This window comes from Mesorhizobium sp. M1342 (genome assembly GCF_040317955.1).
In the GTDB taxonomy this organism is placed as follows: Bacteria; Pseudomonadota; Alphaproteobacteria; order Rhizobiales; family Rhizobiaceae; genus Mesorhizobium.
On sequence record NZ_JAMYLI010000039.1, the window covers coordinates 1 to 56,435 of the forward strand.

The 56,435-nt window shown below is 61.6% G+C and carries 53 protein-coding genes, 1 tRNA gene and 2 pseudogenes (1 of these 56 running past the window's edge); 31 read left to right on the top strand and 25 right to left on the bottom strand.

Annotated elements, in window-relative coordinates:
- Window positions 1–93: 93 nt before the first annotated feature.
- Window positions 94–2,739 carry an aminopeptidase N gene (gene pepN / locus NKH06_RS28810; protein ID WP_352894816.1) on the bottom strand — a complete coding sequence of 882 codons (2,646 nt, stop codon included), beginning with the start codon at window positions 2,737–2,739 and terminating at the stop codon, window positions 94–96.
- Between the two features lie 156 nt (window positions 2,740–2,895).
- Between pepN and NKH06_RS28815 the strand changes: the two genes are divergently transcribed.
- Window positions 2,896–5,202, top strand: a complete 2,307-nt coding sequence (locus NKH06_RS28815) for a xanthine dehydrogenase family protein molybdopterin-binding subunit (RefSeq protein ID WP_352730658.1) — start codon at window positions 2,896–2,898, stop codon at window positions 5,200–5,202.
- The gene (locus NKH06_RS28820) at window positions 5,199–6,176 is read left to right on the top strand and encodes a DMT family transporter (RefSeq protein WP_128303009.1); all 978 of its coding nucleotides are present in this window, start codon (window positions 5,199–5,201) and stop codon (window positions 6,174–6,176) included. The genes NKH06_RS28815 and NKH06_RS28820 overlap by 4 nt, the downstream gene beginning before the upstream one ends.
- Here NKH06_RS28820 and NKH06_RS28825 read toward each other — a convergent pair whose 3' ends face one another.
- Together NKH06_RS28825 and NKH06_RS28830 are read right to left on the bottom strand one after the other, a co-directional pair.
- Complete coding sequence (locus NKH06_RS28825) at window positions 6,177–6,989, bottom strand: helix-turn-helix domain-containing protein (RefSeq protein ID WP_023812827.1); 813 nt, start codon at window positions 6,987–6,989, stop codon at window positions 6,177–6,179.
- Between the two features lie 92 nt (window positions 6,990–7,081).
- A complete protein-coding gene (locus tag NKH06_RS28830) occupies window positions 7,082–7,951 on the bottom strand; it encodes a uracil-DNA glycosylase (protein ID WP_352630804.1) in 870 nt (289 codons plus the stop codon).
- A gap of 186 nt (window positions 7,952–8,137) precedes the next feature.
- Between NKH06_RS28830 and NKH06_RS28835 the strand changes: the two genes are divergently transcribed.
- Window positions 8,138–9,498, top strand: a protein-coding gene (locus NKH06_RS28835; RefSeq protein ID WP_502914513.1) for an IS3 family transposase whose coding sequence is annotated in 2 segments (ribosomal slippage) — window positions 8,138–8,623 and window positions 8,626–9,498 — 1,359 coding nt in all. Because the reading frame shifts where the segments join, the coding sequence is not laid out codon by codon here.
- 114 nt (window positions 9,499–9,612) lie between these two features.
- On the opposite strand, the gene NKH06_RS28840 is transcribed toward NKH06_RS28835, so the two are convergent.
- The gene (locus NKH06_RS28840) at window positions 9,613–10,257 is read right to left on the bottom strand and encodes a hypothetical protein (protein ID WP_352894819.1); all 645 of its coding nucleotides are present in this window, start codon (window positions 10,255–10,257) and stop codon (window positions 9,613–9,615) included.
- A 10-nt stretch (window positions 10,258–10,267) separates the two neighbouring features.
- On the opposite strand from NKH06_RS28840, the gene NKH06_RS28845 reads away from it, so the two are divergent.
- The 3 genes from NKH06_RS28845 (at window position 10,268) to NKH06_RS28855 (ending at window position 12,886) form a co-directional block, all read left to right on the top strand.
- Window positions 10,268–10,414: a hypothetical protein gene (locus NKH06_RS28845; RefSeq protein WP_155930595.1), complete on the top strand. Its 147-nt coding sequence runs from the start codon at window positions 10,268–10,270 to the stop codon at window positions 10,412–10,414.
- A gap of 63 nt (window positions 10,415–10,477) precedes the next feature.
- Window positions 10,478–12,157 (top strand): electron transfer flavoprotein-ubiquinone oxidoreductase, encoded by a 1,680-nt coding sequence (locus tag NKH06_RS28850; RefSeq protein ID WP_023812833.1) that lies wholly within the window; start codon window positions 10,478–10,480, stop codon window positions 12,155–12,157.
- Between the two features lie 129 nt (window positions 12,158–12,286).
- The gene (locus NKH06_RS28855; RefSeq protein WP_023812834.1) at window positions 12,287–12,886 is read left to right on the top strand and encodes a DUF922 domain-containing protein; all 600 of its coding nucleotides are present in this window, start codon (window positions 12,287–12,289) and stop codon (window positions 12,884–12,886) included.
- Window positions 12,887–12,890: 4 nt separating this feature from the next.
- Here the strand turns inward: NKH06_RS28855 and NKH06_RS28860 are convergent, their stop codons facing one another.
- The 5 genes from NKH06_RS28860 to NKH06_RS28880 all read right to left on the bottom strand — a co-directional run bounded on the left by NKH06_RS28860 (window position 12,891) and on the right by NKH06_RS28880 (window position 16,546).
- On the bottom strand, window positions 12,891–13,937 hold the full coding sequence (locus tag NKH06_RS28860) for an endonuclease/exonuclease/phosphatase family protein (RefSeq protein WP_352894821.1): 1,047 nt from the start codon (window positions 13,935–13,937) through the stop codon (window positions 12,891–12,893).
- Window positions 13,938–14,007: 70 nt separating this feature from the next.
- Window positions 14,008–15,471, bottom strand: a complete 1,464-nt coding sequence (locus NKH06_RS28865; protein WP_245273264.1) for an AMP nucleosidase — start codon at window positions 15,469–15,471, stop codon at window positions 14,008–14,010.
- A gap of 114 nt (window positions 15,472–15,585) precedes the next feature.
- On the bottom strand, window positions 15,586–15,780 hold the full coding sequence (locus NKH06_RS28870; protein WP_127292634.1) for a hypothetical protein: 195 nt from the start codon (window positions 15,778–15,780) through the stop codon (window positions 15,586–15,588).
- Window positions 15,781–15,820: 40 nt separating this feature from the next.
- Window positions 15,821–15,979: a hypothetical protein gene (locus tag NKH06_RS28875; RefSeq protein WP_352441283.1), complete on the bottom strand. Its 159-nt coding sequence runs from the start codon at window positions 15,977–15,979 to the stop codon at window positions 15,821–15,823.
- 225 nt (window positions 15,980–16,204) lie between these two features.
- Window positions 16,205–16,546: a DUF2147 domain-containing protein gene (locus tag NKH06_RS28880; RefSeq protein WP_352441282.1), complete on the bottom strand. Its 342-nt coding sequence runs from the start codon at window positions 16,544–16,546 to the stop codon at window positions 16,205–16,207.
- 448 nt (window positions 16,547–16,994) lie between these two features.
- Here NKH06_RS28880 and NKH06_RS28885 point away from each other — a divergent pair, with 448 nt between their 5' ends.
- Window positions 16,995–17,261: an SEL1-like repeat protein gene (locus tag NKH06_RS28885; protein ID WP_013532614.1), complete on the top strand. Its 267-nt coding sequence runs from the start codon at window positions 16,995–16,997 to the stop codon at window positions 17,259–17,261.
- Window positions 17,262–17,654: 393 nt separating this feature from the next.
- A complete protein-coding gene (locus tag NKH06_RS28890) occupies window positions 17,655–18,776 on the top strand; it encodes an ABC transporter substrate-binding protein (RefSeq protein ID WP_023812840.1) in 1,122 nt (373 codons plus the stop codon).
- Window positions 18,777–18,851: 75 nt separating this feature from the next.
- On the opposite strand, the gene NKH06_RS28895 is transcribed toward NKH06_RS28890, so the two are convergent.
- From NKH06_RS28895 to NKH06_RS28920, 6 genes are all read right to left on the bottom strand, one after another.
- Window positions 18,852–20,834, bottom strand: coding sequence for an acetyl/propionyl/methylcrotonyl-CoA carboxylase subunit alpha (locus NKH06_RS28895; protein WP_352441281.1), 1,983 nt, complete (start codon window positions 20,832–20,834; stop codon window positions 18,852–18,854).
- Between the two features lie 286 nt (window positions 20,835–21,120).
- Window positions 21,121–21,489 (bottom strand): hypothetical protein, encoded by a 369-nt coding sequence (locus tag NKH06_RS28900; protein ID WP_352441363.1) that lies wholly within the window; start codon window positions 21,487–21,489, stop codon window positions 21,121–21,123.
- A gap of 195 nt (window positions 21,490–21,684) precedes the next feature.
- Complete coding sequence (locus NKH06_RS28905) at window positions 21,685–23,292, bottom strand: carboxyl transferase domain-containing protein (protein WP_352441280.1); 1,608 nt, start codon at window positions 23,290–23,292, stop codon at window positions 21,685–21,687.
- Window positions 23,293–23,294: 2 nt separating this feature from the next.
- Window positions 23,295–24,458 carry an isovaleryl-CoA dehydrogenase gene (locus NKH06_RS28910; RefSeq protein WP_128303019.1) on the bottom strand — a complete coding sequence of 388 codons (1,164 nt, stop codon included), beginning with the start codon at window positions 24,456–24,458 and terminating at the stop codon, window positions 23,295–23,297.
- Between the two features lie 67 nt (window positions 24,459–24,525).
- Window positions 24,526–25,176 (bottom strand): TetR/AcrR family transcriptional regulator, encoded by a 651-nt coding sequence (locus tag NKH06_RS28915; RefSeq protein WP_128303020.1) that lies wholly within the window; start codon window positions 25,174–25,176, stop codon window positions 24,526–24,528.
- Window positions 25,177–25,246: 70 nt separating this feature from the next.
- A complete protein-coding gene (locus NKH06_RS28920) occupies window positions 25,247–25,531 on the bottom strand; it encodes an acylphosphatase (RefSeq protein ID WP_128303021.1) in 285 nt (94 codons plus the stop codon).
- A gap of 163 nt (window positions 25,532–25,694) precedes the next feature.
- On the opposite strand from NKH06_RS28920, the gene NKH06_RS28925 reads away from it, so the two are divergent.
- Window positions 25,695–26,687, top strand: a complete 993-nt coding sequence (locus NKH06_RS28925) for a bifunctional helix-turn-helix transcriptional regulator/GNAT family N-acetyltransferase (RefSeq protein ID WP_352441279.1) — start codon at window positions 25,695–25,697, stop codon at window positions 26,685–26,687.
- A gap of 36 nt (window positions 26,688–26,723) precedes the next feature.
- On the opposite strand, the gene NKH06_RS28930 is transcribed toward NKH06_RS28925, so the two are convergent.
- The gene (locus NKH06_RS28930) at window positions 26,724–27,836 is read right to left on the bottom strand and encodes a pyridoxal phosphate-dependent aminotransferase (protein ID WP_352630816.1); all 1,113 of its coding nucleotides are present in this window, start codon (window positions 27,834–27,836) and stop codon (window positions 26,724–26,726) included.
- A 118-nt stretch (window positions 27,837–27,954) separates the two neighbouring features.
- Here NKH06_RS28930 and NKH06_RS28935 point away from each other — a divergent pair, with 118 nt between their 5' ends.
- A complete protein-coding gene (locus tag NKH06_RS28935; RefSeq protein ID WP_352441277.1) occupies window positions 27,955–29,628 on the top strand; it encodes a tetratricopeptide repeat-containing sulfotransferase family protein in 1,674 nt (557 codons plus the stop codon).
- A 200-nt stretch (window positions 29,629–29,828) separates the two neighbouring features.
- Window positions 29,829–30,882: pseudogene (locus tag NKH06_RS28940) on the top strand (IS1182 family transposase); the annotation flags it as partial.
- A 132-nt stretch (window positions 30,883–31,014) separates the two neighbouring features.
- Here NKH06_RS28940 and NKH06_RS28945 read toward each other — a convergent pair.
- The 3 genes from NKH06_RS28945 to NKH06_RS28955 form a co-directional block, all read right to left on the bottom strand.
- Window positions 31,015–32,202 (bottom strand): porin, encoded by a 1,188-nt coding sequence (locus tag NKH06_RS28945; protein ID WP_127257438.1) that lies wholly within the window; start codon window positions 32,200–32,202, stop codon window positions 31,015–31,017.
- A gap of 14 nt (window positions 32,203–32,216) precedes the next feature.
- A complete protein-coding gene (locus NKH06_RS32080; protein ID WP_502895159.1) occupies window positions 32,217–32,510 on the bottom strand; it encodes a GIY-YIG nuclease family protein in 294 nt (97 codons plus the stop codon).
- Window positions 32,511–32,747: 237 nt separating this feature from the next.
- Window positions 32,748–32,838 (bottom strand) — tRNA-Ser (locus NKH06_RS28955).
- Window positions 32,839–33,286: 448 nt separating this feature from the next.
- Between NKH06_RS28955 and NKH06_RS28960 the strand changes: the two genes are divergently transcribed.
- On the top strand, window positions 33,287–34,390 hold the full coding sequence (locus NKH06_RS28960) for a porin (protein WP_128363099.1): 1,104 nt from the start codon (window positions 33,287–33,289) through the stop codon (window positions 34,388–34,390).
- A 238-nt stretch (window positions 34,391–34,628) separates the two neighbouring features.
- Window positions 34,629–35,723, top strand: a complete 1,095-nt coding sequence (locus NKH06_RS28965; RefSeq protein ID WP_352441276.1) for a tyrosine-type recombinase/integrase — start codon at window positions 34,629–34,631, stop codon at window positions 35,721–35,723.
- 59 nt (window positions 35,724–35,782) lie between these two features.
- On the opposite strand, the gene NKH06_RS28970 is transcribed toward NKH06_RS28965, so the two are convergent.
- Together NKH06_RS28970 and NKH06_RS28975 are read right to left on the bottom strand one after the other, a co-directional pair.
- Window positions 35,783–36,682: an alpha/beta fold hydrolase gene (locus NKH06_RS28970; RefSeq protein WP_352441275.1), complete on the bottom strand. Its 900-nt coding sequence runs from the start codon at window positions 36,680–36,682 to the stop codon at window positions 35,783–35,785.
- 276 nt (window positions 36,683–36,958) lie between these two features.
- Window positions 36,959–39,010, bottom strand: a complete 2,052-nt coding sequence (locus NKH06_RS28975; RefSeq protein ID WP_352795204.1) for a lytic transglycosylase domain-containing protein — start codon at window positions 39,008–39,010, stop codon at window positions 36,959–36,961.
- A gap of 245 nt (window positions 39,011–39,255) precedes the next feature.
- Between NKH06_RS28975 and dapA the strand changes: the two genes are divergently transcribed.
- The 3 genes from dapA to NKH06_RS28990 are packed head-to-tail and all read left to right on the top strand — an operon-like array spanning window position 39,256 to window position 41,365.
- Entirely contained in the window at window positions 39,256–40,137 is an 882-nt protein-coding gene (gene dapA, locus NKH06_RS28980) for a 4-hydroxy-tetrahydrodipicolinate synthase (RefSeq protein WP_352775982.1), read from the top strand.
- Window positions 40,138–40,162: 25 nt separating this feature from the next.
- Window positions 40,163–40,642, top strand: coding sequence for an SsrA-binding protein SmpB (smpB, locus tag NKH06_RS28985; RefSeq protein WP_013532594.1), 480 nt, complete (start codon window positions 40,163–40,165; stop codon window positions 40,640–40,642).
- A 15-nt stretch (window positions 40,643–40,657) separates the two neighbouring features.
- Entirely contained in the window at window positions 40,658–41,365 is a 708-nt protein-coding gene (locus NKH06_RS28990) for a glycoside hydrolase family 25 protein (RefSeq protein WP_023812858.1), read from the top strand.
- 55 nt (window positions 41,366–41,420) lie between these two features.
- Here the strand turns inward: NKH06_RS28990 and NKH06_RS28995 are convergent, their stop codons facing one another.
- The 4 genes from NKH06_RS28995 to NKH06_RS29010 are packed head-to-tail and all read right to left on the bottom strand — an operon-like array spanning window position 41,421 to window position 43,336.
- Window positions 41,421–41,726, bottom strand: coding sequence for an addiction module antidote protein (locus NKH06_RS28995; protein ID WP_023812859.1), 306 nt, complete (start codon window positions 41,724–41,726; stop codon window positions 41,421–41,423).
- Window positions 41,717–42,028, bottom strand: a complete 312-nt coding sequence (locus tag NKH06_RS29000) for a type II toxin-antitoxin system RelE/ParE family toxin (RefSeq protein ID WP_023812860.1) — start codon at window positions 42,026–42,028, stop codon at window positions 41,717–41,719. The genes NKH06_RS28995 and NKH06_RS29000 overlap by 10 nt, the downstream gene beginning before the upstream one ends.
- 58 nt (window positions 42,029–42,086) lie before the next feature.
- Window positions 42,087–42,743: a uracil-DNA glycosylase gene (locus NKH06_RS29005; RefSeq protein ID WP_128303033.1), complete on the bottom strand. Its 657-nt coding sequence runs from the start codon at window positions 42,741–42,743 to the stop codon at window positions 42,087–42,089.
- Between the two features lie 11 nt (window positions 42,744–42,754).
- The gene (locus NKH06_RS29010; protein ID WP_023812862.1) at window positions 42,755–43,336 is read right to left on the bottom strand and encodes a LabA-like NYN domain-containing protein; all 582 of its coding nucleotides are present in this window, start codon (window positions 43,334–43,336) and stop codon (window positions 42,755–42,757) included.
- Window positions 43,337–43,660: 324 nt separating this feature from the next.
- Here NKH06_RS29010 and rpoZ point away from each other — a divergent pair, with 324 nt between their 5' ends.
- From rpoZ to NKH06_RS29085, 15 genes and pseudogenes are all read left to right on the top strand, one after another.
- Complete coding sequence (gene rpoZ, locus NKH06_RS29015; RefSeq protein ID WP_352894827.1) at window positions 43,661–44,062, top strand: DNA-directed RNA polymerase subunit omega; 402 nt, start codon at window positions 43,661–43,663, stop codon at window positions 44,060–44,062.
- A gap of 128 nt (window positions 44,063–44,190) precedes the next feature.
- Window positions 44,191–46,419: a RelA/SpoT family protein gene (locus NKH06_RS29020; protein ID WP_023812864.1), complete on the top strand. Its 2,229-nt coding sequence runs from the start codon at window positions 44,191–44,193 to the stop codon at window positions 46,417–46,419.
- 50 nt (window positions 46,420–46,469) lie between these two features.
- On the top strand, window positions 46,470–47,048 hold the full coding sequence (gene pyrE, locus NKH06_RS29025; RefSeq protein ID WP_127289373.1) for an orotate phosphoribosyltransferase: 579 nt from the start codon (window positions 46,470–46,472) through the stop codon (window positions 47,046–47,048).
- Window positions 47,049–47,118: 70 nt separating this feature from the next.
- Window positions 47,119–47,499: a VOC family protein gene (locus tag NKH06_RS29030; RefSeq protein WP_352630857.1), complete on the top strand. Its 381-nt coding sequence runs from the start codon at window positions 47,119–47,121 to the stop codon at window positions 47,497–47,499.
- Between the two features lie 255 nt (window positions 47,500–47,754).
- Window positions 47,755–48,354: a DUF2062 domain-containing protein gene (locus NKH06_RS29035; protein WP_128303036.1), complete on the top strand. Its 600-nt coding sequence runs from the start codon at window positions 47,755–47,757 to the stop codon at window positions 48,352–48,354.
- Complete coding sequence (gene acpS, locus NKH06_RS29040; RefSeq protein WP_027038035.1) at window positions 48,351–48,764, top strand: holo-ACP synthase; 414 nt, start codon at window positions 48,351–48,353, stop codon at window positions 48,762–48,764. Before NKH06_RS29035 ends, acpS begins: the two co-directional genes overlap by 4 nt.
- A 78-nt stretch (window positions 48,765–48,842) precedes the next feature.
- On the top strand, window positions 48,843–49,592 hold the full coding sequence (gene lepB / locus NKH06_RS29045) for a signal peptidase I (protein WP_013532585.1): 750 nt from the start codon (window positions 48,843–48,845) through the stop codon (window positions 49,590–49,592).
- Window positions 49,592–50,344: a ribonuclease III gene (gene rnc / locus NKH06_RS29050; RefSeq protein ID WP_352441267.1), complete on the top strand. Its 753-nt coding sequence runs from the start codon at window positions 49,592–49,594 to the stop codon at window positions 50,342–50,344. The genes lepB and rnc overlap by 1 nt, the downstream gene beginning before the upstream one ends.
- Window positions 50,341–51,267, top strand: a complete 927-nt coding sequence (gene era / locus NKH06_RS29055; RefSeq protein WP_128303038.1) for a GTPase Era — start codon at window positions 50,341–50,343, stop codon at window positions 51,265–51,267. The genes rnc and era overlap by 4 nt, the downstream gene beginning before the upstream one ends.
- Window positions 51,268–51,272: 5 nt before the next feature.
- Window positions 51,273–51,994 (top strand): annotated as a pseudogene (locus NKH06_RS29060) (phosphotransferase).
- Between the two features lie 45 nt (window positions 51,995–52,039).
- Window positions 52,040–52,171 carry a hypothetical protein gene (locus tag NKH06_RS29065; protein ID WP_352609815.1) on the top strand — a complete coding sequence of 44 codons (132 nt, stop codon included), beginning with the start codon at window positions 52,040–52,042 and terminating at the stop codon, window positions 52,169–52,171.
- A gap of 550 nt (window positions 52,172–52,721) precedes the next feature.
- Complete coding sequence (locus tag NKH06_RS29070) at window positions 52,722–53,879, top strand: porin (protein WP_352894830.1); 1,158 nt, start codon at window positions 52,722–52,724, stop codon at window positions 53,877–53,879.
- Window positions 53,880–54,011: 132 nt separating this feature from the next.
- Window positions 54,012–54,788 (top strand): DNA repair protein RecO, encoded by a 777-nt coding sequence (recO, locus tag NKH06_RS29075; RefSeq protein WP_023812875.1) that lies wholly within the window; start codon window positions 54,012–54,014, stop codon window positions 54,786–54,788.
- Window positions 54,785–55,303, top strand: coding sequence for a PaaI family thioesterase (locus NKH06_RS29080; RefSeq protein WP_023812876.1), 519 nt, complete (start codon window positions 54,785–54,787; stop codon window positions 55,301–55,303). Before recO ends, NKH06_RS29080 begins: the two co-directional genes overlap by 4 nt.
- A 112-nt stretch (window positions 55,304–55,415) precedes the next feature.
- Window positions 55,416–56,435, top strand: partial view of a DUF2339 domain-containing protein gene (locus tag NKH06_RS29085; RefSeq protein WP_352441265.1) — the beginning only. The gene runs 1,725 nt beyond the window's last position; 1,020 of the gene's 2,745 nt are visible here — the first part of the coding sequence; its start codon is at window positions 55,416–55,418; the stop codon falls past the right edge of the window.

A 56,435-nucleotide genomic window follows, 5' to 3' on the forward strand; every position in this document is an offset into this window, starting at 1 on the left:
GCTTCGTCGTCATCGCAAGATCCCTGGTTCAAAAACAGGGAATCACATCCACACAATTTTGCAACAGGCCCACGAGGGGGGAGATCGCTCTCCCTAAGCCAGCGTGCGCTCGACGATATCGCGCAGATCCGCCGACAGGTTTTCGGCGCCGGCGATCGACAGCAGCGCTTCCCTGGCCTTGGCTTGCCGCAAAGGTTCGAGCGAACGCCACGATCTGAGCGCCGTCGCCAGCCTTGCCGCCACTTGCGGGTTGCGTTTTTCGACCTCGAGCACAGTCTGAGCAAAGAACCAGTAGCCTTCGCCGTCAGCACGATGGAAGCCGGTCTGGTTGGCGCTGGAGAAGGTGCCGATCAGCGAGCGAACTCGATTTGGATTGCCCATCGAGAAGGCCGGGTGGTTGGTCAGGGCCTTCACGGTGTCGACGGTTTGCGGCCCCGGAACGCTGGCCTGGATCTGGAACCATTTGTCCATGACCAGCGGGTCGGACCCATAGGTCGTCTCGAAAGCCGCCAGCGCCTCGACCGTCTCGGGCGAACCGTGGTGACGATGCGCGAGCACGGCAAGTGCTGCCGCGCGGTCGGTCATGTTGGTCGCCGACTGGAAATGCCCGGCGGCGAGTGCTGCTCCACCCGGCTGCAGCGACAGATAATCCAGCAAGGTGTTGCGCAAGGCGCGTCGTCCGGCGCTCGCCGCGTCGGGGCTGAACGCTTCTCTGTCGGCAAGGCTGCGGTAGAGGCCCGAAAAAACGTCCCGGTTCGCAGTGCCGATCGCCAACGCCACTGCCTCGCGAGCGGCATAGATGGCATCGGGGTCGATGTTCCTGCCGATGTCGCGGGCGATGTCGGCTTCGCCGGGCAATGCCAGCGCCAGTGCTCGATAGGCCGGCTCCAGCGTCTCGTCACCGACGATGCTGCCGGCGAGTTCGATCAGCCGCGGTGCAAAGGCCGGCTGCTTGCCGCCGAGGACCTCGCGGAAGGCTGATATCAGTGCATCAGTCAGCAATGTGTTGAAGGCCTGCCAGCGCGAGAAGGCGTCGCTGTCATGGCGGGCGAGAAAGAACTGGTCGTCGGCTTTCTGCTCGACGGACAATGTCACCGGCGCCGAAAAGCCGCGGTTGAGCGACACGGCCGGGCGCTCGGTGACGCCTGAGAACCGCACCATGTGGCGACGCTTGCGGATATGGATGACGCCGTCCTCGACGCTGGCGCCTTCGACGCCGCTATACGGCACAGGCTTGCCGCCGGCGCCGATCAGGCCGAAAGCCAGCGGGATGTGCATCAGCCGCTTGCGGCTTTCGGACGGTGTCGGCGGCACCGACTGCTCGATTTCGAGCGTGAATTCTTGCGCGGCCGGATTGTGCGTCGAACTGATCGTCAGGTTCGGCGTTCCCGCCTGATGATACCAGAGCGCGAACTGCGACAGGTCGCGGCCGGACGCATCCTCGAACACCTTGATGAAATCCTCGATCGTCGCCGCGTCACCGTCGTGCCGCTCGAAATAGAGGTCCATGCCGGCGCGAAAGACGTCGGCACCGAGAATTGTGCGGATCATGCGCACCACTTCGGAGCCCTTCTCGTAGACCGTCGCGGTGTAAAAATTGTTGATTTCGCGGTAGCGGCGCGGCCGCACCGGATGCGCCAGCGGACCTTGGTCCTCGGGAAACTGGTGGGCGCGCAAGGTGCGCACTTCGGCGATGCGCTTGACCGCGCGCGAACGCTGGTCGGCAGAGAATTCGTGATCGCGGAAAACCGTCAGGCCTTCCTTCAGGCAGAGCTGGAACCAGTCGCGGCAAGTGATTCTGTTGCCTGTCCAATTGTGGAAATACTCATGCGCGATGATCGCCTCGATATTGGCGAAATCGGCGTCCGTCGCGGTCTCCCGGTCGGCCAGCACATATTTGTCGTTGAAGATGTTAAGGCCCTTGTTCTCCATCGCGCCCATGTTGAAGTCGGACACGGCGACGATGTTGAAGACGTCGAGATCGTATTCGCGGCCGAACGCCTCCTCGTCCCATTTCATCGACCGCTTCAGAGCATCCATCGCGTAGCCGGCCAGGTTCTCCTTGCCGGGCTTGACATAGATGCCGAGTTCGATCGTGCGGCCCGATAGCGTGACGAAACTGTCCGCAAGCTGGCCGAGATTGCCGGCCACCAGCGCGAACAAATAGGACGGCTTGGGGAAAGGGTCGTGCCACACTGCATAGTGCCAGCCGTCGCCGAGGTCGCCCCTGTCGACCGGGTTGCCGTTGGACAGGAGCAGCGGCGCTTCGTCACGTATTGCCTCTATGCGCACCGTGTAGACGGACAGGATGTCGGGACGATCGAGGAAATAGGTGATGCGGCGAAAGCCCTCGGCTTCGCATTGCGTGCAGTAGACATGGCTCGAGCGGTAGAGGCCCATCAGGGCTTCGTTGCCGGCCGGCGCCACCTCGGTCTCTATGAGCAACTGGAAGCGACGCGCCGCCGGCGGCTTGAGGATGGTCAGTTGATCGGGCGTCGCCAGCAGATCCGCCGGCTTTACCTTGTTGCCGTCGATCTCTATGCGCTTGAGGGTCAGCCCGTCGCCGTCGAGCACCAGCGGTGCCGACACGGAGACGTCGTCACGACGCTCTATCGTGAGCACGGCGGTGACACGCGTTGCGTCTGGCGAAAGGCGGAAGGTAAGGTCGGTTTTCGGAATGAGGTAGTCGTTGGGGCGATAGTCTTCGAGTTTGAAGACCTGGCCGGTGTCCGTGCGCATTCCGTGGGTTTTCCTGTCGATTGCGTTGGCGGCGGATTGTGTCCGCTGGTCCAAGAAATTTGAAGTCCGCGCTCTTTACACGAAACCGCCCCTCGACAAAACTGAGGCAATGCCTATTTCAGGCGTTCCTTCTCCTGTCATCATCACGAGGCATCCATGACCGTCGTCACACCGAAATTCGGCATGGGCGCATCCGTGCTGCGGCGCGAGGATGCCGCCTTCATCCAGGGCCAGGGCCGCTATACCGACGACATCCAGCCGGCTGGCGTCCTGCATGGCTATGTCCTGCGCTCGCCGGTCGCCAAGGCCAGCTTCACCATCGGTTCGACCGAGGCGGCGAAGGCGGCACCTGGCGTCCATCTGGTGCTGACCGGCAAGGATCTTGCCCATCTCGGCGATCTGAAATCCGGCGTCATGCAGGAACAGCCGGACGGCACCAAGGCTCCGACGCGCGACATCCCGATCCTGTGCCGCGACCGCGTCAACTATGTCGGCGATGCCGTTGCCTTCGTCGTCGCCGACAGCCGAGCCTTGGCGCAGGATGCCGCCGAACTGATCGATGTCGACTATGACGGCGAAGATGCGGCCTCCGGGACGGCAAATGCACTTGCCGAAGGCACGCCGCTGGTCTGGCCGGAGCTTGGTTCCAACCGCGCCTTCAGCTACCACATGGGCGACAGGAAAAAGACCGAAGCGGCCTTCGCCAAGGCCGCCCATGTCACCCGCATCGAGTTCGTCAACAACCGGCTGGTGTGCAACTACATGGAGCCGCGCTCCGCGATCGGCGAATGGAACGTCGAGGAGAAGCGCTTCGTGCTGACCACCGGGTCGCAAGGCGTGCACTCCATGCAGTATATCCTGGCCAGCGTGTTCAAGATCAAGAAGGACCAGCTGCGCGTCATCACGCCTGATGTCGGCGGTGGTTTCGGGCCGAAGAGCTTCGTCTACCGCGAATATCCGCTGGTGCTGGAAGCGGCAAAGCGGCTTGGCCGCCCGGTGAAATGGGCCGGCGACCGCACGGAACACTTCCTGACCGACGCGCAAGGGCGCGACAATTTCGTCACGGCCGAGATGGCGCTGGACAAGGACGGCCGCTTTCTCGGCATGAAGGTGGACCTGCTCGCCAACATCGGCGCCTATATCTCGCAATACGGTCCGTTCATCCCCTATATCGGCGTCACCATGTCGACCGGTGTCTATGATATCCAGGCGCTCGACGTCTCGGTGACCGGCCTCTACACCAACACTTGCCCGGTCGATGCCTATCGCGGTGCCGGCCGACCGGAAGCAGCCTTCCTGCTGGAAAAGCTGGTCGATGCCTGCGCCCATGATCTCGGCCTGCCTGTCGAAGAGATCCGCCGCCGCAACTTCATCCGGCCGGAGCAATTTCCCTATCGGACGCAAACCGGCCGCCTCTACGACACCGGTGAATTCGAAGGCCATATGGAGCGCGCCATTGAGCAATCCGAATGGAAAGCGTTTCCGGAGCGGCTGGCGCAATCGAAGGCCGGCGGAAAAATCCGCGGTCTCGGCATGGCGACCTATATCGAGGCCTGTGCCTTTCCGGGCTCCGAACCGGCCTTCGTCGAACTCAATGGCGATGGCACGGTGACGCTGAAGATCGGCACCCAGACCAACGGGCAGGGGCACGCCACCGCCTATGCGCAGTTCCTGTCGGAAAAGCTCAATCTCGACATCGACAAGATCCATGTCCGCCAGGGCGACACCGACGAATTGAAGGCCGGCGGTGGCACTGGCGGCTCGCGCTCCATTCCGCTGGGGGGTGTATCGGCTTCCCGCGCGGGCGAGGATCTGGCCAACAAGATCAAGCGCATCGCAGCCGACGAACTGGAGGCTTCTGCCGGCGACATTGAGCTGTCTGATGGTGTTGCCCGCATCGTCGGCACCGATCGCTCGATCGATTTTTCCGCCATCGCCAAGGCCGCCAAGACATCAGACGATCTCAAGGGCTTTGGCGAGTTCGTGCAGGACGAATGCACCTATCCCAACGGCACCCATATCTGCGAGGTCGAGATCGATCCCGACACCGGCGCGACCGAGATCGTCCGCTACACCATCGTCGACGATTTCGGCGTCACCGTGAACCCGATCCTGCTCGCCGGCCAGGTGCATGGCGGCGTCGTGCAAGGCATCGGCCAGGCACTGACCGAAGACACTATCTATGGCGAGGATGGACAGCTTTTGACGGCGAGCTTCATGGATTACGCCATGCCGCGCGCCGACAATTTCCCGTTCTTCCATTTCGAGACCCGCAACGTGCCTTCGACCACCAATGCACTCGGCATCAAAGGCGCGGGCGAGGCCGGCACCATCGGCTCGACCCCGGCGGCACTCAATGCGGTGACCGACGCGCTCTGGCGCGCTTATGGCGTCAAGCACATCGACATGCCGGCAACGCCCGCGCGTATCTGGGCGACGATCCGAGAAGCGTCGGGAGCGTGACAGCAGGCCCCGGCAGCCCCCCGGCCACAGCCAGCGATGATGCCGGCGGGCACGACACGCTTACCGGCATCATGCTCAAGATCGTGTCGGTGGCGGTCTTCGTCGGCATGCAGACCTGCATCAAAGCCGCAGGCACGGTTCCGGCCGGCCAGATTGTCTTCTTCCGCTCTTTCTTCGCCATCTTCCCGATCATCGCCTTCCTGGCTTTCAGGAAAGAACTCGGCACTGCCTTCACCACCAGGCGTCCGTTCAACCACATCGCCCGCGGCCTGGTCGGCGTCTGCGCCATGGGGCTCGGCTTTTTTGCGTTGACCCGACTGCCGCTGCCGGAAGCGATCACGCTGAACTACGCGCAGCCGCTGCTGGTGGTGGTGTTCAGCTCCATCTTCCTCGGCGAGGCCATCCGTGTCTATCGCTGGAGTGCGGTCGCGGTCGGCCTGGTCGGCGTGCTGATCATCTCCTGGCCGGAACTGACGCTGCTGAGTTCAGACGAGGCGCTCGACGACCAGGAAGTGCTCGGCGTCATGGCCGCTCTTGTCGCGGCGGCGATCTCGGCCGTCGCCATGCTCTTGGTGCGCAATCTCGTGCAAAGCGAGCGCACAGCGACCATCGTGCTGTGGTTTTCTGTGACGGCGAGCGTCATGTCGCTGCTGTCGCTGCCATTCGGCTGGCAGGCGCTGACGCCGCTCCAGGCAGCTCTCCTTGTTGCCGCCGGCTTCTGCGGCGGCCTCGGCCAGATCCTGATGACGGCGGCCTATCGCCATGCCGAGGCCTCGGTGGTGGCGCCGTTCGAATACACCTCGATGATCCTCGGCGTCGTCGTCGGCTATCTCGTCTTCGGCGACGTCGCCACGCTCCATATGCTTGTCGGCGGCCTGATCGTCGTCGCCGCCGGCATCTTCATCATCTGGCGCGAACGCCAGCTTGGCCTGGAGCGCACCCGCACGCGCAAGGCGTCTTTGCCTGAAGGGTGATTACGACAGCTCGGCTCGCTCCTTCGCCAACCGAACCAGCACTGTCCTCGTCTGTTCATCGGCGGGGAAAAACGATTCGATCGCCAGTTCCGAAAGCGTCACGTCGAGCGGCGTGCCGAAGACAGTGATGGTGCTGATGAACGACAGCACCTGATCGCCATGCGCCAGCCTGAGCGGATGCACGATGGCATTCGGCTCGACGGACACCGGCCGGCTGCCTTTCAAGCCGGACGGGTAACTGCGCAATTCGCGCTCCAATTCGACCAGCACAGGGTCACCGCTCGCGTCGTTCTGGTGTTTCAGGCGCTCGAGCAGATGCGTTCGCCATTCCTGAAGGTTGACGATGCGCGGTGCGATGCCGCCGGGATGCAGGCTGAGGCGAAGCACGTTGACCGGCGGCGTCAGCAGCGAAGCCTCGCTGACATCGTCAAGGAAGGGTGCAATGGCGGCATTGGCCGAAACCAGGTTCCAGTGGCGGTCGACGGCGAGTGCCGGGAAAGGCTCGTGGCCTTTGAGGACGATCTCGACGGCCGCCATCGCCGGCGCCAGCGTCGTGTCGGTCAGGGAGCGTTCGCCGAAGCTGGGCGCAAAACCGGCGGCGAGCAGCAATTGATTGCGTTGCCTCAGCGGTATCGACAATTGCTCGGCCAGATGCAGCACCATGTCGCGCGAGGGCGCGGCGCGGCCGCTTTCGACGAAGCTCAGATGCCGCTGCGAGATCTCGGCCTCCATGGCGAGGTCGAGCTGCGACATGCGGCGGCGGGTGCGCCATTCGCGAATGAGGCTGCCGGCGGACGTTTGGGGTGTTGTCATGAGGCATGATTAGGTCGAGAGCAGACGTATTTCAATTACCTCGGAGGTTATCGGTACGGCATCCATGTCGGAGATTGGCTACTCGCCAAGCCTCAGCCAACTTCCCGCAGCTTTGCCTTCACCTCGAGAAAATCCCGCCACGCCAGCTTCTTGTGCGCGGGCGTTCGCAAGAGATAGGCCGGGTGCAGCGTGGGCATTGCCGGAATGGCGATGCCGGATGCCGTCGTGTGAACGCGCCAATTGCCGCGCAGCCGCAATATGCCCTCCGAGGTGTTGAGCAAGGTCTTGGCTGACGGGCCGCCAAGGTTGATCAGCACCTTGGGATTGACCAGTTCGATCTGCCGCTCGATGAAGGGCCGGCAGATCTCGGTTTCGTGCGGCGTCGGCGTGCGATTGCCCGGCGGCCGCCAGGGAATGACATTGGCGATATAGACTGAAGTGCGGTCGAGTCCGATCGCCGCCAGCATGCGGTCGAGCAGCCGGCCCGATCGGCCGACGAAGGGCAGGCCCTCGATGTCCTCATCGCGGCCGGGTGCCTCGCCGACCAGCATGACGGCGGCTTCCGGGTTGCCGTCGGCGAACACCAAGCTCTTGGCGGTGGCCTTGAGATTGCAGCCGTCGAACGCCGCCATGTGCTGGCGAAGCTCGTCAAGCGTTGTTGCCGTCGTTGCCAATTGGCGGGCAAGTGCTGCCTGAATTTCGTCGGGAACCGTGGCCGACGGTGCGCGCAAAACAGGTGGCGCATTTGGCCTGTCGCCCCCTTCGGGGCGATTTGTCGAACGCTGCTGTGCGGCGGTGTCACCCGAAGGCGCTGCGGTCGGCGCGCGCTCCATCGGCTTTGGCGAGACCTCGGTGAACCGGTTCACCGGCTGCTCTTCGAGCGCCTCGTCGACACCAACGCTGGCATAAAAGGCCAGCAGGTCGGCAATATCAGGTCTGTTGGTTGGGGAAGCGGCAGTCATCGATTCACATTCGTCCGCGTGGCGGCAATTTGCAAGGCTGGCAGTTTCTCTACCAGGGCAACGAACCCGGGTTAACGGGTTCCTTCGGAGCCTTTCGCCGGCGCGTTGGCTGACGGAGCATCAAACGAAAAACCCGCCTGTGTGAACTGACCCCCGAAAGTTGGACATCCACCTTCGGGGGTTTTCATGTCCAAACACAGCGAGAGTTTGAAGCGCACTGTTGTTGATCGTTATTTGAGTGGTGAAGAGAGCTATGCGAGCGCCGGTGCAGCCGACGGCGTAGATGCTGCAACGGTGCGCAAATGGGTTGCGAGCTATCAAGCGCACGGGGTTGCCGGCCTCGCTCGCAAGCTCAGCCACTATGACGGCGAGTTCAAGCTGTCGGTTCTGCACCGGATGTGGGAGGATGGACTGTCCTGCCGACAGACGGCCGCGCTGTTCAATATCCGCAACGCCGGCTGCCTTCCGGACTGGGAGAGGCGCTACGAAGCCGGTGGGATAGAGGCGCTCGCGCCGCGCCGCAGAGGAAGGCCGCGATCGATGTCAGACCAGCCGTCGCCTGGCGAGCCGCCCGTGGCGCAGAGTGATGAGACCAAGAGCCGCGAAGAGCTGCTTGCGGAACTGAACCATCTGCGCATGGAGAACGCCTACCTAAAAAAACTGGAGGCCTTAACGCAGGGACACGCGCCCAAAAAGCGCAAGCTGTCCAAGCGTTAAGGCTGCTCTATCCGCTCGATGGTCTGCTCAAACTGGCAGGGCTTTCCCGCAGCACGTTCTACTATCGACAGAAGGCGTCCCGCGTCGACCGCCATGCTGGTCTCAAGGAGAAGATCAGAGCCGTCTTCGACAGCCACAAGGGCCGCTACGGTTATCGCCGGGTGGCTGCTGCACTGCGCCGGCTCGGTCATGTCGTCAATCACAAGGCGGTGCAGTGTCGGATGGTGGAGATGGGATTGAAGTCGCTGGTCAGGCCGAAGAAGTATCGCTCCTACAAAGGCGGCATCGGAAGGACGGCTCCCGATCTCATTCAACGCCAGTTCAACGCTGACAGCGCCAACCATAAATGGGTGACCGATGTGACGGAGTTCAACCTGGCGGGCGACAAGCTCTATCTCTCACCGGTCATGGACCTTTATAATGGCGAGATCATCGCCTTCGAGACCGCAAGGCGACCGCTCTTCAAGCTGGTGGAAAATATGCTCGCCAGAGCGCTGGACCGGCTCGACCAAACCCAACGGCCCATCCTACACTCCGATCAGGGATGGCAGTATCAGACGCCTGCCTACCAGCGCAGGCTCCAGGCACGAGGCATTGCCCAGAGCATGTCACGCAAAGGCAATTGCCTCGACAACGCACCTATCGAGAGCTTCTTCGCAACACTCAAATCCGAGCTCTTCTACCCCAATACCTTCGAGAACGTTCAGAGCCTCAAGGCCAGCATCGAGGATTACATCCACTACTACAATCATGATCGCATCAAACTGAAACTGAAAGGGCTGAGCCCTGTGCAATACAGAACCCAGCCCTTAAATCTGCCGCCACCTTAAACTGTCCAACTTTAAGGGGTTAGTTCAGTGCGGCGGGTCACTGGCGCAAATCAGCACCATAGGCAAAAATGTACCATAGCTGAGGTCACCGAGTCAAGAAAAAATTCCTATCGTCTATCCCGTCGGTATGCGCGGATCCTGCACCAGATAGAAGGTCCAGCGCGGCGTGTAGTCGGTCATCAGGAATTCGAACCTGGCGGTTTTCAACGGGTCGACCTTGCCATTCCGGAACAGCAGCCGGTCATAGGGTTCGAAATCGCGATCGAAATCGGCGAAATTGCTCGACAAAATATTGTCCGGCGTCTTGTTGCGCTGGTCGAAGGAAAGCCCGTCGCCGAACACGCTCGGCTGGTTCAGGATCTCCTGCAATTCGAACTGGAATTCGACCCAGGCCTGGCCGCTATTGTTGAGCACCTCGATGCGCATATACATCATGCCGTTGGCGAATTCGCCGGCCTTGCCGAAGGCCTGGATCGGCTTTGTCGTGCGGATCGTCAGCGTCACCGGCGTTGACGAATTCAGCTCTTCGGTGATGACGAACGGATCGTCCTTCGTCCCGATGCCCGAGGCGCCGGTGATGCGAAAGCCGCCAAGCTCGTCGGAGAAGGAGTAGGCGCCTGCCGCCCAGACCTTCACTTCGTCGGCGGCAGCGTGATGCGGCGCCAGCATCAGAAGGGCCAAAAGGAGCGCCCGGCGGATCCGGCCGGGCGGGAAAAGAAAGCGCGTCGATGAAAAGCCGGCTGGCCCAGGAATGCGCATGGCGTGAAGTATGGCCGATAAGCAAGCCGTCGAACAATTAAAAACGCGCGCTTCGCAGGCAATGCCGGGCGAAAAGCAGTCTTCCAGCCTCGCAATGCGCGACTTTTTGGCCAAAACGGCATTGTCACGTATGCGCCGGTTTCCTGTCGTCAATTGATGCGCTATGCAGCGCGGGAGCCAGCAAGATACCCGAATGGGATAAGCCAGTGCGGAGGGGTTGATGAGCGACATCGAACGCGAAAGCATGGAATTCGACGTGGTTATCGTCGGCGCCGGACCGGCGGGCCTCGCCGCTGCCATCCGCCTCAAGCAGGTCAATCCCGAGCTTTCGGTCGTCGTCCTGGAGAAGGGCGGTGAGGTCGGCGCCCATATCCTCTCCGGCGCCGTTGTCGATCCGATCGGCATCGACCGGCTCTTGCCGGGCTGGCGCGATGAGGACGGCCATCCCTTCAAGACGCCGGTCACATCAGACCATTTCCTGGTCCTTGGTCCTGCCGGCTCGTTTCGCCTGCCCAACATGCTGATGCCGCCGCTGATGAACAATCACGGCAACTACATCGTCTCGCTCGGCAATGTCTGCCGCTGGCTGGCGACCAAGGCCGAGGCGCTCGGCGTCGAGATCTATCCGGGCTTTGCCGCTGTCGGCCTGCTCTACAATGAGCAAGGCGCCGTCACCGGCGTCGTCACCGGCGACATGGGCATCGAGAAGGACGGAACGCACGGTCCGGGTTTCGCACCCGGCATGGCGCTGATGGGCAAATATGTGCTGATCGGGGAGGGCGCTCGCGGCTCGCTCGCCAAGCAGCTGATCGCCAGATACAAGCTTTCCGATGGCCGCGAACCGGGCAAATATGGCATCGGCCTGAAGGAACTCTGGCAGGTCAAGCCGGAGAACCACCGGCCGGGCTTGGTCCAGCATTCCTTCGGCTGGCCGCTTGACTTGAAGACCGGCGGCGGCTCGTTCCTCTACCACCTCGAGGACAATCAGGTGGCGGTCGGCTTCGTCCTCCACCTCAATTACAAGAACCCCTATCTGTCGCCGTTCGAGGAATTCCAGCGCTTCAAGACCCATCCGGCGATCAGCGGGACTTTCGACGGCGCCAAGCGCCTCGGCTATGGCGCGCGCGCCATCACCGAGGGCGGCTGGCAGTCGGTGCCGAAACTGTCCTTCCCCGGTGGTGCGCTGATGGGATGTGCGGCGGGCTTCGTCAACGTGCCGCGCATCAAGGGCTCGCACAATGCCGTGCTGTCCGGCATGCTGGCGGCCGAGCATGTCGCAGAGGCGATCGGTGCCGGGCGCGCCAACGACGAACTCGCTTCCTACGAGGAAGCCTGGCGCGCGACCGACATCGGCAAGGATTTGAAGAAGGTGCGCAACGTCAAGCCGCTGTGGTCGCGCTTCGGCACCATCGTCGGTGTCGGCCTCGGCGGCCTCGACATGTGGCTGAACACGCTGTTCGGTGTCTCGCCCTTCGGCACGCTGAAGCATGGCAAGGCCGACTATGCGACGCTCGAGCCTGCCGCCCAGCACAAGAAGATCGCCTATCCGAAGCCCGATGGCGTGCTGACCTTCGACAGGCTGTCCTCGGTGTTCCTGTCCAACACCAATCACGAGGAAAACGAGCCGGTCCACCTGCTTGTCGGCGACATGGAACTGCAGAAGCGGTCCGAGCACGATGTCTTTGCGGGCCCCTCGACGCGCTACTGTCCGGCCGGGGTTTACGAGTGGGTCGACAAGGATGGCAATGCCGCCGCCGATCCCACGGCCAAGGATGTGCGCTTCGTCATCAACGCGCAGAACTGCGTCCACTGCAAGACATGCGACATCAAGGACCCGAACCAGAACATCAACTGGGTGCCGCCGCAAGGCGGAGAAGGCCCGGTCTACCAGGGCATGTAGGCCCGCGCCGGCCACAGCGTGCAAAGACCCCGACGACGGCTCGGGGTCTCCCGTGGCATGTGAAACATTAGGACTGTTGAAACTGCCGCGCGCTTATGGTTCCATTCCTTGACGATAAGGAGATGGCCAATGCGCCTGGCGGTTCTGGCATGCCTTGTGGCGATCGGTGCGCTGTTCGGTTTGGCTTCGGCGGCCTCGGCCGGCACCAGGGTGGTGGTCAAGACGCGGACCTACGACATCACCGGGAACACGGGGCTGGCGCTGATGCAGGCTATGGACCGCAAGGGGCCGAAGCACGGCTTCATGACGCATGCCATCGCGCTGACCGGCTACGCGGTGGACTGGGACCTTGACACCAGCCAGGACAATGGCGTTTGCCGCTTGCGGCGTGCCAACGGCACGCTCAATCTCTTCTATACGTTTCCGCGTGTCGCCTCGGCCACCACTCCGACGCTCCGGAAGCGCTGGACGCGGTTCTTCGCCGGCGTCCGCGCCCATGAGGAAACCCATGGCCGCATCGCCAGGGAGATGATGCGGGCCACGGAAAGATCGATCTCCGGCCTCAGGATTGCCGACGACCGGTTCTGCTACAAGACACGTCGCGAGGCACAGCGACGTATCAAGGCCACCAATGCCGCATATGAGGCCAAGCAGCTCGCTTTCGATGCGCGCGAGCATCGCGACGGCGGCCATGTCCAGCATCTCGTCATCGCTTTGGTCAGGCCCTGATCCATCAGCCTGGCGTCTTGCCGGTCTGAACAATGGCCGCGGTCGCGGTTTCATGTTCATCGAGCGGCTTTTGCTGGTTCAGCCTGAGTGAGAACTCCACCATGACCGGGAGGTGATCCGAGCCCGTGTCCTCCAGCCGTATCGCGGAATGGATGGTCACGCCGCCCTTGCTGAAAACCTGGTCGATCGGCAGGCCGGCGAAGCGCCGCAGCAAGTCCGGCAGCTTGATGTGGATCCAGGTCGGGCCGGCGGACGGCATCACGGTCAGCCCGCCAAGCGCCGCGACCCGCCGCACGGCGGCACTCCACGGCGCGGCATTGCAGTCGCCCGCCATGATGGCCGTCTCGCCGAGCGCGGAAAGCGGCTCCGTCAACTCGCCGATCTGCCAGTACTGCTCGCGTGGCCACGGCCAACTGAGATGGATCGCGGCGACATCGACGTCGATGCCGCCGAAGTCGACGGTCGCTGTCGCCATGGCGCCGCGCCTTTCGCAACGCGCCTCGGTGTCGGCGGCAAAGGGCCGCCGCGAGAGCAGCGCGACGCCGAATATGCCGTTGGGATAAGGACAGAGGATCCGGTATGGATAGGCGCTGCTGATATAGCCAAGCTCGGTCGCCCACATCGCCGATACCTCGTCCAGGGTGATCACGTCGGGATTGGTCCGGCCGATCAGCGACAGCACCTTCTTCGGCGTCGGATTGTCGTAGCGCAGGTTCATCTGCAGCAGCTTGTAGATCGCGCGGTCTTCGTTCTTGGCTTCATAGGCGGCCTGAACCGGCCACAGGCGGGAGAAGGACAGCGACCCGGAAGTGGTGGCGAAGGCCGCCACGGCAAAAAGCAGTGCCACGGCCGCCTGCAGGCGAAATGTCGTGGCCAGCAGCGGCAGTGCGCAAAGCGCCATCAGCACGGCAAGGTGGACGCGGAAATGCGAGAAGGAATCGAAGGCGGGATGCAGCGTTCCGAAAAACCCGGCCACCAGCGCGATCGAACAGGCCAGCATTGCCAGGAATGCAACCGAAATCAGCAATGTCCCGAAGCTCGCTCTCTCCATGCCGTCTGCTTATCGGCAGAAATGCGGCCAATCAAGATGACGAAATGCCCATGCGATGCGTGGAACCGGCCTACTGGAACGCCGTTTCCGAAAAACTTCTGAGCTTGCGCGAATGCAACCGCTCCATCGGCATTTCCGCGAGCTTCTCCATCGCCCTGATGCCGATGGTCAGGTGCTGCGCCACCTGGCGCTTGTAGAATTCGGTCGCCATGCCGGGCAGCTTCAACTCGCCATGCAGCGGTTTGTCCGAAACGCACAGCAGCGTGCCGTAGGGAACGCGGAAGCGGAAGCCATTGGCGGCGATGGTCGCCGATTCCATGTCGAGTGCGATGGCGCGAGATTGCGACAGACGCTGGACCGGGCCACGCTGGTCGCGCAGTTCCCAGTTGCGATTGTCGATGGTGGCGACGGTGCCCGTGCGCATGATGCGCTTCAGGTCGTAGCCGGTAAGGCCGGTGACTTCGGCGACGGCTTCCTGCAACGCTACCTGGATCTCGGCCAGCGGCGGGATCGGCACCCAGACCGGAAGATCGTCGTCCAGCACATGGTCCTCGCGCACATAGGCATGCGCCAGCACATAGTCGCCCAGCGCTTGGGTGTTGCGCAGGCCGGCACAGTGGCCGAGCATCACCCAGGCATGCGGCCTCAGCACCGCAATATGGTCGGTGATGGTCTTGGCGTTGGAAGGCCCGACGCCGATATTCACCATGGTGATGCCGCCATGTCCCGATTTCTTCAGGTGATAGGCCGGCATCTGTGGCAGGCGGGGAACTGCGACGCCTTCACTGGGCGCGCTTTGCCCGCCCTTGGTGATGACATTGCCCGGCTCGACGAACTCCGTGTATCCGCCGCCGCCATTGGCCATCAGGTCGCGGGCGCGGGCGACGAATTCGTCGATGTAGAACTGATAGTTGGTGAACAGCACGAAGTTCTGGAAATGCTGCGGCGTGGTCGCCGTATAGTGCGACAGCCGGTGCAGCGAATAATCGATGCGCTGCGCCGTGAACGGCGCCAGAGGCCTCGGCTCGCCAAAGGCGACTTCGAAGGTGCCGTTGGCGATCTGGTCGTCGGTGCCATCGAGATCCGGCACGTCGAACAGGTCGCGGATCGGCCGCTTGATGCGCTCTGCCGTCGCGCCGTCGACATGGGTGCCTTCAAGGAAGGCGAAATGCAGCGGGATGGGTGTGGTCGATTCCGACACCGTGACCGCAACCCCATGATTGCGCATGATCAGGCGCAACTGCTCGACGAGGTAGCTTTCGAACAGGCCCGGCTGGGTGATGGTGGTGGAAAAATGCCCAGGCGTCGGCATATGGCCATAGGCCTGGCGCGAGTCGATCTGGGTGAATGAGTTGGTGGTGACGCCGATCTCCGGATAGAAGGCCCGGTAGCGCTTGCCATTGTCGCCGCCTGCTGCCGCCAGCTCTGCGAAGGAATCACGCAGGAACTTGGTGTTGCGGTCGTAAAGCGCCTGCAGTGCCTTGACGGCCTTTTCGGCGCTATCAAAGCTTTGCCGGCCAAAAGGCTCCGGCATGACGACAGATTCGATGGCTTGTGGGTAGATTCGCTTTTCCATGGCTCAATATAGAGACTTGGATCGGCACTTGGGAGGGGTCGCGACCGAAGGCGGCCAAAGCGCCGTTTTTCTTCAACCGCGCTGCAGGCTGACCAGGAGCACAAAGCCGACGCCGGACTTCTTCAGGGCAGGTGCGTCGATCGTCGAGCCGGCATCGGAGCGCATCATCGGCACGGCCAGAACCGGAGCGGCCAGAACCGCCAGGATAAGCGCCGCCCGCGGCAGAAGCCGAAGGGTCTTGAGAGCGTTGGCGGCGATGCGGTTCATGGTGTTTCAGCTTTTCTTTTCGAGGTCTTGGTTTCTTTGTTCAGTTGCGAAGATGGGTGGGGCAGGCGAGGCGGCAGGTTCCGGAACTGGCTTCGTCCCAGGCGCGGGCCGGACGGCCCGCTTCGGCGACGAGGATGGCGAAGAACATCCCAAACAGGCTCACCAGCAGGCAGACGATGGTGAAGCGGCGAGAAAGCATTGGGTCGGTCTCCTTCAACACGCCGGAGAATGCCCTGATGCAACTGAACCGGCTCTGATGCCGGCGTTCATCTGCGGTTCAAGATGATTGACGGGGTTTCGACGGCGCCGGCGTCGGTTTGGATAGCCGCCGGCGGGTATCGAGCATCACCGGCGCAGGATGTGTCGACAAAACGAAAACGGGGCCCGTCGAGGCCCCGTCATCATGTCGTAAGGGTGCGGTCGATCAGAGCTTGTGCCAGGTCTGGCTCTTGCAGATCAGTCCGCCCAGCACGCAGCCGCTCATCTTGAGAGAGCTGCCCGACAATGTCGCCTTGCCCGAATAGGTCTTGTCGTTTGCCGGATCGGTGATGTTGCCGGCATATTTGTTGTCGCCCGTCGCCTTGAGCGAGCCGATGGTCTTGCCGGCATATTTCCCGGACTTGAGGGTGATGGAAAACGAGCCGCCGCCGGCGATGGCCGCGGTTTCGCCGGCCTGCGTCTTCCAATTGCCTTCGATCGGATCGGCCCATGCCGCACCCGGCACGATCAATGTGGCCGCAAGGGCCAGGCTCAGTTTTCGAAACATGTCTTCCTCCCTGTGGATGTCCGGCCGGATGCTCCGCCTCGCCGGTCTGCCGCTTACGCAAACGTAAGCTAATCCAGCTCCCGGCAAAACAAAAGCGGTGCCGTAGCGGAAGACTTTCGGATTTTGAAGCCACCTGAAAGCGCCTCCTCGACGACGAAATGAAACGATCGGCGCATCGCCTTTGTCTGCCGTGGTTAGCGAAGTCTTGCCCCCGCGTGAGAAAACTTTCGTCAAATTTGACGCAAGCAGGCTGAATTGCTGGGTTTGTATCCTTAACGAATTTCGGCGTTTACCTCTTGTTTTAGCTTTGTTTTCCTCAAATTAAGCACGCCATTTAACGACGGATTCAAGCCTGCACGGCATTCTCGAAAGCATCGGAAGAGCAGCCGGCAAGACGAAAGAAGGCAGCTCTCGGGAGCCTGACAGGGCCGGAAAACAGGGGATTGAAATGGCACGTTTTGAAATGCTTGAAGCAGGTTTCGGCGCCATGGGAGCAACTGCCCAGGCCGACATCCTTTTCGAATTGGGCATGATGTATGCGACCGGCCGCGATTGCGAGACCGATGTCGTTGCCGCCCACAAATGGTTCAACATCGCCGCAATCAAGGGCTCGGCCCGCGCCGCCGAGCTGCGCTCGGAACTGTCGGCCGCCATGTCGAAGGTCGAGATCGCCACGGCGCTTCGCGAAGCCCGCGAATGGATGACCATGCACTGAAATCTGCCAATCGCAGAGAGGTCCATCGAAGACAGGGAAGCTCCGGGATCAAGGCCGCACAGACGGCCAGACCCGGCGAAATCGAAGGCCGCGCAAGACGGTCACGAAGGCAAGAGAAAGAACGCGGCAGGCAGCAAGGCTCAGCTGTGCGCGACACGGGGAAGGCGAGCGGGATTCTTAGGCGCGAGAGCGCCCGGAGATTGCTCGACGGACAAAAAAGCCACGACCAGCCGGAACAAGGCTGGCGTGGCTTTTTGCGTTGATGACGTCTTGCAGGCCCAATCGAGCGGCGCCAATGCGCCTAGACAGGCCGAATGAAGGATGAAATTGTCCGGCCTCTCTGGAAGAAGCGGGGCCGGGGCGGCCGCGCGTGAGTGGAGGAGTTCTACAACAATGAAAAAATTGAGTATTCTAAACGCGGCCATATTCGGCCTGATGATGAGCACGCCGGTCGCATTCGCCGACGACATCACCTTTGCGGTGATCGGCCCGATGACCGGACAGCTCGCCACCATCGGCGATCAGTTCAAGCAGGGCGCACAGGCCGCTGCCGACGCGATCAACGCCGCTGGCGGCATCAACGGGTCGATGATCAAGCTTGATATCGAAGACGACCAGTGCGATCCCAAGCAGGCCGTGTCGGTTGCCAACCGCGTCGTCGCCGATGGCGTCAAGTTCATCGACGGCCATGCCTGCTCGGGTTCGAGCATTCCGGCCTCGGCCGTCTATGCCGAAGCCGGCGCCTTGATGATGAGCCCGGCCTCGTCAAACCCGGTGCTGACCGATGCGGCAGCCAAGGCCGGCTGGCCGACGATCATGCGCCTATACACGCGTGACGATGCGCAGGGCGCCTTCATCGGCCCATGGATCGCCAAGAAGTTTGCCGGCAAGAATGTCGTCGTCCTGCACGACAAGAGCGCCTACGGACAGGGCGTGGCTGACGCCGTCAGGGCAACGATGAATGCCGGCGGCCTCAAGGAGGTCTACTATGACGGCATCAACGCTGGCGAGAAGGACTATTCGGCTCTCGTCACCAAGCTCAAGGACTTGAAAGCCGACGTCGTCTATTTCGGCGGCTACCATCCTGAAGCTGGCCTGATCCTGCGTCAATCGGCGGAACAGAACCTGAAGTTCCAGCTGATCATGCCGGACTCCATCGCCTCGCCGGAATTCTGGCAGGTCGCTGGCCCGGCCGGCGAGGGCACCATGTTCGTCTTCCCGTCGGATCCGCAGGCAAAGCCGGAAGCCAAGGCTGCCGTCGAGAAGATCAAGGCCGGCGGTTTCGTGCCGGAGGGCTTCACGCTGTTCTCATACGCCACCATCCAGGCATTCGCCGAAGGCATCAAGCGTGCCGGCAGCGACGACCCGGCCAAGGTTGCCGAAGCGTTGAAGAACGGCACGCCGATCAGCACCGTTGTCGGTGATGTCACCTTCGACGAGAAGGGCGATCTCAAGAATGCCAGCTACGACATCAACCAGTGGCATGACGGCAAATACGCGCCGATCGCGCAGTAATCGCCGACTTGGCGACCAAGTAGCGTAGAGAAATGGCCGGGTCCGTCCCGGCCATTTCTTTTTACCTTCGAACCGTCAGCTGGCTACAGCGGTCGAGGCGGCTTGTTCCCCGACGAACCGCACCAGCACCGTCCCGTCGGTCACCTGCGCGCCCTCGGTGGCGATCTCAGCGATCACGCCGTCATGCGGCGCGGCGATGGTGTGCTCCATCTTCATCGCCTCCAGGATCAGCAGCGGCTGGCCCTTGATCACCGTATCGCCTTTTCCCACGCGCACCAGCTTGACCAATCCCGGCATCGGCGCACGCAGGCTGCCGGCGCTTGCCGCCGCCTCATCGGCCCGTGCCAACGGGTCCGACACGGCGAAGGTGTAGCCAACGGCGCCTTCGAACACGGTGATGTGGCCGGGCCAGCGGGCAAGGCGCGGCGCGGCGCGAAAATCATGCGAATTGGTGTCGTCATAGGGCTTCTCCAGCGCGACCTGGAAGCGCCCATCCGGCCGCACCGAAACCTTCGCCGCGATATCGTCTTCACCGAACTTCAGCCATGTGCGTCGCGCCACGCTGTGGAAATGGGCATAACCGGCAAGCGACGACCACGGATCGTCTGACAACGGCGATGCTCCGGCCCCCGAGGCTGCGACTGCGGCCGCGGCTATGGTTTCTCCGCTCGGCGGCGGGACGATCGTCAAAGCCGCCTGGTGTCTGCCAATCAGGCTGGTGTCGACGTCGCCTGCGGCGAAATCCGGATCGGCGGCGAGAGCGGCAAGAAAGGCGGTGTTGACGGTCGAGCCGGCGATCTCGGTCCGGGATAGCGCCGCGCCAAGCGCTTCCAGAGCCGCCTGGCGGTCCGTGGCGTGGACGACCAGCTTGGCGATCATCGGATCGTAGTACGGCGAGATGGCGTCACCCGCCCGCACGCCGGTCTCGATGCGCATCGTGGCGCCTTGCGGGGCCGCGTCTGGAAATCTCAGATGATGCAGCGTGCCCGTTGCCGGCAGAAAACCTTTTGCCGCGTCCTCGGCATAGATGCGCGCCTCGAAGGCATGGCCGGTAAGCGCGATCTCGCTTTGCGTCTTCGGCAGCTTTTCGCCGCTGGCGACCCGCAACTGCCACTCGACCAGATCGGTGCCGGTCACCATTTCGGTGACGGGGTGCTCGACCTGCAGACGGGTGTTCATCTCCATGAACCAGAAGCGGTCGGCTTTCAGGCCTTGCGAGGCATCGACGATGAACTCGATGGTGCCGGCGCCTGAATAATTGATCGCCTTGGCGGCCTTCACCGCCGCATCCGTCATCGCCTTGCGCAAAGCCTCGGTCATGCCGGGCGCGGGCGATTCCTCGATCACCTTCTGGTGGCGGCGCTGCGCCGAGCAGTCGCGCTCGTAGAGGTGCACGGCGTTGCCGAAATTGTCGCCGAACACCTGCACTTCGATATGGCGCGGCTTGTCGACATATTTTTCGACCAGCACACGGTCGTCGCCGAACGCAGCTTTCGCCTCGCGCCGCGCGCTGGACAACGCTTCGGAAAACTCATCGGGATGCTCGACCCGGCGCATACCCTTGCCGCCGCCGCCAGCGCGTGCCTTGATCAGCACGGGATAGCCGATCTCGCGTGCCTTGGAGGCAAGTAGCACGATCTCCTGCGCCTCGCCATGGTAGCCCGGAACGACCGGAACGCCGGCTTTTTCCATCAGACGCTTGGCCGCGTCCTTCAGCCCCATGGCACGGATCGAGGCCGCCGACGGGCCGATGAAAATGAGCCCCGCCGCCGTCACCTGGTCGACGAAATCGGGATTTTCCGACAGGAAGCCGTAGCCGGGATGAATGGCTTGTGCGCCGGTAGTCAAGGCCGCGGCGATGATCTTATCACCGCGCAGATAGCTTTCGCCGACGCGCGAGGGGCCGATATGCACCGCCTCGTCGGCCATCTCGACATGCAGGGATCTCGCGTCGGCATCCGAATAGACGGCGACAGTGCGCACACCCAGTTTCCGAGCCGTGCGGATGACACGACAGGCGATCTCGCCGCGATTGGCAATCAGGATCTTGGCAAACATGGAGCCTCCGCATGTAAGGCTCGCAGTCCATGGGAAGCAGGGCGCTTCAACACCCCCCTCTGTCCTGCCGGACATCTCCCCCGCAAGGAGGGAGATTGGCAGCTTTGCCCTCGCTGCGAACTTTCAATGTTGGAATTTGGCGAAAGCGATAGCGACAGTCGATCTCCCCCAATGCGGGGGAGACGTCCGGCAGGACAGAGGGGGGTACTGTCCAGCGAGCCATTCCAGCCCTCGGCGTAGACCTCTCCCTTACCAAGGGAGTGCTCTACCTTGCGGTCGGTAGTATCTATTTCGATGACGAAATTGCGCAGCCGCCACTCGCGGTCTTGAGCTTCCACCGTGTCAAGCCGGCCTGGCAATTGCGCAGCGCCGTCTCTTCCGCCGCCTTCTGGGACGGCGCGTCGAGCTTCGTCCCGCAGACAATGTAGAGGTCGACGACACGCGAATAAAAGGTTGTGGCGTAAGCCGAATGGCCGCTCGCCGCGACGTAGCCCTTGTAGGCAACGTTGCATTCGCCCGAACCCAAGGTCGGCGGAAAACGCACGTCTCCCTTGCGTCCCGCGAGCGATTCCGCCGAGCCGATGCCGGTCGCGGTTAATATTAGAAATACTGAAAGTATCGAAGCAGCCGTTCCCTGGCAATATTTCAGTTTCATTTCCAGCCCGTCCCCATCGCCCCATGCTGGATAAGCAGTATCGAATATTTTGCCTCGCCGCCAGTTCACTGTTTGAGATTCGAAGCCGCCTATGCTGATGAATCGGTTGGTCCATACAGTTCAGCCTTTTCGCACGGCAGCAACGGCCTGCCGGTATAGTTCCGCCGTTTGTCCGTCGAAGTTGACCGTCCATTCTCACATCCGAAACACGCCGAAGCGCGTGTCCTCGATTTCGGCGTTGAGCGCGGCGGACAGGCTGAGCGCCAGCACGTCGCGGGTCTTCGCAGGGTCGATGATGCCGTCGTCCCAGAGGCGTGCGGACGAATAGAGCGGATGGCCCTCATGCTCGTATTTCATCAGGATCGGCTTCTTGAATTTCGCCTCTTCCTCGGCGCTCCATTCCCCGCCCTTGCGCTCGATGCCTTCGCGCTTGACCATGGCAAGCACCGTTGCTGCTTGCTCGCCGCCCATCACCGAGATGCGGGCGTTCGGCCACATCCACAGGAAGCGCGGCGAATAGGCGCGGCCGCACATGCCATAATTGCCGGCGCCGAACGAACCGCCGATGATGACGGTCACTTTCGGCACGCGGGCGGTGGCGACCGCCATCACCAGCTTGGCGCCGTCCTTGGCGATGCCGCCTGCTTCATATTTTCGACCGACCATGAAGCCGGTGATGTTTTGCAGGAAGACCAATGGGATCTTGCGCTGGCAGCACAGTTCGATGAAGTGCGCGCCCTTCACAGCACTTTCGGAAAACAGCACGCCGTTGTTGGCGATGATGCCGACCGGCATGCCATGGAGATGGGCAAAGCCGGTGATCAGCGTGGTGCCGTAATTCTGCTTGAACTCGTCGAATTCGGAACCGTCGACGATGCGCGCAATCACCTCGCGTGCGTCATAGGGCTGGCGCAGGTCGGTCGGCACGATGCCGTAGAGTTCATCCGCCGGATGAAGCGGCGGAATCGATCTCTGTAAGTTTAGGCTTACAGTCTTGTTCCGATTCAGGTTTTTGACGATGCGGCGACAGATGGCGAGCGCATGGTCGTCGTCCAGCGCATAGTGGTCGGCAACACCGGAGAGCCTGGTGTGCACATCGGCGCCGCCAAGATCCTCGGCACTGACATCCTCTCCGGTTGCCGCTTTCACCAGCGGCGGACCGCCGAGGAAGATGGTTGCCTGGTTGCGCACCATGATCGTTTCGTCCGACATCGCCGGCACATAGGCGCCGCCCGCCGTGCAGGAACCCATGACGCAGGCGATCTGCGGAATGCCTGATGCCGACATATTGGCCTGGTTGTAGAAGATGCGGCCGAAATGCTCCCGGTCGGGAAACACCTCGTCCTGATTGGGCAGGTTGGCGCCGCCGCTGTCGACGAGGTAGATGCAAGGCAAATTGTTCTGCAGCGCGATCTCCTGCGCGCGCAGATGCTTCTTCACCGTCAGCGGATAGTAGGTGCCGCCCTTCACCGTGGCGTCGTTGACGACGACCATGACCTCGGTGCCTTCGACGCGGCCGATGCCGGCGATCATTCCGGCCGAAGAGATCTCCTCGCCATACATCGACCATGCCGCGAACTGGCCGATCTCGAGGAAGGGCGAGCCGGTGTCGAGCAACTGGGCCAGGCGCTCCCGCGGCAACAGCTTGCCGCGCGAAACATGCCGCTCGCGCGCCTCATCCGAGCCCCCGCGCTCGACGGTGCCCGCCTTCTCCGCAATGTCGGCGACCAGCGCCCGCATGCGCTCGGCATTGGCGCGGAATGCTTCGGAGGAAGGGGAGATCTGGGTTTGCAATGTGGCCATACCTACACCCCCTCCGCCATGATCTCGCGGCCGATCAGCCAGCGGCGGATTTCGCTGGTGCCGGCGCCGATCTCATAGAGCTTGGCGTCGCGAAGCAGGCGGCCGGTCGGATAGTCGTTGATGTAGCCATTGCCGCCAAGCAGCTGGATGGCGTCGAGCGCCATCAGCGTCGCCTTCTCGGCGGCAAACAGCACGCAGCCGGCGGCGTCCTTGCGTGTCGTCTGGCCGCGGTCGCAGGCTGCGGCGACGGCATAGACATAGGCGCGCGCGGCGTTCATCGTCGTGTACATGTCGGCCAACTTGCCTTGCACCAGCTGGAACTCGCCGATCGCCTGGCCGAACTGCTTGCGCTCGTGCACATAGGGGACCGCCACGTCGAGGCACGCCGCCATAAGGCCGATCGGGCCGCCGGCGAGCACCGTGCGCTCATAGTCGAGGCCAGACATCAGCACCTCGACGCCGCGCCCTTCCTCATGCAGCACATTGTCGAAGGGCACCTCGACATCCCTGAACACCAGTTCGCCGGTGTTGGAGCCGCGCATGCCGAGCTTGTCGAGCTTTTGCGCCACGGAAAACCCGGCAAAAGCCTTCTCGACGATGAAAGCGGTGATGCCGCGCGATTTCAGGTCCGGGTCGGTCTTGGCGTAGACGACCAGGGTCTCGGCGTCAGGCCCGTTGGTGATCCACATCTTGGTGCCGTTGAGCACGTAGCGGTCGTTGCGCTTTTCGGCGCGCAGCTTGAGCGAGACGACGTCCGAGCCGGCGCCGGATTCCGACATCGCCAGCGCGCCGACACGCTCGCCCGAGCACAGTGGCGGCAGGAATTTTTCCTTCTGCGCCGTCGTCGCCCAGCGGTTGATCTGGTTGACGCAGAGATTGGAGTGGGCGCCGTAGGAGAGGCCGACCGAGGCCGAAGCGCGCGAGATTTCCTCGACGGCGATCACATGCGCGAGATAACCCATGCCGCTGCCGCCGAAATCGGGGTTGGCGGTGATCCCAAGCAGGCCGAGCGCGCCGAGTTCGCCCCACAGATGCGCCGGGAATTCGTTCGAGCGATCGATGTCGGCGGCGATCGGCGCAATGCGATCCTGGGCGAAGCGCCGCACCATGTCGCGCAGCGCCTCGATCTCCTCGTCATGCCCGAAGCTGAGCGTGTTGGTGTACATTTTTCTCCTCCCTGCGCATGACCCCGAAAAATCGACTTTGATTTTCGGAAAGGGATCATGCGCGAAATCAAAATGCTGCAGCGTCCTTTGCGCGTCCGAAGGGACGCGCGGCGCTGTAGGCGTCGATCTTCGCGCCGACGAGCCGCATTGTCATTGAAAGATATGTCGTGGTCACTTCCGCGATGGACAGCCGTTCGCCCGGCCGAAACCAGACGATGACGCCGGTCATCATCTGGATCAGCGCCATGGCCGTCAGCCCGGTGTCGTCGATGCTGAAAGCGCCCGTCTCGTCGCCGTCGCGCAGGATGGCGCGCAACTCCTTCTCGTAAGCCGTGCGCATACGCAGTATCTGTGTCAGCCGTTCGGGCGACAGACTGCGCAATTCCATGTTCGACACATGCGTGGCGTGCCGTCGCTCGATATGAAAGGCGATGTGATTGCGCACATAGGCGGAGAGCAGTTGCGCCGGATCTCCATCCGCCGGCCGGGCTGCTTCCCATGCTGTGGCCAGACCTTCCATGTGCTCGCGCATCAGCGTGAACAGAAGCTCTTCCTTGGTTGGAAAGTAGCGGTAGAGCGCGGCTGCCTGGACGCCGACCTCGGCGGCCAACTGGCGCATCGACATCGCTTCGTAGCCAAGGCGCGCGATGAGGTTGACCGCCGCCTCACGGATGGTCGCTTCTGTCTTTTCGCCATCGGACCCAGCGGTGCGTGCCATGTCAGCTCCTCTGCGAAGCAATAATAAAACGAACGTTCAATTAATTCAAGACGCCAATCCAAACTCACCTTCATGCAACGATCCTGAACCCAACAGAGGCGTTTTCTGCCACCAACTCCTCGATGTCGACCTTGGAAACAGAAGCTCCGGCCGGCCCTTCCCAGAGGCGCTTGATCATTGTCGAGACCGCTTCATCAAGGCCTGCAATTTGCGTCGTTACGGCCCCATCCGCTTCATTGCAAACCCAGCCCGCAAGACCAAGGCCTGTGGCCTCATCCCGGGCCCATGCTCTGAAGCCGACGCCTTGCACATTGCCGTAGATGCGCGCCTGCACTTTCCTGCGATGACCAGTCATGAATCTCTCCAAGCCTGTCTCGTTAAAATCTGGTGCATGGCTCAGGGAATGCAACATGAGAGTTGCGCGCACGACGCAATAGCTGGGCCCTCTGGCTTTGAAATTTCATTGACTCAGTCCATTAATTTTGAAAAATGGAGCTGCCCTATTGGGAGTTGGCTGGATGTTGGACGAACGCAACGCATTGGTGGCCGATGTCAGGCGCTTCAATCGCTTCTACACGCGCACCGTCGGCCTTCTCGACGAGACGCTGACACAAAGTGCATTCACTTTGACCGAGGCGCGCGTGCTGTTCGAATTGGGTCACCGCAGCAACCCGGCTTCCGCCGAAATCGCGGGCGAGCGAGGTTTCCTGGCTGGGGCTTTTCGGCTGGAGAATGGCCCGGCGGCCTCTGAAATATCAAGACAGTTGCGTGTCGATGCCGCCTATCTGACGCGGATCCTGCGCAAGTTCGCGGGCCAGGGGCTGACCGAGGCCAGAACGGACCCGGCTGACCGGCGCCGAAGGGTCCTCTCGCTGACCTCACGAGGCGAGGCAGCGCTTGCCAGACTGCAAGCGGCGGCCGATCGGGACACGGCGCGGCTGATCGAAAGCGTCCCCGACGACAGGTTGCATGAACTGCGCAGCGCCTTGCGCAAGGCGGGGGAATTGCTGGGCGATCCCACCCGTGACAGCAGCGAGGTGACGTTGCGGCCGCATCGCGTCGGCGATGTCGGCTGGGTCGTGCAGCGCCAGGCCCAACTCTATGCCGAGGAATATGGCTGGACGATCGAGTTCGAGGCCATGCTCGCCGAGATCGGCGCCGATTTCATTCGCAATTTCGTGCCCGGCCGCGATTTCTGCTGGATCGCCGAGCGCGGTGGTGAGCCGGTCGGCGCGGTGTTCCTGGTTCATCAGGACGACGAAGTGGCCAAGCTGAGAATGCTGCATGTCGAGTCGCCGGCGCGCGGCCTCGGCATCGGCAAACGACTGGTCGCGGAATGCGTGAACCAGGCCCGGGCTTGCGGCTACGCCAAGCTGGTGCTGTGGACCAACGATATCCTCGTTGCGGCGCGCGCGATCTACGAACGTGCCGGCTTCAGGCTGGTCTCGCAGGAGCACCACCACAGCTTCGGCAAGGATCTGACCGGCCAGACCTGGGAAATGGATTTGTAGGCAGCTTTTGCTGCCGGTTTGCTTGCAGACGCGATTCTAGTTCCCCCGCGCCGTTGCCAGCGCGCCAGGCAACTCCTCGGCAAGAATATCGAGTTCGTGATCGAGACCGACGCTGACGCGGATACAGCGGTCGAGCCGTGGCACCATCGGTTTGCGGATGAACACGTCGCGCGACAGCAGGCCTTGCAGAACTTTCAGCGCGAAGGCGCCATCGCCGCAGCAATCGATGGTGACGAAATTGGTCGCCGACGCCAGTGGCTTCAACCCGTTCGCTTCGGCAATGCCGGCGATGCGTCGGCGGCCGGCCGCGACCCGCGCCACCACGCTTCTGAGATAGTCCTGGTCGGCGAGCGCCTCGACGCCGGCGATCTGCGCCATGCGGCTGACGCCATAATGGTTGCGGATCTTCTCGAAGTCGCGGATCACCTGGGCCTCGGCGATCGCATAGCCGCAGCGTATGCCCGCCAGCCCGTAAGCCTTCGAGAAGGTGCGCATGCGGATGACGTTTGGCCTGGAGATATCGATCGGCGGCAGCGCCGAGGCCGGCCCGAGTTCGCCATAGGCCTCGTCGAGCACAAGCATGGTGGTTTGCGGCAGCGCCTCGATGAAGCGGATGATCTCGCTCCCCTCCCACCAACTGCCCATTGGATTGTCCGGGTTGGAGAGATAGACCAGCGGGGCCTTGTCCTTGCGCACCGCCGCCAGCAGGCCATCCAGGCTTTCCCGGTCGTTCTCGTAAGGAACTGTCACCAGCCGCCCGCCGACACCGGCAATGTGGAAGTTGAAGGTCGGGTAAGCGCCGAGCGAGGTGACCACAGCATCGCCGGGCGCGACGTACATGCGTGCCACAAGGCTGAGCAGGCCATCTATGCCCTCGCCGACAACGACGTTCTCGGCTTCTAGGCCGTGATGGGCGGCAACCGCCAGCTTCAGATCGTGATTGTCGGGATCGCAATACATCCACATGTCGCCGGCGATCTCGGCCATCCGGGCGGTGACGCGCGGCGAGGGACCAAAGCTGCTCTCATTGGCGCCGATGCGGGCGCGGAAAGCGCGGCCACGCTCGCGCTCCTGCGCTTCGGGGCCGACAAACGGCACCGTCGAGGGAAGCGCTGCGATGAGCGGCATGAGGGGAGGGCGCTGGGGCATGGTGGAAGCTCGTTTGAAAAGGGCCTTCTTGCTAGCGCGCCGGATGGGTCGGTGCAAGTTGCCGCTGGGCAGATCCGTAACGCTGGATTCATCCGGCTCTTTTTGCTAGCGAGATATCATGAACAACCGTCTCCCGCCTGCTTGGTCAAAGCACATCAAGCCCGGGCCCACGCCGAAAGCGAAGGGGCCGATACTCAAGCCGACAGTGAGCCAAGGAAACGCTCAATCGCGAGCGCAGGCCGACGAAGCGCTGCTGAACCAGGCCTATGCCCTTCAGCAGGCCCAGCGGCTCGACGAGGCTCAGGACCTGTGCCTTCGGGTGCTGGCGCGCACGCCAAACCATCCGCTCGCTCTGTACATCCTGGGGACCCTGTACCAGCGTTACGATGACGAGATGGCCTTGCGATATTTCGCGCGGGCGGTCGGCGAGGAACCTAAAAACCCTTACTACCACCTCAGCCTCGGCGAGGCCTATGTGAAGGTCAGCGAATATTCGCCAGCCATCAAGCATATGCTGTATGCTTTGGAACTGCAGCCCAGACTTATCGAAGTGCTTTGTGCACTGGGGCGCGCCTACACCAAGTTTGACAAACCCGACATGGCTTTGCCGCTTTACGAGAAAGCGCTCAAGATCAACCGCGATCATCCCAAAGTGCGGGCGGGGCTGGCCAGCGCGCTCAGCGGCCTGGGGCGCATGGATGAGGCCGCCGCCTTTCTGAAAGAAGCAATCGGACGTCGCATCGACGTGCCGGCTGCCTACCACGACCTCGTACAGACGAAAAAATTCACCGAAGAGCCGGAGGAACTCCAATCCATCCTGCGTGAACTCGGCAATCCCAAGCTTGATCCGGACGGTGCTTACAAGCTCCATCACGCTGCCGGCAAGGTACTGAACGACCTCAAGCGCTACAGTGAGGCATTCGACCATTTCAATAGGGGGAAACGGGCCTCCGGCTACACCTTCGACATCAATCTGTATCGCCGCTGGATCGACTCCCTGATTGAAACCTTCACGCCGGACTTTCTGGCGGCCAGGGCCGGCTATGGAAATCCTTCCGAAGTGCCTGTGTTCGTGGTCGGTATGCCGCGGTCGGGCACAACGCTCACGGAACAGATCTGCGCCAGCCATCCCGATGTTCAAGGGGCAGGCGAGCTTAACAAATTAAGGCGGGTCGCCAATGCAATCGGCCTTAAAACCTCATCGGCCGGCGATTTGAGCCGGCCGGTCATGTCGGTCACGCAAGATCTGTCCAGAAAGTTGGCGGAAGAGCATCTGTCCTACCTTAGGGAGTGGGCGCCTGCCGCGCTTCGCGTGGTGGACAAGATGCCGCACAATTTTGAAATGATCGGCCTTATCGGCCTTCTCTTTCCCAACGCGCGCATCATTCATTGTCGCCGTGATGCCATCGACAATTGCGTCTCTTGCTTTGTCCAGAGCTTCAACAAAGGACACAGCTACAATACTGATTTGCGGATACTAGGTCTGTACTACCGCGAGTATGACCGACTGATGCGCCATTGGAACGAGGTTTTTCCAGGCCTTATCTTCGAAAATCGCTACGAAACGCTGGTCGAGGATCAGGAGGCGCAGTCACGCCGCCTCATAGATTACCTTGGGCTGCCCTGGGATGACGCCTGCCTGCGTTTTTTCGACAGGGATGGTTCGGTCAATACGCCCAGCCGCTGGCAGGTTCGCCAACCGATCTACAAATCGTCGGTCAAGCGCTGGAAGAATTATGAAAATGAGATTCAGACGCTGATTGATGCGTTGGGCGATCTAGCGGACAAATAATCCAATCCGAGCTGTGCGGGTGCATGCAATGCGCCCGCGACTTTCGCTGTTAATACCGAATCAATCAATTAAGACAGCGGGTTGCAGCACCGCATCCAATAGTCGCACAATGTCCTGAAAAAAACCCGGCGGTTGCCCGCCGGGTTGCAGACTGCTGACAAACCCCTAGCATTTGCTAGGGGTTTTTGATTCACTGGGTTATGTTGAAGCGACCCGCCCCTGAACAGACCGCACTCGAGATGGTGACGCTGGATCAGTTGGTTCCGGCTGATCACCGTTGCGCAAGATCGACCGTGTGATTGATTTCTCCTTCATCCACGAACTGACCGCGCCACTGTATTGCCCCTACAATGGCCGCCCGCCACTCGATCCGACGTTGATGTTCGAGGCGCTGTTCATCGGCTATCTGTTTGGAGTTCGCTCGGAACGGCAGCTGGTGCGCGAGATCGAGGTGATGTCGCCTATCGCTGGTTCCTGCGGCTGAAGCTGACGGACAAGGTGTTCGACGCCTCGACGTTGTCACAGAACCGGCGGCGGCGTTACGACGACACCAGCGTGTCGCAGGCGATCTTCGACCGCATCGTCGAGCAGGCGATCCGGGCGGGCCTTGTCGATGGCACGGTGCTTTACACCGCCTCCACCCATCTGAAGGCCAACGCCAACAAGACCCGCTTCGATCTGGCGTTCGTGGCCAAGTCGCGGGCCCATTACTGGGAGGCGCTGGACGCGGCGATCGATGAAGAGCGCGCCGTCCATAGCCAGAAACGGCTGAAGGAGAAGCAACGCCAGCCGGTGGAGAAAGAGACCAAGGTCTCGCGCATCGATCCCGACAGCGGCTACATGGTGCGCGAGGGCAAGCCGAAAGGCTTTTTCTATCTCGATCACCGCACGGTGGATGCGGCGCATGCCATCATCACCGACACACACGCGACAGCGATCGTCCATGATTCGACCGTCTACCTGTCGAGGCTCGATCGGCAGGTGGAGGGCTTCGGCTTTGATGTCGGCGCCGTCGGGTTGGACGCCGGCTATGCCACGGCCGGCATCGCCAAAGGACTGGAGGATCGAGCCATGTGCGGTGTCACCGGCTATCGCCGACCGAGACCGCCCAAGCCCGGCATGATGGCACCGTCGGCCTTCACCCATGAGCCGGCGGCTGATGGCCCACAGGGCCAGGTGCTGGCCTACGCCACCACCGACCGCAATGGCTACCGCCGCTACAAGAGCGACCCCGCCATCTGCCGCGGCTGCCCATCTCCTGACACAAACAGTCCAAGACACTTCAATCACATAACAAAAAACCCCGCCGAAAATCGACGGGGTTTGTCAGCAGTCTGAAACCCGGCGGTTGCCCGCCGGGTTTTCGATTCGACAAGTCGCAACTTATTAGAACGAGCGCTGGAAGCGAAGGAGGCCGCCGACGCTGTTCTTCTTGTCGGCCGGAGTCCAGGCGACGTTGTCCGTGCTGCCCTCATCGAACTTGCCGGCATGAAGATAGTCAACTTCGGCCGTGACGGTGAAGCCGGGAACGATGTCATAGGCGACGTTCGCTGCAACGCCGACGTTCTTCCAGTCATCAGCAGACGCCTGAAGGTTGAATGAGGTCTTCTCGTTGAACTTGTAGGTGCCACCGCCCCACACTGCCCAGTTGCCGCCCCACTGCTTGTAGAAGCCGCGACCGCCCGCGGGCTGATCATAGGTCGGGTCGTTGAGGTTGTCGTCGGTGCCATAGCCACCCATGATGAACAACGACAACTCGTTGGAAACGTTCACATCCAAGCGAACTTTGCCGGCGACTTCTTCGTAGTTGCTGTCATACGCAACAACACCAGTGATCGCGCCCCAGCCCTGGGTCCACTTCACGCCGCCGACAACATGCGGAACATAGCTGTCGATCGTGCCAACGCCATACTTGCCGTTGCCAAGATCGTCGACGGATCCAGCGCCCGAGCCTTCTTCGAGCGAGAGCACGGCCGAGAAACCATTGCCTGCGTCGAAATAGTACTGGACGACGTTGGTGTCGAAGTCGCCGTAGGGAACCAGCGTATCCTGGATGACATTGCCGGCGTAGCCGATGAACGTATCGAAGGCCGATTCGTCTTTACCGACGCGCAGACCGCCAAGTTGGATCCAGGCGAAGTTCAGCGATACGTCCTTGTTGTGCGCATCGTTCGGGCCGAAGTCGGGATCACCGTTGCTGTTGCCGAAATTGAAGCGGGTCTCGGTGTAGGTCTTCAAGGTGCCGAGCTCGGTCTCCTGGCCGGTCCAGGTTTTGAGCGTGAAGCGGGTGTTCTTGTACCAGGCTCCCTGGTTCTTGCCGTCCTGCACGTCGTTGCTGCGAGCACCATCGAACGAGCCGACGTCGCCAGCACCGATGTCATAACGGACATAGCCGCCGATGCGCAGGCAGGTTTCGGTGCCGGGGATGTAGAAGTAGCCAGCGCCGTAGACGTCGCAAATCTTGACGTATTCAGCGGGTTCCGGCTCGGCGACGACGACGGCGTCGGCGGCGCGCGCACCGGAAACTGCGATCAGGGCCGCAGCGGAGCCGAGGAGAAGGCTCTTGATGTTCATTTTCTGACCTCCAGTCAGAATCGAATGAAATTACGGGAGCCGCCGTCCGCTTCATCGGAGTAACGAGCTGTTATCGCTATCTCTTTTTGGAAAACCGTAGCATTTTTCGGTAGGCCTGCGGTCGTCACCAAAGCGTTTACTGGCGAAAGCGTGCCTGACCCGGATTTGAGATAACGTTCGAATGAAGCTGCCTTGGCCTGATTCGAGAAGGCCATATAGGTGACGATCCGCCATGGCAGGAACTTGGACGTATGGCTGGATTTTCCCGAATTGTGCTCGGCAAGCCGTCGTTTTAGGTCCGACGTCATGCCGACATAACGCCACCTTCCGCAACCTCGCTCTCCAGAAGATAAACGTACCACATGAGCCGGCCCCTCCTTTGCCAATGCGAGAAGGTATCCGGCTTGGCCGAAGGGCAGCTGCCAACCCTGTTTTTGCAAGAAATTCAGGCGCTTGAGCCCTCCTTCGCTACGGCTTCGGAGGGCATCCTGTTTCGCGCGGGGAGGTCGGGACTTGTCCTGCGAAGCGCGCAGCGCGAAGCAGGATGGCGGAGAGGATGGGATTCGAACCCACGAGAAGCTTTTGACCTCTACTCCCTTAGCAGGGGAGCGCCTTCGACCACTCGGCCACCTCTCCGTTGGGCCGCTGGATAAAGAAAAGCGCCGGCACAATCAACAAGCCCGCATCATTATATGCAAAATAAGAAGGCGCCGAACCGCGACCTTCCATAGATGTGGCGGTTCTGCGGTTGTTTCTGGCCAGCGACTCGGGAACTCGCCATGATTCCGTCGGTCCATCGCCGGATTCGGCGACGAGCAAGGGGTTGCGGTGGCCTGATGGTTAACGAGAGCTTTCTGAGTGAGGCCAAATCGTGTCATTTGTGCAACAACGCCGGGGGATAGCAGCCAGGCAGCCCTTTCACCGGTACGATCGTGGTTGAACGCCGCCGTCTCATGAGTAATGTCGATTTTGAAGGAGCGGCGCGGTGCGCATCTTTTTCGGTAGTGGGGATGGGGCAGGGAACGCTGTCCTTCAGCAAAGAATACCCAGACCCGTTTTTTAACTTTTGACTGGAGGTCAGAAAATGAACATCAAGAGCCTTCTCCTCGGCTCCGCTGCGGCCCTGATCGCAGTTTCCGGTGCGCGCGCCGCCGACGCCGTCGTCGTCGCCGAGCCGGAACCCGCTGAATACGTCAAGATTTGCGACGTCTACGGCGCTGGCTACTTCTACATCCCCGGCACCGAAACCTGCCTGCGCATCGGCGGCTATGTCCGTTATGACATCGGCGCTGGTGACATTGGTTCGTTTAATGGTGCTCGTGCTATCGACCGGATGGATGGTGACGTCCAGGATACCTGGAGAAAAAATGCACGCTTCGCGCTGAAGACCTGGACCGGCCAGGAGACCGAACTCGGCACCTTGAAGACCTACACCGAGACCCGTATCAATTTCGGCAACACGAATTTTAGCGACGAAGCCTTCAATAAGGGCATTTCGCTTAATTTCGCCTGGATCCAGCTCGGTGGCCTGCGCGTCGGTAAGGACGAATCGGCGTTCGATACGTTTACCGGTTATGCTGGCAACGTCATCCAGGATACGCTCGTTCCTTATGGTGGCTTCGACACGAACGTGATTCAGTACTACTTCGACGCTGGGAACGGCTTCTCGGCTGTGGTCTCGCTCGAAGAAGGCTATGGCGACTACACGATCGACAGCTACGTCCCTCATGTCGTTGGCGGCGTGAAGTGGACGCAGGGTTGGGGTGGCATCAGCGGCGTCATTGCTTATGACAGCAATTACGAAGAAGTTTCTGGAAAGGTTCGTTTGGATGTGAACGCCACGAATGAACTTTCGCTGTTTATCATGGGTGGCTACGGCACTGATGATAATATCAACGACTTCGGCGGTGGTCGCTCCATGTACAAGCTGTGGAGCGGTAGCTGGGCCGTATGGGGCGGTGGCACCTACAAGTTCAACGAGAAGACCTCGTTCAATGCTCAGCTGTCTTATGACGATGGCAAGAACTTCGGCGCCGCGGCTAACATTGCCTACGATATCGTCCCGGGTCTGACGATCACGGCGGAAGTCGACTACCTCCATGTTGGTGATGACACCGTCTCCAACTGGACTGGCGCCGACAAAGAAAACAACATCGGCGGTATCCTCCGCTTCCAGCGCTCGTTCTAAGGGCTGGTTCCTTACAGGTGAAATCCAGCCCGGGCGCACAACGCCCGGGCTGTTTTTGTTTTCGCGACTGGATCAAGGCAAACGGAAGGATGGGGGTAACGGTAGCTGAATGAATCCGTGGGGTGATTTCGTGGGATCTGCTGATGGGCGGATGAAATCACAACTGCGTGATTAAAATCTCTTGAAAGGACGCTTCCAAGCGGGTAGGGCTGACCTATCCCACTCGGGGGTGTGGCAAATGATGACGAACGAAGCGATTCAAGAGGGTGAGTCCTCTGATCATTTTTCGATGTTTTCTTCTCAAAGTCCGAAGATTCGATATACCTACAACAAGATTAGAGAAGTAAAGTCGCATCGGGTCGGAGATCTTTTTTCAGCATATCGGGACATATTATGGGATGATGGGCGGCATAAGTATAATGTCAGCTCGTTCATCGGCGAAATAGACGAGATCCTCCTTGGGGAGCGTTTCAGCGCCTTTGACCAAAGTACCCTGGACAACCTTATCGGCACCTTGCGCCAGCGCGGCAACAGCAACGCAACCATCAATCGAAAGATGGCTGCCCTCAGCAAACTGCTGCGCAAGGCTCACAAGATGGGGGATATCCACAGCCTGCCCGAGTTCCGCCGCCAGAAGGAGCGGGCGGGTCGGATTCGCTTCCTCGAAAGGGACGAAGAGGCGCGGCTGTTCGCCGCCATCAAGAGCCGCAGCGAGGATGCCTACAGGCTTTCCGTCTTCCTGGTCGACACCGGATGCCGTCTCGGCGAGGCGCTTGGGCTGATCTGGAACGATATCCAGGAGCATCGCGTCAGTTTCTGGATCACCAAATCCGGCCGCAGCCGCACCATCCCGATGACCGAGCGGGTCAAGGAGGTCATCAAGCTGCCTCCCACTGAGGGTCGCCGGCCCAAAGGACCGTTCACCAAGCTCAGCCAGGCACAGTTTCGTGCCATCTGGAACGACGCGAAGGCCGAAGTCGGTCTCGGCGCCGACGATCAGGTGGTGCCGCACATACTGCGCCATACCTGCGCCTCGCGTCTTGTCCAGGGCGGCATCGACATCCGGCGCGTGCAGATGTGGCTCGGCCATCAGACGTTGTCGATGACCATGCGCTACGCGCATCTGGCCACCAACGATCTCGATGGCTGTGTCATCGTGCTGGAAACGCCTCGATCGACTCAGCCGGGCGGCAATCGCGCTGAAGGCTCCATGTTTTCTTCGCCCGTGACGACGCCTTCGTCGCCGACGGCAGGGCGAAAAAAGAGGGATGAGGCAGCCGCCGCCGCAAAAGAGTCGCCGAAAGCGGCTCGGAAAAATTCAAAAGCCAAGTAGGCTGAAGAATCCTGTCTATACTATTGTAGCTATCCCGTGACCTTGTTTGGTCATGGGATTTACTTCGAGATATTCCTGCGTTCGGCTTGGTCGAGAAAAGCGGCTATGTCGCCCGGCAGGCTGCCGGTCTCCAGGAATGGCGCATGGCCCTGGCCCTCGACAGTGATCGTCTCCATCATGGAATGTCGCTCTCTCATCTGGTTGAGCGTGTCCATGGACAGCAATCTCGAATTGGCACCACGTATGGCGAGCAACGGGATGGCGGCCAACGCCTCGAATTGAGGCCATAGATCAGGCAGCTTCTGCGTCAGATCGAGGCTCGCCACGGTATCCACCAACTTCGGATCGAAATCCGGCACCAGCCCACCATCCGTTTCGCGGTAGAGAGCCCAGACCATGCGATCCCAATCGGCGCCGGCAAGGGCGGGGAAGTCTTCGCCATGCACGCTGCGCTGGGCGGCCGCCGCCTGCGTGCGGGTTTTCGGTCCCGGGTCGCGCTCGAGATAAGACTGGATATGGGCAAGCCCGGCCGTCTCGATCACCGGTCCGATGTCGTTGAAAACAATGGCTTTCAGGACGGATGGCCGCATCATCCCGAGCACATGGATGATCAGCCCGCCGCGCGAGGTGCCGATGAAGGCCGCTTCTCCGATGTTCAGCGCCGTCAGCCCGGCCAGGAGGTCGCCGGCCTCCACGCCGACATTGTAATTTTTGACGTCGGGATCATAGGTTGACTGCCCGCGCCCACGGTAGTCGAAGGCGACGACCTTTCGCGGAGTTGCCGCATCCGTCGACAGATAGAGCGCCAGCTCGTGAAAATCCCTGGCATTGCGGGTCAGGCCAGGCAGGCAGACAACCGGCCAGGATCCGGTATTGGCCTCACCATAGATGCGCGCATGAAGGCGTAGCCCATCGGGTGCGCTGAAGAAGAAGTCGGAAAAGCCTTTGGTGCTCGACATCTGGATTCTCTCCCGCCATGCCTCAGCCGACTGCTACAGGCGAGCGCGGGGATGGTCAAATAGAGGGCGGGGCGCTGAAGCTGCCGATCTCCCCCCTTGCGGGGGAGATGGCCGGCAGGCCAGAGGGGGGTGTGAAGGATTGCCAACCTTGGCCCATTACTGGGAATGAGCCATTGAACTGATAGGCCGAGGGACAGCACCCCCCCCTCTGCCTTGCCAGGCATCTCCCCCGCAAGGGGGAGATCTCCAGCTTCGACGAAGTCGCCTCTTGAGCCGTCAACCCCGCCCGTTCACCAGATCCCCGACAATGTCGTATTTGCCCGAAATACGCATCTTGTAGACCTCGTAATTCTCCATCACGCGCTGAACGTAACTTCTGGTTTCCGTGTAGGGAATTCGCTCGATCCAGTCGACGACCGCGTCGATGTCCTTGCCGCGTGGGTCGCCATACCTGGCCACCCACTGGCTGGCCCGGTTGGGGCCGGCATTGTAGCCGGCGAAGGTCAGCACGTAGGAGCCGTTGAAGCGGTCGAGCTGTTCGCCGAGGAAGGCCGAACCAAGCGTCGCGTTATAGCCGGCATCAGTGGTCAGCCGTGTTTGTGAAAACTGCAGCCCGGCCTTCTTCGCCAGTTGCCTTGCGGTTCCCGGCATCAGCTGCAGCAGCCCGCGCGCGCCGGCGCTCGACACGGCGCCGATGTTGAATTCGCTTTCCTGGCGGGCGATCGCATAGGCCAGCGCCTTGCCCGAGCCGGAAATGTCGGCCGAATCGGGAATGACGCCGAGCGGATGCGACAATGCGCCGACATCGATGCCGCGCGCCCCGGCGATCTTGCCGATTTTCAGCGCCATGAAATGGTTCCCTTGCTTTTCGGCAAGGACAGCCAGCAGCGCCAGTTCTCCCGGACTGGTCAACTGCCCGGCAAGGTCGCGATAGAGCGTCTCGGCATAGCGGTCGTAGCCCGCCTCCTGCAGCCGCTTGATGGCGCTGACGGCCTCGCGGCCGGCAAAATTCTGCCGGTCGGCTGCACTTGGCGAGGGATAGACGATGTTCAGCGCCTGCCGCCCCACGCGTTCGGCGGCAAGCTGGCCGTAGAATGTCGTGCCATAGGCAGCGGCGCGCGCAAAATAGTCCTTGGCATTGCCCGGACCGCCGACTTCCGCGGCACGGCCGAGCCAGTAATAGGCGCGCGACAGCGTCATCGGCCCCTGGGCGAGGTCCGCGATGCGAGCGAAATGACTGGCCGCGGTTTTTGGGTCGTTCAGGCCGCGCAGCGCGTACCAGCCAGCATGGAATTCGGCGTCCGCCGCATTGGTGGCACTTTCGGCGGCGTGTGTGGCGACGATCTTGTACGCGGTCTTCATGTCGCCCTGGTCTACCAGTTCGCGCGACAGCACCCGGCGCTCGACCCACCAGGCATCCGGATCGACCAGAGCTTCGCGATCGGTCGGCGCCTGCATCACAATGGCCGCGGCGCCGGCAAAATCCTCCTGCTTGCGCAGATATTCGGCCTGCGCGAAGAAGTAGCCGGCCGAACGTTGCATTGCCGGCACGGCCTTCAGCAGCTTGGGCGCGTTCTTGTCGCCTTTGTCGGCCGCCGCCCATGCATCGGCGAGCTGCTGGGCACCGGCAAGGCCGGCGACACGCAGGGCGGAATTCGCACGGTCGGCATAGAACATGCGCTCCATGCGAAAGCGGTGGTCGGCGGCCGGGATCAGGCTACCGAATTCCTTGATCAGCGCCGCCTCGTCCTTGGCCTCCAGGATCGCGGTGCGCCAGAAGGGCGACAGCACCGAACGTGCCGCCTTGATATTGCCTGACGCCACATAGGCGCGGGCAAGAACCATCACGCCTTCGAATGTCTGCGGCTGGCCGCCGTCGAATGCCGCAATGACGGCATCGGGGGCAGGGTTCTCGCGATAGAGTGCGCGTTCGCTGTTTTTGCGCAGGGTGACGGTGCCCGGCCAATTGGGCAGCATCTTGGCCGCAGCAGTGATATCGCCGCTCGGAATCTTGTCGCCGCCATAAAGCGCGATCGCCCAGGCAAGGATATGCTGGTCGAGCGACTGAGCGGGAAGGCCATCGCGCACACCACGAGCGCGGGGACTATCGCCCGCCGCCAACGCATCCAGCCCGCTTTTCAAGGGGGCGACGTCGGGCAAGGGCGGCTGTGGGATCCTGCCCTGCAGGTCAGGCAGCGCAATTGCCGCGCCTGGCATCGGAATGGCTGAGGTGACCCGTACGTCCACGCTACCACTGATCGCCATGCCCGGCATCAGCGCGAGCGTGGCGCCAAGCAGCGCGAGAATGTGAGGCCGACCGCCCGGCATGATCCTTAAATCTTCCTTGTCCTGGCATTCCACAAGCAGGCGGAGATGCCTCGAAGCCTAAACTTAGGTCGTGAAGAGCTCGTAAACAAAGAGTTATCGAGGCCGTTCGAATTGCGCTTGCTGGCACCATGGCAATGCTTGCCGTGCAACCATGTCGAGACTATGGTGCGCCGCTTCGCTTTCGGCTAGAAGGCGCGCACAACAAAACACCGACACAAAATAGAAGTGCCAAGGAGTTGGACGATATGCTGAGAGGCTCGCTTACTGCGCTCGTGACACCGTTCGAAAAGAGCGGGCGTTTCGACGAGAAAGCCTTTCGCGCATTCGTCGAATGGCAACTCGGCGAGGGCACGACTGGACTGGTGCCGGTCGGCACCACCGGCGAGTCGCCGACGCTGTCGCATGACGAGCACCGCCAGGTCGTCAAGGTGTGTATCGAGGTGGCCAAGGGCCGCGTTCCGGTCGTCGCCGGCGCCGGCTCCAACAACACCGAGGAAGCGGTCGGCCTCGTGCAGTATGCCGAGAAGGCCGGTGCGGATGCTGCACTCGTTGTCACGCCCTATTACAACAGGCCGACACAACGCGGCCTGTACGAGCACTTCGCGGCGGTCGCCAGGGCGACCAAGCTGCCGATCATCATCTACAACATCCCGCCGCGCTCGGTGATCGACATGATGCCGGAGACGATGGGGCGGCTTGCGCACGACTTCAAGAACATTGTCGGCGTCAAGGATGCCACCGGCAAGGTCGAACGGGTCTCCGAGCAGCGCGCCACGTGCGGCATGGATTTTATCCAGCTTTCGGGCGAGGATGCTTCGGCGCTTGGATTCAACGCGCATGGCGGCGTCGGCTGCATCTCGGTGACCTCGAATGTCGCGCCGCGGCTGTGCGCGGAATTTCAGGAGGCGACGCTGTCCGGCGACAGCGCCAAGGCACTGGAATTGCAAGATCGTCTGCTGCCGCTGCACAAGGCGATCTTTATCGAACCTGGCGTTTCCGGGGCGAAATATGCGCTGTCGAAGCTGGGCAAGGTCGAAAATGTGCTGCGTTCGCCGCTAATGACGGTCGAACATTCGACCGCCGACAAGATCGATGCGGCGATGAAGCACGCCGGCTTGATTAATTAGGGATGAGGCGCCACCTCTCCGCATCATGAATCAAGTCAGAAAAGCCGATCCCAACAACAAGACCGTTTCGGAAAACCGCAAGGCGCGGTTTTCCTATGAGGTGCTCGACACGGTCGAGGCCGGTCTGGTGCTGACCGGCACCGAGGTCAAGTCGCTGCGCCAGGGCCAAGCCAACATCCAAGACAGCTATGCCTCGGTCGAAGGCGGCGAGATCTGGCTGATCAACTCTTATCTGCCGGAATATCTGCAGGCCAACCGCTTCAACCATGAGCCGCGCCGGCGCCGCAAGCTGCTGCTCAACAAGCGCGAGATGGCGAAACTGTCGCAGAGTGTCGACCGCGAAGGCATGACGCTGGTGCCGCTGAAAATCTATTTCAACGACCAGGGTCGCGCCAAGCTGTTGCTCGCCGTCGGCCGCGGCAAGAAACTGCACGACAAGCGCGAATCCGAGAAGCAGCGCGACTGGTCGCGCGAGAAGGGCCGGCTCTTAAAAGAGCGTGGGTAGGCTGGGGCCATTCGCTTGACGAACCGGATTGTTCTTTTCGGTCTAGCGAGCCTGGTCTCGGTGTGCCTCATCACGGCAGGCGGCTATCTCTACTTCCGCACATTCTCGCCGGATCGCGATAAATATCCGGTCAGGGGCATCGACGTCTCCCATCATCAGGGCCAGATTGATTGGCGGCGCGTAGCCGCCGACGATGTCGCCTTTGCCGTCATCAAGGCGACCGAAGGCGGCGATCATGTCGATGATGCTTTCGCACGGAATTTGGAAGAGGCCCGGGCCGCCGGTCTCGCCGTCGGCGCCTATCACTTTTTCACCTTTTGCCGGCCGGGTGCGGACCAGGCGAAGAATTTCATCTCGGTGGTGCCGCACGATCAGCCCCTGCTGCCACCCGTGGTCGATATCGAATTCGGCGGCAACTGCCCGCAGCGGCCGACGCCCGAACAATTGAACGCCGAACTGGCCGCGTTCCTCGCTCCAGTCGAGGCGGCGTTCGGCAAGCCGGCGGTGGTCTATCTGACCGACGACGCAGCGGAAGCGTATGCAGCGCGGATTGCTGCCCGTCCGCTCTGGCTCCGCTCATTGCTCCTGGAGCCGGATCGCGACGACTGGGTCTACTGGCAGTACCACAACAGGGGTCGCGTCGACGGCATCAACGGCGATGTCGACCTGAATGTGCTGCAGGGTGGGCCGGAGAAATTGGCCGAGCTGTTCGCTGCACCTTGATCAGACGAATTCCGCTGGCGAGATGGAGAACCAAATGTCGGCGCGCTGATTCGTGTTACGCAGCGTTCCGTCCTGCCTGCGCGCTCACGAAGGTCAGTTTCAGACCAAGCGCCTCGGCCACTTTCATGATCGTTGCGAATTCGGGATTCCCTTCGCCGCTCAGGGCCTTGTAGAGAGCCTGTCGCGTCATACCGGCTTTCTCGGCAAGTCTCGTCATGTTCTGCGCACGCGCAATGACGCCAAGCGCATGAGCAATCTCCGCTGCGGTGCCATCTTCGCACGTCGCTGCCAGATATGCTTCGATTGCCTCTGGAGTGTCGAGATATTCGGCCCCGTCAAAGGCTGTGACTTTCATTGCCATATTGCCTTGTCCTTCCATTCCTTGGCGAGTTTTTTTGCGGCTGCGATGTCTCTGCTTTGCGTTCCTTTGTCGCCACCGCAAAGGAGCAGCACGCACAAGTTGCCTGCTTGGAGGAAATAGATGCGATAGCCAGGACCATCGTCGATCCGCATTTCGCTTATGCCCTCGCCAACGGGCTTGACGTCTCCCGGATTGCCTACAGTCAGTCGGTCGATGCGCCGAACAATGCGGGCTTTTGCTTGCGCGTCGCGGAGGTCTTCGAGCCAGCGTTTGAATGTATCGGTTTCGAAAACCTGCATCATGGTAACTGTAAACCATGGTTGACTATTGTCAAGGGGAGAAGCTGATTGCTTATCGTGCCTACTTGCCCAAGAACGCCGCTATCTGGCTGAAAACGCTGACGAACATTGCCTCGGTCAGCACGCCGGTATTGGTGTTGTAGCGTGAGCAGTGATAGCTCGAAAACAGCGTGACGCCACCGGCCGGCAGCTGCCCGCCATGCTTGAACGGGTAGGCGGCGACGCGCCCACCCAGTGCCCGCACGGTCGACTGGTGCGCGATCGATCCCAGTGCCAGCACGGCGCGCAAATTGGGGAACCGCGCGATCGTCGGCACCAGGAATGTCCGACAGGTGGCAATCTCTGCGCCCACCGGCTTGTTCTCCGGCGGCACGCAGCGCACCGCGTTGGTGATCGCGGTGCCGACAAGCTCCAATCCGTCGTCGGGTCTGGCCTTGAATTCGCCGCGTGCAAAACCGTGCGAAATCAGCGTCGAGTAGAGCAGGTCGCCGGCATAGTCGCCGGTGAACGGGCGGCCCGTTCGGTTGGCACCGCGAAGGCCGGGCGCCAGCCCGACGATCAGCAGTTGGACCGTCGCGTCACCTTCGGGAGGCAAAAAAGTCGGCACCGGCGCATTGAACCAGGACGGCTCGCGCTGCCGCCATTCGGCGATGAAGTCATGCAGCCGCGGGCAGAGCGGGCAATCGCGGCCGGGTTCGGAGGCGGAAAGGGCGGTCAAGGCGACTGGCCTCAGTAATCGTCCTCGTCGACTTCGGCCGGCTCGGGCCGCCGCACCGACCGCTCGGAGGGATCACGGCCGACCTCGTTCTTCAATGTCATCAGGTCGATGAAATGGTCGGCCTGGCGGCGCAGGTCGTCGGAGATCATCGGCGGCTGCGAGGCCATGGTCGAGACGATCGACACCTTGCGGCCACGCCGCTGCAACGCCTCGACCAGCGTGCGGAAGTCGCCGTCGCCGGAAAAGATGACGTAGTGGTCGACGACATCGGCGAGCTGCAGCGCATCGACCGCAAGCTCGATGTCCATATTGCCCTTGATCTTGCGGCGACCGGTCGAGTCGGTGAACTCCTTGGCCGGCTTGGTGACCACCTTGAAGCCATTATAGTCGAGCCAGTCGATCAACGGACGGATCGAGGAGTATTCCTGATCCTCGACCAGCGCCGTGTAATAATAGGCGCGCAACAGATAGCCGCGCTTCTGAAAGCTCGACAGGAGCTTGCGATAGTCGATGTCGAAGCCGAGTGCACGCGACGTCGCGTAAAGATTGGCGCCGTCGATGAATAGGGCGATTTTTTCACGAGGGTCGAACATGGAAAATATTCCTTCTCGAAATAAACGGCCGTCTAAACGAAATGCGATAGCGTTCGGTCAGGCTCATAATAAACCGGCTGACCTCCATGCCATCCGAAATAGCGCCAGTTTCGCGGCAATCCAAGGGTGCGTGCTGTACTGCAAGCAATTGTGATCGGGACACCGAACACATAACCACAGACAGGTTTTGCCAAATCGGGTGTTTGAACCAAGGTTTGGGCGCCATGCAGCCCGGCCATTGCCATGATGCTTGTATTTTGGCGGCGTTCGGGTTATGGACCGCGCCTGTTTTCCATCAAATCCATCGCATGAAAGGGGCAATCCATGGCCCGCGTAACCGTTGAAGATTGCATCGACAAGGTCGACAACCGCTTCGAGCTGGTGCTCTTGGCCGGCCACCGCGCCCGCCAGATCAGCCAGGGCGCGCCGATCACCGTGCCGCGTGACAACGACAAGAACCCGGTCGTGGCGCTGCGCGAGATCGCCGATGAGACGCTTTCGCCCGACGACCTCAAGGAAGATCTGATCCATTCGCTGCAGAAGCATGTCGAGGTCGACGAGCCCGAAGCCGACGGCGAGGCGATTGCCGATCAGACCGGCGCCGCCGTTGCGGCCGCCGACGCCGATGACACCGAGGAGAACGTCACCTTCGACCGGATGACCGAGGAAGACCTCCTGGCCGGCATCGAGGGCCTGGTGCCGCCGGAAAAGAGCGACGACTACTAAGCCAGCGCTCTGGACCTGCCTGGAATACGTTTCCGGCACTTCCGTCCAGTCAGTTTCGTGGCTATCTATGGGATGCGCCGTACGCTAGTGCGGCGCATCAATCATTTCAGCACCGCGAGATCCCGCCCATGATGCGTCAGTATGAGCTTGTCGAGCGCGTCCAGCGCTACAAGCCTGACGTCAACGAGGCGTTGCTCAACAAGGCCTATGTCTATGCCATGCAGAAGCATGGCCACCAGAAGCGCGCTTCCGGCGACCCGTATTTCTCGCACCCGCTCGAAGTCGCCGCCATCCTCACCGAGATGCATATGGACGAGGCGACGATCGCGGTCGCCCTGCTGCACGACACGATCGAGGACACGACCGCCACACGGGCCGAGATCGACGATCTGTTCGGCCCCGAAATGGGCAAGCTGGTCGAGGGCCTGACCAAGCTGAAGAAGCTCGATCTCGTCTCGAAGAAGGCCGAGCAGGCGGAAAACCTGAGAAAGCTTCTGCTGGCGATTTCGGAAGATGTCCGCGTGCTGCTGGTCAAGCTCGCCGACCGTTTGCACAATATGCGCACCCTCGACCACATGCCGGAGGCCAAGCGCCTGCGCATCGCCGAGGAGACGATGGATATCTATGCGCCGCTGGCCGGCCGCATGGGCATGCAAGGCATGCGCGAGGAGCTGGAGGAGATCGCCTTCCGCTTCATCAATCCGGAGGCCTATCGCGCCGTCACCGCACGGCTTGCCGAAATCTTCGAGCGCAACAAGGGCGTGCTGACGGACATCGAAAAAGCGCTGTCCACGCTGTTCGAGAAGCATGCGATCAACGCCGGCGTGAAGAGCCGGCAGAAGAAGCCGTGGTCGGTGTTCCGCAAGATGGAGGCCAAGGCACTGTCCTTCGAGCAGCTCTCGGATATTTTCGGCTTCCGCGTCGTCGTCGACACGGTCGAGGACTGTTACCGGGCGCTTGGCGCCATCCACACCGCATGGTCGATGGTGCCGGGCCGCTTCAAGGACTACATCTCGACGCCGAAGCAGAACGATTATCGGTCGATCCACACCACCATCGTCGGCCCGTCGCGCCAGCGTGTCGAGCTGCAGATCCGCACCCGAGAGATGAACAAGATCGCCGAATACGGCGTCGCCGCGCATTCGATCTACAAGGACACAGGCGGCAAGACGAATGGCGCCGCCCACGCGATTTCAAAGGAAACCAACGCCTACGCCTGGCTGCGGCGCACCATCGAGCAGCTTGCCGAAGGCGACAATCCCGAGGATTTCCTCGAAAATACCAAGCTGGAACTGTTTCAGGACCAGGTGTTCTGCTTCACCCCGAAAGGCATGCTGATTGCGCTGCCGCGCGGCGCGACACCGATCGACTTCGCCTACGCGGTGCACACCGATGTCGGTGACACCTGCGTCGGTGCCAAGGTCAACGGCCGCATCATGCCGCTGATGACGGAACTGAAGAACGGCGATGAGGTCGAGATCATCCGCTCCAAGGCGCAGGTGCCGCCGGCGGCCTGGGAATCGGTCGTCGTCACCGGCAAGGCGCGCTCGGCCATCCGCCGTGCCACCAAGAACGCCATCCGCAAGCAATATTCGGGTCTCGGCATCCGCATCCTGGAGCGCGCCTTCGAGCGTGCCGGCAAGACCTTCACCAAGGAGAGCCTGAAGCAGGTGCTGCACAGGCTGGCGCGCAAGGACATCGAGGATGTGCTGGCCTCCGTCGGGCGCGGCGAGCTCGCCTCCACCGACGTCATGAAGGCGGTATTCCCCGACTACAAGGATGAGCGCGTCACCACGGCCGTCCCCAAGCCGCGCGAGGAGGGCTGGTCGAAAATCCGCAATGCCGCCGGCATGCTGTTCCAGATTCCGGGTCGTGCCGCGCGCAAGGACAAGGACCAGCCACGCGATGGCGCCGTGCCGATCCGCGGCGTGCGCGGCGATCTGCCGGTGCGCTTCGCGCCGGAAGGGGCGGTGCCTGGCGATCGCATCGTCGGCATCGTCCAGCCGGGCACCGGCATCACCATCTATCCGATCCAGTCGCCGGCGCTGCAGGCGTTCGACGATCAGCCCGAACGCTGGATCGACGTGCGCTGGGACATCGACGAGCGCACCAAGGAACGCTTTCCGGCGCGCGTATCGGTCACCGCCATCAACGCGCCGGGGTCACTCGCCGATATAGCGCAGGTGGTTGCCTCGAACGACGCCAACATCCATACACTGTCGATGGTGCGCACTGCTCCCGACTTCACCGAAATGCTGATCGATCTCGAAGTCTGGGATCTCAAGCACCTCAACCGGCTGCTGTCGCAGCTCAAGGACAATTCGAGCGTCAGCGACGCAAGACGCGTCAATGGCTAGACCATGCTCCGGTTTCGGACAAAGTCATGGTCAATCAAAAAGAGGCAGACATGAACACCGATGAAGTGCTGGGCATTTTCCGCGAGGCGGGTGCTGTTCTGGAAGGGCATTTCATTTTGACCTCGGGCCTGCGCAGTCCGGTCTTCCTGCAGAAGGCGCGCGTGTTCATGCATGCCGACAAGACCGAGCTTCTGTGCAAGGCGTTGGCCGAGAAGATACGCGCTGGCGTGCCAGGCAAGATCGACTATGTCGTAGGCCCGGCGATCGGAGGGCTGATCCCGGCCTATGAGACCTCGCGTCATCTGCGCGTGCCGGCGATCTGGGTCGAGCGGGAAGGCGGCAAGTTCCGCTTGCGCCGCTTCGAGATCGCCAGGGGCTCGCGTGTCGTCATCGTCGAGGACATCGTCACCACTGGCCTGTCGATCCGTGAGACCATCGAGTGCCTGCGCGATCTTGGCGCCGAGGTGGTGGCCGCGGCCTGCATCATTGATCGTTCGGCTGGCAAGACCGATGTCGGTGTGCCGCTCATCGCGCTTGCCGAGTATGAGGTCCCGGCCTATCCGGCCGACCGGCTGCCGCCGGAGCTTGCCGCCATCCCGGCGATCAAGCCCGGCAGCCGCAACATCTGACGGGGCATTTTTTTCGCCCAACAGTGTGCGGCGGTTTTGGGGAAAGCGACATGCGTGAGACAGATTGGAAATGATCGCCGGCATCGATCATTTCGTGCTGACGGTCGCTTCGCTGGAAGTGACCTGTGAGTTTTACCAGCGCGTGCTGGGTTTTGAGCGCATCGACGCGGCGGATCGGCCGACGGCGCTGGCTTTCGGTACCCATAAGATCAATGTGCATGAGGTCGGCCGCACCTTCGAGCCCAAGGCGAAGTCGCCGACATCAGGATCAGGTGATTTCTGCCTGATCACCGACCGGCCACTGGATGAGGTCCGTGCCCGGCTCGCGGCCAATGGTGTGGCGGTGGAACTCGGCCCGGTCGAACGTGTCGGGGCTAGAGGTCCTATGATGTCGGTCTATTTCCGTGACCCAGACGGCAATCTGGTCGAGGTCAGCGAATACCTGCGGTAGCCGCCGGCGGCGATGCGCCTTTCGGCGATGCGACTGCCGGTTCCCTAAATTCGCCGCGATTATCCAATGTTCGAAGCAAGACCTGCCGCCCCGAAGGGCGGCGACAAGCGCGGCGCATAGAAGGTGTTTGGTTGTTCTTGCGCCAGCGCGTCGTTATATAAGGTGGCGATTGCCATAGGGTGATAGTCAAGCGCAAGATGTGGCTGCCACGCCCGGCTGAAGGTGCCGTTGCGGGCGCTGTGGAACGGGAACAGAGTGCTTTTTCGACGCCGCAAGCCTGATGGCCTTTATGAGCGGGTGCGTACCTACCTTTGGCCGCGCCGCTCGTTTTCGCGCTCGCTTCAGTATTTTTCCAAGCGCATCCTGCGGCTGAAGGCCACACCGCATGCGGTTGCGGCCGGTGTTGCGGCCGGTGTCTTCGCTTCATTCTTTCCCGTCGGTTTCCATTTCATCATCGCTGCCCTCCTGTGCTGGGTGATCGCCGGCAATCTGGTGGCGGCCGCTCTCGGCGCGGTTTTTTTCGGCAACCCGCTGACCTTCCCGTTGCTATGGGGCGCGTCGTGGGAAACGGGCAAGCTCATCCTGCATGACCGCCTGCCGACGCATGGGCCGCCGGCACATCTGGGCGAGATGCTGCATAATCTCTCCTTCGCGCAATTGTGGAAACCGGTCCTCGAACCGATGCTGATCGGCGCGGTTCCGCTCGGGCTCGCCTTCGGGCTGCTGTTCTACGCCATCACGCGCTGGGGCATGAACGCTTTCCGCGAACAGCGGCGCAAGCGTCTGGCCGAGCGTGCAAGCCGGCATGCGCAATCGTCCCATCCCGGCGCAAGCATCGGTTCCACCGCGCGATGATCATCGGCATCGGCAGCGACCTGATCGACATCAGACGCATCGAAAAGTCGCTGGAGCGTCACGGCCAGCGCTTCATCCAGAGAATCTACACCGAGATCGAACAGGCGCGTTCGGACAATCGACGCGCCCGCGCGGCCTCCTATGCCAAGCGGTTCGCTGCCAAGGAGGCCTGCGCCAAGGCGCTGGGCACCGGTCTGGCGCAGGGCGTGTTCTGGCGCGACATGGGTGTCGTCAACCTGCCCAGTGGCGCGCCGACCATGGCGCTGACGGGAGGAGCGCAGGCCAGGCTGGACAAAATCCTGCCAAAGGGCCACCGGGCGGCGATCCACCTCACCATCACGGATGATTTCCCGCTCGCTCAAGCCTTTGTGATCATCGAGGCGCTGCCCGTCGAAGAAGCGCCACATTGATTGCCTCTGACGACCGGCATTGACGTTGCCCAGCGCGCGCCGAGACTCTATACCATCCAACGCACAATCGAGGACGACATGAGCGTGGCTGAAAAATCCGAGAAGAAATCCGGCGGGCTTGGCGAGACCGTCAGCGTCATCGTCCAGGCGCTTTTGCTCGCCCTGGTCATCCGCACGCTGCTGTTCCAGCCTTTTTCGATCCCGTCGGGATCGATGCGGCCGACGCTTTTGGAAGGCGACTATCTGTTCGTCACCAAATGGTCCTACGGCTATTCGCGCTACTCGCTGCCTTTCGGACCCGATATTTTTTCAGGCCGCATCTGGGGCTCCGAGCCGAAGCGCGGCGACGTAGCGGTTTTCAAGTTCCCGCCTGATCCGTCCGTCGACTACATCAAGCGCGTTGTCGGCCTGCCGGGTGACAAGATCCAGGTCAAGGACGGCCAGCTTTTCATCAACGGCGTCGGCGTGCCGCGCGTGAAAACAGGCCAGATCGACAATCCCGACATCACCGAGGAATCGCGCCCGATCGATGTGTATCGTGAGACCTTGCCCAACGGCGTCAGCTACGACACGCTCGACCTGAATTCGAACTCGATCGGCGACAACACCCGCGAATTCGACGTGCCGCCCGGCCACTATTTCATGATGGGCGACAACCGGGACAATTCCGCGGACAGCCGTTTCACCGTCGGCTACGTTCCCGCGGAAAATCTGGTTGGCCGCGCCAATCTTGTTTTCTTCTCGATCGCCGGCAAGGCGAGCCCTCTCGAAATCTGGAAATGGCCGTCGCTGATGCGCGCTTCGCGCCTGTTCCACTTCGTCAATTGATGGCTTTGAAGCGTCCGACAGGCGAAACTCTGGCCGGTTTGGTGAAGGCCAAGACCGGCCACGTCTTCAAGGATGTCCGTTTGCTCGAGACCGCCCTGACGCATTCCAGCGCCGTCAAGGCGGCCACCAACAACCAACGTCTTGAATTTCTTGGCGACCGCGTGCTCGGGCTCGTCGTCGCCGATATGCTTTTCGAGAAATTTCCTAATGCGCCGGAAGGTGAAATCGCCCCGCGCTTCAATGCGTTGGTCGATGCGCGGACATGCTCGGAAATCGGCATCGAAATGCAGCTCGAAGATCTGGTCCGGGCCGATGCTGCCTTGAAGATGCGGTCGCGTGGCTCAGGCGGAAACTACCTCGCGGATGCGGTCGAAGCCCTGATCGCGGCGGTTTACGTCGACGGTGGTATCGAGGCCGCGCGGCGGTTCGTCCTGCGCTACTGGGAACCGCGCTCTCATACGGTGATCGCAAAACCGCTCAATCCGAAATCCGATCTGCAGGAATGGATTGCCAAGACCAGCGATGCGCGCCCCGAATATGTGATCGAAAAACGCGAAGGCCCGGACCACCAGCCCGTCTTCACCGTGTCCTTGCAGGTCCGTGGCTTTGCGCCGATAAGCGGTACTGGCGGCTCCCGCAGGGTGGCCGAAGAAGCGGCGGCTTCGGCATTTCTTTTGCGCGAAGGCGTCTGGACCACCACATCGGCCCAAAAATCGGAGCGCGCGCGCTCAAGTGAAGGGAGTGCGGCATGACCGCCACCGAAGAACCGGCAACGGAAGCTGCCCCCACGCATTCCGGTTTCGTTGCCCTGATCGGCGCGCCCAATGCGGGCAAGTCGACGCTGGTCAACCAATTGGTCGGCGCCAAGGTGTCGATCGTCACCCACAAGGTGCAGACGACCCGCGCCATCGTGCGCGGCATCGCCACGCATGACAATGCGCAGATCGTTTTCGTCGACACGCCCGGCATCTTCAAGCCGAAGCGGAGGCTCGACACGGCGATGGTGACCACCGCCTGGGGCGGGGCCAAGGACGCCGATATCGTGCTGCTTTTGATCGACGCCGAGCGCGGCATCAGGGGCGACGCCGACGCCATCCTCGAACGGCTGAAGGATGTGCGCCAGCCGATGGTGCTGATCCTCAACAAGGTCGACCGCGTCAAGCACGAAGCGCTGCTGGCTCTGTCGGCGGCAGCGAACGAAAGGGTGCCGTTCAAGCGCACCTTCATGGTTTCGGCGCTGACTGGTTCCGGCTGCAAGGACGTGCTCGATTACCTGGCCGAGGCTCTGCCGGTCGGTCCCTGGTACTATCCGGAAGACCAGATCTCGGACCTGCCGATGCGCCAGCTCGCGGCCGAGATCACCCGCGAAAAACTTTATCTCAGGCTGCATCAGGAACTGCCCTATTCCTCGCATATCGAGACCGAGAAATGGGAAGAGAAGCCGGACGGCTCGGTGCGCATCGACCAGACCATCTATGTCGAGCGGGACAGCCAGAAGAAGATCGTTCTCGGCCACAAGGGCGAGACCATCCGCGCCATCGGCCAGGCGGCGCGGATGGAGATAGCAGGCATTCTCGAACAGAAGGTGCATCTGTTCCTGTTCGTCAAGGTGCGCGAGAACTGGGGCGACGACCCCGAGCGCTATCGCGAGATGGGGCTCGAGTTTCCGCGCTAGGCTCGATGGTCAGCAAGCCGAATATCGACATAGCACTTGTCAGCCGATTGATCGCCACGCAGTTTCCCAAGTGGAAGGATCTTGCGATCAGGCCGGTTGCATCAGGCGGCTGGGACAACAGGACCTTTCATCTCGGTGACGAGATGACCGTGCGGCTGCCGAGTGCCGGGGCCTATTCCCTGCAGGTGGAAAAGGAGCATCGTTGGCTGCCGAGACTGGCGCCTCTGTTGCCGCTGCCGGCGGACCGGCGCCGGGACAGCACAATTTCTTTCGCGGCGGAGCACTCAGCGTCTACGATGGCGAGGCCCGGCAAGCGATTGCCGCCCTCGACGGCAAGATCGATACGGACGCCGCCAGCGCGGTGTGGGAGGCAGCACTTGCCGCACAATGGCACGGTGCACCGGTCTGGTTCCACGGTGACGTCAGTTGGGGAAACCTGCTGGTCAGGCAAGGCCGGTTGAGCGCGGTGATCGACTTCGGAACCTCCGGCGTCGGCGATCCCGCCTGCGATCTGGCGATTGCGTGGACGCTGTTGGAAGGCAAAAGCCGGGAGGCGTTTCGTGCCGGCCTTCCGGCCGACGGGGCGATGTGGGCGCGCGGTCGTGGCTGGACGCTTTGGAAGGCGCTGATCACGGTTGCCGGGCAGATCGACGTCAACCCTGTCGAGGTTGAAAGATCCCGTCATGTGATCGATGAAGTGCTTGCCGATCACGCGCACGGGGCGTGAGGCGCCAAACGTTCAAGCCGCTCTCGCCCACCAGATCCTGATCCTGTGGCCGAACCATCCTCGCATGGCGCGACCAGGGACATTCTGACCGAAACGACGCTTTCCCGGACTTATGGAGTGCCGATCCGCCTGATCGAGGCGGGCGACCACGTCGCCTGCGTCGCCAAGGTCGACTGAGAGGCGTCGCGAAGGAATCGCCTTCAACGGTTGACTGCTGTCACAATCAGCGACGCGACAGCGCTCCAGGGGGTTTCGATCGCTTTGGAAGAGGCAGACAGGCTTGGAGGCGTCATCCCGCTTTTCGCCTCGGTATCAAAGTGGGTTTGGCGGATCGGCGGCATCTGACGATAAAGGGGGCGGCAAGATTCAGGCGATTTCGGCGTAAATCAGGTAGATATTCCGCATTATACGGTCATTTTGGAAATATAGCACGTCACAATTGTATTTAGCCGCGAAAGTATCGGTATATATATTTAATAAATGACATTGTGCCAGTTGTGCCACTCGTCGGATTCGCAAGTGTTATTTGTGCAACACAGTATTAATCTGTTCAAGGAATTGGCATTATTCGAGAAATCGTCATTGAAGACAGATGATCGATGGGTATGTTCGCCGCTGAAAAGGGCGAGCGATGCGAGCCTTTTTCGCTGTGGGGGTGAGGCGGGAAAACATTGCCGCCAGCCACAAATCCGAAGCCATTTATAACTAAGACTGGAGAGGTCAGAAAATGAACATCAAGAGCCTCCTTCTCGGCTCAGCCGCGGCCCTCATCGCGGTCAGCGGCGCGCGCGCCGCCGACGCTGTCGTCGTTGCCGAGCCGGAACCTGCCGAATACGTCAAGATTTGCGACGTCTATGGCGCCGGCTACTTCTACATCCCGGGCACCGAGACCTGCCTGCGCATCGGCGGCTATTTCCGCTACGACATGGGCGTCGGCGATTCCGGCACGTTCGATGGTGTCAACAACGTTGCCGATCACATGGACGGCGATAGGCACGACACTTATTACAAGAACATGCGCTTCACGCTGAGGACTTATACCGGCCAGGAAACCGAGCTCGGCACGTTGAAGACCTTCACCGAGACCCGGTTCCAGTTCGGCAACTCCTCTGGCGACTATGACGGAAGCTCAAGCACTGGCTGGCAAGCCGGCAATAACAAGGCAGATGGAACCAGCAAGACTTCGCTGAATTTCGCCTGGATCCAGCTCGGTGGCCTGCGGGTCGGCAAGGATGAAACGGTATACGACCAGTTCATCGGCTATGCCGGCAATGTCATCCAGGACACGCTCATCCCGTATGGTGTCAAGGATACCAACCTCATCAGCTACTACTTCGACGCAGGCAGCGGCTTCACGGGCGTGGTCTCGCTCGAAGAAGGCACCGCCGTCAACACGATCGACAGCTACGTTCCGCATGTTGTCGGCGGTTTGAAGTACAAGGGCGACTGGGGTGCGATCACCGGCGTCGTGGCCTATGACAGCAACTATGAGGAAGTGTCCGGCAAGGTCCGTCTGGACGTCAACGTCAGCAAGGAACTGACGCTGTTCGTCATGGGCGGCTACGGCACCAACGACAACATCAACGACTTCGGCACAGGCCGTACCCAATACAAGCCATGGGGCGGAAACTGGGCGATCTGGGGCGGCGGCACCTACAAGTTCAACGACAAGACCTCGTTCAACGCCCAGGTCTCCTATGACGACTGGAAGAACCTCGGCGTCGCGGCCAACGTTGCCTACACCATCGTCCCCGGTTACACGATCACGGCCGAAGTCGATTACCTCAATGCAGGAAAATTCGACGACTTCGATTTCAACAACTGGACCAAGGCCGACAAGAAGAGCAGCGTCGGCGGCATCGTTCGCTTCCAGCGCAATTTCTAACAGATCGACTGACCTCACCAGCCCGCCCGCAGCACATCGCTGCGGGCGGTTTTTTATGCCATTGGCATGAGAGTTACCCAGGGCCAAGCCGATACCTTGATTTCGCCACCCGATCGGTGAAAAGCTCCTGAAATGGAATGGCGCGACGAGGGAATCATTCTCGGCACCCGCAAGCATGGCGAAACCAGCGCCATTCTCGAGGTGTTGACGCGAGCGCATGGCCGTCATCTCGGCCTTGTTCGCGGCGGCCGTTCGCGCAAGCAGCAGCCTGTTCTCCAGCCCGGCAACCGTGTCGACCTGTTGTGGCGAGCGCGCCTTGACGAGCACCTCGGCACGTTCCAGGCCGAAGCGATCGAGATGAACGCGGCCCGGCTGATGGACAGCGCCGTCGCCGTCTACGGCTTGCAGACCATGGCCGCGCATCTGCGCCTGCTGCCCGAGCGCGATGCGCACGAAGGTCTTTACGAAACGCTTGCCGTAATGATCGTCCATCTCGACGATGCCGAAATTGCCGGCGAACTGGTGGCGCGCTTCGAGCTTCTGGTGCTGGACGAACTCGGCTTCGGCCTCGATCTCAGTCAATGTGCCGCCACCGGCACGCGACAGGACCTGGCCTATGTCTCGCCGAAGTCGGGACGCGCGGTATCGCGCGAAGCCGGTTTGCCTTGGCGCGACAAGATGCTGACTCTGCCGGCTTTCCTGCAGCGCGGCTCCGGCCTGCGCGCCGATGCGGCAGCGGTCGAGGACGCCTTCCGGCTCACCGGCTTCTTCTTCAACCGCCATGTCTATGAGCCGCGCGGCTTCGAGCCGCCAGACGCTCGTACCGGCTTCCTCGCCGCCTTGCGCAAACATCACGCGCGCGGCAAGGCCATAGCTGGCGAGGACGCAGCCAGAGAAATCATCACATGAGCGAGGTCGAACTTTATCCTGGCCGGGTCTCACCGCTCGGCCTCGGCACCATTCCGCACGCCGACATCCTGAAATACACCGGTTTGGAATTGCTGCAGCGCATCGTCGACGGCAAGTATCCGGCGCCGCCGATTTCCTTTCAGCTGAATTTCACTCTCACCGAAGTCTCGGAAGGGCGCGCTGTCTTTCGTGGCATGCCGAGCGAGCGCCATCTCAATCCGCTGGGCAGCGTACATGGCGGCTGGGCGGCGACGCTGCTCGATTCGGCACTGGCCTGTGCCGTGCAGACGCTGCTCGAAAAGGGCGAGGCCTATACGACGGCGGAGTTCAAGGTGAATTTGACGCGTCCCATCACGCCGAGGACCGGCGAGGTGGTGTGCGAGGGCAGGGTTGTTCACAAGGGCCGCACGTTGGCGGTGTCGGAAGCGACGTTGAAGGATGCCGGCGGCAAGCTGCTGGCTTTCGGCACCGAAACATGCTCGATCTTTCCGGCCGCCAATCTGGCGGCGCGTTGACTGGCGGCGCATTGAGTTTTCCGAGCTTGGATTTTCTGGCCGCTTGGCCGCCGCATTTGAATGTCAGTACGACGGATGTCAGTGAAAACTGGCCTGGTTTGGGGGAACCGCCATGTTTGAAAGCCTGATCGGCCTTGTCGCCATCATCGCTTTGTTCGTCATCATTTCGCGCCAGCAGAGCCGCATCGGCCTTGTCGAGCGCGAGCTTGGCGCGCTGCGCAGCCTGGTCCTTTCCGGTGCCGTGCCGCCTGCGGCCCAGTCGTCCGAACAGGTGGACGACAACGCGCCCGCCGACATGGCTCCGGACGCAGCGGCTGCGACCGATATCGTTCCGCCGGAGGTAAGCGCATCAGTCACCGCCCCGGCGCCAGCCACGGACACGGAAGACTCGACCGGCGAGATCGTCTCCGGGCCGTGGACCGCTCCAGAACCGGCACCGAAGGCGGTGGATCCCGCGGAGCTTCCCGGAGCGGCGAAAGCCGCCCGCCAATCCGATGTCGAAACCGCGCTCGGAACCCGCTGGGCGGTCTGGGTTGGCGGCATCGCACTGGCGCTGGGCGGCCTGTTCCTGATCCGCTACACCATTGAAGCCGGCATTTTCGGTCCCGGCGTGCGGCTGGCCATGGCCGGCGTGCTCGGCCTGGTGCTGGTCGCCGGCGGCGAGTTCATCCGCCGCACCGGCTTCAAGGTGCCGGTGCAAGGGGCCGCCGGCGCTTATATTCCAGCAATCCTGACTGCTGCCGGTGCCTTCATCCTGTTCGGCACCGTCTATGCCGCGCATGGCATTTACGGCTTCATAGGCCCGGCACTCGCTTTCACGCTGCTCGGCGTCATCGGCGTGGCGACGATCGCGGCAGCCCTCGTCCATGGCCAGGCGCTGGCCGGCACCGGTCTCGTCGGTGCCATGGTGACGCCGGTGCTGGTCGCCTCGCAGGCGCCCAATCCCTGGGCGCTGTTCGGCTATCTCGCGATCGTGCTCGCCGCCACCGGCGTCATCGCCCGCATGCGCGCCTGGACGTCGCTGATGGCGGCGGCCTTTTTCGGCACCGGTGTCTGGACCATCCTTTACATGACCGATGCGCGGGGGGCGAACCTCTCCGCCATCCTGTTCATCGACGCCGTCACGCTGGCT

Bases quoted from the DNA above. Each gene is read 5' to 3' on its own strand.
- pepN (WP_352894816.1), bottom strand. From the start codon at position 2,739: ATGCGCACGGACACCGGCCAGGTCTTCAAACTCGAAGACTATCGCCCC.
- NKH06_RS28815 (WP_352730658.1), top strand. From the start codon at position 2,896: ATGACCGTCGTCACACCGAAATTCGGCATGGGCGCATCCGTGCTGCGG.
- NKH06_RS28825 (WP_023812827.1), bottom strand. From the start codon at position 6,989: ATGACAACACCCCAAACGTCCGCCGGCAGCCTCATTCGCGAATGGCGC.
- NKH06_RS28830 (WP_352630804.1), bottom strand. From the start codon at position 7,951: ATGACTGCCGCTTCCCCAACCAACAGACCTGATATTGCCGACCTGCTG.
- NKH06_RS28840 (WP_352894819.1), bottom strand. From the start codon at position 10,257: ATGCGCATTCCTGGGCCAGCCGGCTTTTCATCGACGCGCTTTCTTTTC.
- NKH06_RS28845 (WP_155930595.1), top strand. From the start codon at position 10,268: ATGGCCGATAAGCAAGCCGTCGAACAATTAAAAACGCGCGCTTCGCAG.
- NKH06_RS28850 (WP_023812833.1), top strand. From the start codon at position 10,478: ATGAGCGACATCGAACGCGAAAGCATGGAATTCGACGTGGTTATCGTC.
- NKH06_RS28855 (WP_023812834.1), top strand. From the start codon at position 12,287: ATGCGCCTGGCGGTTCTGGCATGCCTTGTGGCGATCGGTGCGCTGTTC.
- NKH06_RS28860 (WP_352894821.1), bottom strand. From the start codon at position 13,937: ATGGAGAGAGCGAGCTTCGGGACATTGCTGATTTCGGTTGCATTCCTG.
- NKH06_RS28865 (WP_245273264.1), bottom strand. From the start codon at position 15,471: ATGCCGGAGCCTTTTGGCCGGCAAAGCTTTGATAGCGCCGAAAAGGCC.
- NKH06_RS28870 (WP_127292634.1), bottom strand. From the start codon at position 15,780: ATGAACCGCATCGCCGCCAACGCTCTCAAGACCCTTCGGCTTCTGCCG.
- NKH06_RS28875 (WP_352441283.1), bottom strand. From the start codon at position 15,979: ATGCTTTCTCGCCGCTTCACCATCGTCTGCCTGCTGGTGAGCCTGTTT.
- NKH06_RS28880 (WP_352441282.1), bottom strand. From the start codon at position 16,546: ATGTTTCGAAAACTGAGCCTGGCCCTTGCGGCCACATTGATCGTGCCG.
- NKH06_RS28885 (WP_013532614.1), top strand. From the start codon at position 16,995: ATGGCACGTTTTGAAATGCTTGAAGCAGGTTTCGGCGCCATGGGAGCA.
- NKH06_RS28890 (WP_023812840.1), top strand. From the start codon at position 17,655: ATGAAAAAATTGAGTATTCTAAACGCGGCCATATTCGGCCTGATGATG.
- NKH06_RS28895 (WP_352441281.1), bottom strand. From the start codon at position 20,834: ATGTTTGCCAAGATCCTGATTGCCAATCGCGGCGAGATCGCCTGTCGT.
- NKH06_RS28900 (WP_352441363.1), bottom strand. From the start codon at position 21,489: ATGAAACTGAAATATTGCCAGGGAACGGCTGCTTCGATACTTTCAGTA.
- NKH06_RS28905 (WP_352441280.1), bottom strand. From the start codon at position 23,292: ATGGCCACATTGCAAACCCAGATCTCCCCTTCCTCCGAAGCATTCCGC.
- NKH06_RS28910 (WP_128303019.1), bottom strand. From the start codon at position 24,458: ATGTACACCAACACGCTCAGCTTCGGGCATGACGAGGAGATCGAGGCG.
- NKH06_RS28915 (WP_128303020.1), bottom strand. From the start codon at position 25,176: ATGGCACGCACCGCTGGGTCCGATGGCGAAAAGACAGAAGCGACCATC.
- NKH06_RS28920 (WP_128303021.1), bottom strand. From the start codon at position 25,531: ATGACTGGTCATCGCAGGAAAGTGCAGGCGCGCATCTACGGCAATGTG.
- NKH06_RS28925 (WP_352441279.1), top strand. From the start codon at position 25,695: ATGTTGGACGAACGCAACGCATTGGTGGCCGATGTCAGGCGCTTCAAT.
- NKH06_RS28930 (WP_352630816.1), bottom strand. From the start codon at position 27,836: ATGCCCCAGCGCCCTCCCCTCATGCCGCTCATCGCAGCGCTTCCCTCG.
- NKH06_RS28935 (WP_352441277.1), top strand. From the start codon at position 27,955: ATGAACAACCGTCTCCCGCCTGCTTGGTCAAAGCACATCAAGCCCGGG.
- NKH06_RS28945 (WP_127257438.1), bottom strand. From the start codon at position 32,202: ATGAACATCAAGAGCCTTCTCCTCGGCTCCGCTGCGGCCCTGATCGCA.
- NKH06_RS32080 (WP_502895159.1), bottom strand. From the start codon at position 32,510: ATGACGTCGGACCTAAAACGACGGCTTGCCGAGCACAATTCGGGAAAA.
- NKH06_RS28960 (WP_128363099.1), top strand. From the start codon at position 33,287: ATGAACATCAAGAGCCTTCTCCTCGGCTCCGCTGCGGCCCTGATCGCA.
- NKH06_RS28965 (WP_352441276.1), top strand. From the start codon at position 34,629: ATGATGACGAACGAAGCGATTCAAGAGGGTGAGTCCTCTGATCATTTT.
- NKH06_RS28970 (WP_352441275.1), bottom strand. From the start codon at position 36,682: ATGTCGAGCACCAAAGGCTTTTCCGACTTCTTCTTCAGCGCACCCGAT.
- NKH06_RS28975 (WP_352795204.1), bottom strand. From the start codon at position 39,010: ATGCCGGGCGGTCGGCCTCACATTCTCGCGCTGCTTGGCGCCACGCTC.
- dapA (WP_352775982.1), top strand. From the start codon at position 39,256: ATGCTGAGAGGCTCGCTTACTGCGCTCGTGACACCGTTCGAAAAGAGC.
- smpB (WP_013532594.1), top strand. From the start codon at position 40,163: ATGAATCAAGTCAGAAAAGCCGATCCCAACAACAAGACCGTTTCGGAA.
- NKH06_RS28995 (WP_023812859.1), bottom strand. From the start codon at position 41,726: ATGGCAATGAAAGTCACAGCCTTTGACGGGGCCGAATATCTCGACACT.
- NKH06_RS29000 (WP_023812860.1), bottom strand. From the start codon at position 42,028: ATGATGCAGGTTTTCGAAACCGATACATTCAAACGCTGGCTCGAAGAC.
- NKH06_RS29010 (WP_023812862.1), bottom strand. From the start codon at position 43,336: ATGTTCGACCCTCGTGAAAAAATCGCCCTATTCATCGACGGCGCCAAT.
- rpoZ (WP_352894827.1), top strand. From the start codon at position 43,661: ATGGCCCGCGTAACCGTTGAAGATTGCATCGACAAGGTCGACAACCGC.
- NKH06_RS29020 (WP_023812864.1), top strand. From the start codon at position 44,191: ATGATGCGTCAGTATGAGCTTGTCGAGCGCGTCCAGCGCTACAAGCCT.
- pyrE (WP_127289373.1), top strand. From the start codon at position 46,470: ATGAACACCGATGAAGTGCTGGGCATTTTCCGCGAGGCGGGTGCTGTT.
- NKH06_RS29030 (WP_352630857.1), top strand. From the start codon at position 47,119: ATGATCGCCGGCATCGATCATTTCGTGCTGACGGTCGCTTCGCTGGAA.
- acpS (WP_027038035.1), top strand. From the start codon at position 48,351: ATGATCATCGGCATCGGCAGCGACCTGATCGACATCAGACGCATCGAA.
- lepB (WP_013532585.1), top strand. From the start codon at position 48,843: ATGAGCGTGGCTGAAAAATCCGAGAAGAAATCCGGCGGGCTTGGCGAG.
- rnc (WP_352441267.1), top strand. From the start codon at position 49,592: ATGGCTTTGAAGCGTCCGACAGGCGAAACTCTGGCCGGTTTGGTGAAG.
- era (WP_128303038.1), top strand. From the start codon at position 50,341: ATGACCGCCACCGAAGAACCGGCAACGGAAGCTGCCCCCACGCATTCC.
- NKH06_RS29070 (WP_352894830.1), top strand. From the start codon at position 52,722: ATGAACATCAAGAGCCTCCTTCTCGGCTCAGCCGCGGCCCTCATCGCG.
- recO (WP_023812875.1), top strand. From the start codon at position 54,012: ATGGAATGGCGCGACGAGGGAATCATTCTCGGCACCCGCAAGCATGGC.
- NKH06_RS29080 (WP_023812876.1), top strand. From the start codon at position 54,785: ATGAGCGAGGTCGAACTTTATCCTGGCCGGGTCTCACCGCTCGGCCTC.